This window comes from Fimbriimonadaceae bacterium (assembly GCA_023957775.1).
In the GTDB taxonomy this organism is placed as follows: domain Bacteria; phylum Armatimonadota; class Fimbriimonadia; order Fimbriimonadales; family Fimbriimonadaceae; genus JAMLGR01.
In genome coordinates this window covers 227,666-285,336 of record JAMLGR010000002.1, presented here as the reverse complement: position 1 = coordinate 285,336, position 57,671 = coordinate 227,666, and the positions used below count along the sequence as shown (strand labels likewise).

General features: G+C 64.9%; 46 protein-coding genes (2 of these 46 running past the window's edge). 23 read left to right on the top strand and 23 right to left on the bottom strand.

Annotated elements, in window-relative coordinates:
* A protein-coding gene (locus M9921_02895) for an Rrf2 family transcriptional regulator (GenBank protein MCO5295781.1) crosses the window boundary here: on the bottom strand, positions 1–218 show its 5' portion. It extends 256 nt beyond the left edge of the window; only the first 218 of its 474 coding nucleotides appear in the window; the start codon lies at positions 216–218; its stop codon lies beyond the left edge, outside the window.
* 82 nt (positions 219–300) lie between these two features.
* Between M9921_02895 and M9921_02890 the strand changes: the two genes are divergently transcribed.
* Positions 301–1,896 (top strand): S8 family serine peptidase, encoded by a 1,596-nt coding sequence (locus tag M9921_02890; protein ID MCO5295780.1) that lies wholly within the window; start codon positions 301–303, stop codon positions 1,894–1,896.
* A gap of 15 nt (positions 1,897–1,911) precedes the next feature.
* A complete protein-coding gene (locus M9921_02885; protein MCO5295779.1) occupies positions 1,912–4,113 on the top strand; it encodes a M1 family metallopeptidase in 2,202 nt (733 codons plus the stop codon).
* Between the two features lie 3 nt (positions 4,114–4,116).
* On the opposite strand, the gene M9921_02880 is transcribed toward M9921_02885, so the two are convergent.
* Both M9921_02880 and M9921_02875 read right to left on the bottom strand, forming a co-directional pair.
* Positions 4,117–5,163, bottom strand: coding sequence for an NAD(P)-dependent alcohol dehydrogenase (locus tag M9921_02880; GenBank protein ID MCO5295778.1), 1,047 nt, complete (start codon positions 5,161–5,163; stop codon positions 4,117–4,119).
* A complete protein-coding gene (locus tag M9921_02875; protein MCO5295777.1) occupies positions 5,160–5,933 on the bottom strand; it encodes a PEP-CTERM sorting domain-containing protein in 774 nt (257 codons plus the stop codon). Before M9921_02875 ends, M9921_02880 begins: the two co-directional genes overlap by 4 nt.
* A 170-nt stretch (positions 5,934–6,103) precedes the next feature.
* Here M9921_02875 and M9921_02870 point away from each other — a divergent pair, with 170 nt between their 5' ends.
* The gene (locus M9921_02870; GenBank protein ID MCO5295776.1) at positions 6,104–8,503 is read left to right on the top strand and encodes a DUF2339 domain-containing protein; all 2,400 of its coding nucleotides are present in this window, start codon (positions 6,104–6,106) and stop codon (positions 8,501–8,503) included.
* Here the strand turns inward: M9921_02870 and M9921_02865 are convergent.
* The 4 genes from M9921_02865 to M9921_02850 form a co-directional block, all read right to left on the bottom strand.
* Positions 8,480–8,863 (bottom strand): isoprenylcysteine carboxylmethyltransferase family protein, encoded by a 384-nt coding sequence (locus M9921_02865; protein MCO5295775.1) that lies wholly within the window; start codon positions 8,861–8,863, stop codon positions 8,480–8,482. The two genes, M9921_02870 and M9921_02865, sit on opposite strands and share 24 nt — an antisense overlap.
* Positions 8,864–8,963: 100 nt before the next feature.
* Positions 8,964–10,430 carry a DUF1501 domain-containing protein gene (locus tag M9921_02860; GenBank protein ID MCO5295774.1) on the bottom strand — a complete coding sequence of 489 codons (1,467 nt, stop codon included), beginning with the start codon at positions 10,428–10,430 and terminating at the stop codon, positions 8,964–8,966.
* Complete coding sequence (locus M9921_02855; GenBank protein MCO5295773.1) at positions 10,427–13,516, bottom strand: DUF1553 domain-containing protein; 3,090 nt, start codon at positions 13,514–13,516, stop codon at positions 10,427–10,429. The genes M9921_02860 and M9921_02855 overlap by 4 nt, the downstream gene beginning before the upstream one ends.
* Positions 13,517–13,564: 48 nt before the next feature.
* A complete protein-coding gene (locus tag M9921_02850; GenBank protein MCO5295772.1) occupies positions 13,565–14,728 on the bottom strand; it encodes a site-2 protease family protein in 1,164 nt (387 codons plus the stop codon).
* A 130-nt stretch (positions 14,729–14,858) separates the two neighbouring features.
* Here M9921_02850 and M9921_02845 point away from each other — a divergent pair, with 130 nt between their 5' ends.
* Positions 14,859–15,494, top strand: coding sequence for a hypothetical protein (locus M9921_02845; protein MCO5295771.1), 636 nt, complete (start codon positions 14,859–14,861; stop codon positions 15,492–15,494).
* Here M9921_02845 and M9921_02840 read toward each other — a convergent pair.
* From M9921_02840 to M9921_02815, 6 genes are all read right to left on the bottom strand, one after another.
* Entirely contained in the window at positions 15,491–16,567 is a 1,077-nt protein-coding gene (locus M9921_02840) for an alkene reductase (GenBank protein ID MCO5295770.1), read from the bottom strand. The genes M9921_02845 and M9921_02840 overlap by 4 nt on opposite strands.
* Before the next feature lie 66 nt (positions 16,568–16,633).
* Positions 16,634–18,289 carry a formate--tetrahydrofolate ligase gene (locus M9921_02835; GenBank protein MCO5295769.1) on the bottom strand — a complete coding sequence of 552 codons (1,656 nt, stop codon included), beginning with the start codon at positions 18,287–18,289 and terminating at the stop codon, positions 16,634–16,636.
* Between the two features lie 93 nt (positions 18,290–18,382).
* A complete protein-coding gene (gene fdhF / locus M9921_02830; GenBank protein ID MCO5295768.1) occupies positions 18,383–21,043 on the bottom strand; it encodes a formate dehydrogenase subunit alpha in 2,661 nt (886 codons plus the stop codon).
* Positions 21,028–22,497, bottom strand: coding sequence for an NADH-quinone oxidoreductase subunit L (locus M9921_02825; protein MCO5295767.1), 1,470 nt, complete (start codon positions 22,495–22,497; stop codon positions 21,028–21,030). Before M9921_02825 ends, fdhF begins: the two co-directional genes overlap by 16 nt.
* Positions 22,494–23,474 (bottom strand): cysteine synthase family protein, encoded by a 981-nt coding sequence (locus M9921_02820; protein ID MCO5295766.1) that lies wholly within the window; start codon positions 23,472–23,474, stop codon positions 22,494–22,496. The genes M9921_02825 and M9921_02820 overlap by 4 nt, the downstream gene beginning before the upstream one ends.
* 67 nt (positions 23,475–23,541) lie before the next feature.
* On the bottom strand, positions 23,542–24,192 hold the full coding sequence (locus M9921_02815; GenBank protein ID MCO5295765.1) for a PAS domain S-box protein: 651 nt from the start codon (positions 24,190–24,192) through the stop codon (positions 23,542–23,544).
* 152 nt (positions 24,193–24,344) lie between these two features.
* On the opposite strand from M9921_02815, the gene M9921_02810 reads away from it, so the two are divergent.
* The 13 genes from M9921_02810 (at position 24,345) to M9921_02750 (ending at position 39,248) form a co-directional block, all read left to right on the top strand.
* The gene (locus M9921_02810) at positions 24,345–24,677 is read left to right on the top strand and encodes a hypothetical protein (GenBank protein ID MCO5295764.1); all 333 of its coding nucleotides are present in this window, start codon (positions 24,345–24,347) and stop codon (positions 24,675–24,677) included.
* Positions 24,678–24,945: 268 nt separating this feature from the next.
* A complete protein-coding gene (locus M9921_02805) occupies positions 24,946–25,278 on the top strand; it encodes a hypothetical protein (protein ID MCO5295763.1) in 333 nt (110 codons plus the stop codon).
* Positions 25,279–25,339: 61 nt separating this feature from the next.
* Positions 25,340–26,299, top strand: coding sequence for a hypothetical protein (locus M9921_02800; protein MCO5295762.1), 960 nt, complete (start codon positions 25,340–25,342; stop codon positions 26,297–26,299).
* Between the two features lie 13 nt (positions 26,300–26,312).
* Positions 26,313–27,947 carry a hypothetical protein gene (locus tag M9921_02795; GenBank protein ID MCO5295761.1) on the top strand — a complete coding sequence of 545 codons (1,635 nt, stop codon included), beginning with the start codon at positions 26,313–26,315 and terminating at the stop codon, positions 27,945–27,947.
* A gap of 210 nt (positions 27,948–28,157) precedes the next feature.
* Positions 28,158–29,459 (top strand): hypothetical protein, encoded by a 1,302-nt coding sequence (locus M9921_02790; GenBank protein ID MCO5295760.1) that lies wholly within the window; start codon positions 28,158–28,160, stop codon positions 29,457–29,459.
* 53 nt (positions 29,460–29,512) lie between these two features.
* Complete coding sequence (gene ccsA, locus M9921_02785) at positions 29,513–31,903, top strand: cytochrome c biogenesis protein CcsA (protein ID MCO5295759.1); 2,391 nt, start codon at positions 29,513–29,515, stop codon at positions 31,901–31,903.
* A gap of 251 nt (positions 31,904–32,154) precedes the next feature.
* Complete coding sequence (locus M9921_02780; protein ID MCO5295758.1) at positions 32,155–32,595, top strand: cytochrome c3 family protein; 441 nt, start codon at positions 32,155–32,157, stop codon at positions 32,593–32,595.
* On the top strand, positions 32,592–33,377 hold the full coding sequence (locus tag M9921_02775; protein MCO5295757.1) for a 4Fe-4S dicluster domain-containing protein: 786 nt from the start codon (positions 32,592–32,594) through the stop codon (positions 33,375–33,377). The genes M9921_02780 and M9921_02775 overlap by 4 nt, the downstream gene beginning before the upstream one ends.
* 2 nt (positions 33,378–33,379) lie before the next feature.
* On the top strand, positions 33,380–34,585 hold the full coding sequence (gene nrfD, locus M9921_02770) for a polysulfide reductase NrfD (protein ID MCO5295756.1): 1,206 nt from the start codon (positions 33,380–33,382) through the stop codon (positions 34,583–34,585).
* A 183-nt stretch (positions 34,586–34,768) separates the two neighbouring features.
* Positions 34,769–35,095: a hypothetical protein gene (locus M9921_02765; protein ID MCO5295755.1), complete on the top strand. Its 327-nt coding sequence runs from the start codon at positions 34,769–34,771 to the stop codon at positions 35,093–35,095.
* A gap of 186 nt (positions 35,096–35,281) precedes the next feature.
* A complete protein-coding gene (locus tag M9921_02760; protein MCO5295754.1) occupies positions 35,282–35,608 on the top strand; it encodes a hypothetical protein in 327 nt (108 codons plus the stop codon).
* Positions 35,609–35,776: 168 nt separating this feature from the next.
* Positions 35,777–37,531, top strand: coding sequence for a cytochrome b/b6 domain-containing protein (locus M9921_02755; GenBank protein ID MCO5295753.1), 1,755 nt, complete (start codon positions 35,777–35,779; stop codon positions 37,529–37,531).
* Between the two features lie 121 nt (positions 37,532–37,652).
* Positions 37,653–39,248, top strand: a complete 1,596-nt coding sequence (locus tag M9921_02750) for a cytochrome b/b6 domain-containing protein (protein ID MCO5295752.1) — start codon at positions 37,653–37,655, stop codon at positions 39,246–39,248.
* 228 nt (positions 39,249–39,476) lie between these two features.
* Here M9921_02750 and M9921_02745 read toward each other — a convergent pair whose 3' ends face one another.
* A complete protein-coding gene (locus tag M9921_02745) occupies positions 39,477–41,105 on the bottom strand; it encodes a DUF2339 domain-containing protein (GenBank protein MCO5295751.1) in 1,629 nt (542 codons plus the stop codon).
* Between the two features lie 133 nt (positions 41,106–41,238).
* Here M9921_02745 and M9921_02740 point away from each other — a divergent pair, with 133 nt between their 5' ends.
* Positions 41,239–42,795, top strand: a complete 1,557-nt coding sequence (locus M9921_02740) for a cytochrome c3 family protein (protein MCO5295750.1) — start codon at positions 41,239–41,241, stop codon at positions 42,793–42,795.
* Positions 42,796–42,880: 85 nt separating this feature from the next.
* Positions 42,881–45,163, top strand: a complete 2,283-nt coding sequence (locus M9921_02735; GenBank protein ID MCO5295749.1) for a glycoside hydrolase family 127 protein — start codon at positions 42,881–42,883, stop codon at positions 45,161–45,163.
* A 6-nt stretch (positions 45,164–45,169) separates the two neighbouring features.
* Here the strand turns inward: M9921_02735 and M9921_02730 are convergent, their stop codons facing one another.
* Positions 45,170–46,003: an oxidoreductase gene (locus M9921_02730; GenBank protein MCO5295748.1), complete on the bottom strand. Its 834-nt coding sequence runs from the start codon at positions 46,001–46,003 to the stop codon at positions 45,170–45,172.
* A 47-nt stretch (positions 46,004–46,050) separates the two neighbouring features.
* Between M9921_02730 and M9921_02725 the strand changes: the two genes are divergently transcribed.
* Both M9921_02725 and M9921_02720 read left to right on the top strand, forming a co-directional pair.
* The gene (locus M9921_02725) at positions 46,051–46,740 is read left to right on the top strand and encodes a hypothetical protein (GenBank protein MCO5295747.1); all 690 of its coding nucleotides are present in this window, start codon (positions 46,051–46,053) and stop codon (positions 46,738–46,740) included.
* A gap of 4 nt (positions 46,741–46,744) precedes the next feature.
* Entirely contained in the window at positions 46,745–47,551 is an 807-nt protein-coding gene (locus tag M9921_02720; GenBank protein MCO5295746.1) for a menaquinone biosynthesis protein, read from the top strand.
* Here the strand turns inward: M9921_02720 and M9921_02715 are convergent, their stop codons facing one another.
* From M9921_02715 to M9921_02685, 7 genes are all read right to left on the bottom strand, one after another.
* Entirely contained in the window at positions 47,552–48,283 is a 732-nt protein-coding gene (locus tag M9921_02715) for a class I SAM-dependent methyltransferase (protein ID MCO5295745.1), read from the bottom strand.
* On the bottom strand, positions 48,273–49,007 hold the full coding sequence (locus M9921_02710) for a glycosyltransferase family 2 protein (protein MCO5295744.1): 735 nt from the start codon (positions 49,005–49,007) through the stop codon (positions 48,273–48,275). The genes M9921_02715 and M9921_02710 overlap by 11 nt, the downstream gene beginning before the upstream one ends.
* A gap of 32 nt (positions 49,008–49,039) precedes the next feature.
* Entirely contained in the window at positions 49,040–49,771 is a 732-nt protein-coding gene (locus M9921_02705; protein ID MCO5295743.1) for a phosphodiester glycosidase family protein, read from the bottom strand.
* 298 nt (positions 49,772–50,069) lie between these two features.
* Positions 50,070–50,918: a PEP-CTERM sorting domain-containing protein gene (locus M9921_02700; protein ID MCO5295742.1), complete on the bottom strand. Its 849-nt coding sequence runs from the start codon at positions 50,916–50,918 to the stop codon at positions 50,070–50,072.
* A 168-nt stretch (positions 50,919–51,086) separates the two neighbouring features.
* Entirely contained in the window at positions 51,087–51,899 is an 813-nt protein-coding gene (locus M9921_02695; GenBank protein MCO5295741.1) for a PEP-CTERM sorting domain-containing protein, read from the bottom strand.
* 186 nt (positions 51,900–52,085) lie between these two features.
* Positions 52,086–53,882 carry a translation elongation factor 4 gene (lepA, locus tag M9921_02690; GenBank protein ID MCO5295740.1) on the bottom strand — a complete coding sequence of 599 codons (1,797 nt, stop codon included), beginning with the start codon at positions 53,880–53,882 and terminating at the stop codon, positions 52,086–52,088.
* A gap of 18 nt (positions 53,883–53,900) precedes the next feature.
* Positions 53,901–55,103, bottom strand: a complete 1,203-nt coding sequence (locus M9921_02685) for a saccharopine dehydrogenase NADP-binding domain-containing protein (GenBank protein MCO5295739.1) — start codon at positions 55,101–55,103, stop codon at positions 53,901–53,903.
* A gap of 243 nt (positions 55,104–55,346) precedes the next feature.
* On the opposite strand from M9921_02685, the gene M9921_02680 reads away from it, so the two are divergent.
* Positions 55,347–56,588 (top strand): MFS transporter, encoded by a 1,242-nt coding sequence (locus M9921_02680; GenBank protein ID MCO5295738.1) that lies wholly within the window; start codon positions 55,347–55,349, stop codon positions 56,586–56,588.
* Positions 56,589–56,635: 47 nt separating this feature from the next.
* Here M9921_02680 and M9921_02675 read toward each other — a convergent pair whose 3' ends face one another.
* The gene (locus M9921_02675) at positions 56,636–56,878 is read right to left on the bottom strand and encodes a zf-HC2 domain-containing protein (GenBank protein ID MCO5295737.1); all 243 of its coding nucleotides are present in this window, start codon (positions 56,876–56,878) and stop codon (positions 56,636–56,638) included.
* Positions 56,879–56,965: 87 nt separating this feature from the next.
* Here M9921_02675 and fabD point away from each other — a divergent pair, with 87 nt between their 5' ends.
* A protein-coding gene (gene fabD, locus M9921_02670) for an ACP S-malonyltransferase (protein ID MCO5295736.1) crosses the window boundary here: on the top strand, positions 56,966–57,671 show its 5' portion. It continues 230 nt past the right edge of the window; 706 of the gene's 936 nt are visible here — the first part of the coding sequence; its start codon is at positions 56,966–56,968; its stop codon lies off the right edge, out of view.

The following is a 57,671-nucleotide window of genomic DNA, read 5'->3' as shown; positions in this document are numbered from 1 at the left end:
ATGCGGGTGGCGTCCTTCCCCAAGACCAGTCCGCCCGACCGCCCGCGGGTCGTTTCGACCAGCCCGGTGGACGCCAGCTTGGCCGCGATGCGCATCAGGTGTGATTGGGAGAGCTTCAGCCGGGTCGAGACCTCTTGGATCGTGGCGATTTCGCCCTGCTTCGTGGCCAGATACATGAGAATTCGCAGCGAGTAATCGGTTTGAGCGTTGAGTCTCATAAGATGAGTGAATTATACATGATTTTCAATATCATGTTATTGAACGCGATTCGGCTGCCGGCGATGAGGTAATCCCTCCTCCATGCAACTGCTCCTCCTGTGGCTCGGATTGTGTTCTCTTGGCGCGGGGCCCTCGGGCAAGTTGGACACGGGGTTGGCAGGCGCCACCGGCATGCAGCCCGTCTTCGTTCGGATGGAGGCGCAGCTCTTCAAGAAGGGCGGCGATTACGAGCGGTTCTGCGCCGACCATGAGAAGGACCCCCGTTCGGAGGTGCGCGGGCTCGTGTTGCGCACCCTGCACAAGAACGCCGACGCCTCTTGGGTCGGCATCAAGTCGTTCGTCAGCGAGTGGGAGACGAGAAAGGGGCTTCAGAACGTCCGGCGCTTCTGGATCGTCAACGGCTTTGCGTGCGATGCCAGCGCCGAGGCGTGTCAAGCGCTGGCGAAGCGAGACGACGTTTCGTTTGTCTACCTGCAGTCGGGGCCTGCGGGCATACGCCAGCACCGGCGGCGGGCCAAGAGCGCCGGCGTGGACGCTACCCGCAAGCGCGCGATGGAGGCGATGCTGGCCGCGTGGAAGGACGACTCCAATACACCCTTCAGCGGCAAGGGGCTCGAGGTCCCCTGGGACCTCAAGCAGATCCAGGCGGACCAGGTCTGGGCCCAGGGCATCACTGGAAAAGGCACCGTGGTCGCCGTCAACGACGCGGGCATTTTCGACATTCCCGCCCTCGAACCCGCGTTGTGGCGCAATCCGAAGGAGACCTTGAACGGCAAGGACGACGACGGCAACGGCTATGTGGACGACGTGTTCGGCTGGGATGCGGGCGAGCAGTCTGGGCTCGTGTTGGGCAACGCGGGTGTTGGGCACGGAACCATGTGCAGCGCGATCGTTGCGGGGCGGCCGACCGCCGAGAAGCCCTTGGTGACCGGCGTCGCGCCTCGGGCTCGGCTGATGCTCGTGAACGGGATGGGCTACCTGGGCGGGTTCGAGTACGCGCTGGCCAACGGCGCCGACGTGTTCTCGATGAGCTACATGTTCGTGAACATCGAGATTGGAAACTACCGCGGGGTGTACCGATTGGCCGCCGAGCACATGTCCGCGGCCGGCGTGCTGCTTTGCGGCGGCGCGGGCAACTTCGCCAACAGCGCGCCGGAGGGAAAGCAGATCACGATCCCCAAGGACATCCCCTGCGTGGTCGCCGCTGCGGGCACCGTCGAAGACGGATCGCGTCCCGCGTTCAGCAGCAAGGGGCCAGTCACGTGGTCGGGTGTGAAGTTCTACGACGACTACCCAGCGGAGAAGCCTCTCGTGAAGCCCGATCTCTCCGCCCCAGCCGGTGGCTTCGCTTGCTGGAACCTTGCGAGCGAGGCTCGGCCGCAGTGGAAGGTCCTGTTCAAAGGCGCGAAGGGCGATGCGCTGCTCTTGGGGCCCCAAGGGAACTCGTTTGCGGGACCGCATACCGCCGGCGTGGCGGCCCTTCTGTTTTCAATGAACAAGGAGCTGAACACCTGGCAGGTGAAGCGCATCCTCGAGGAGACGTGCAAGGACATGGGTGCGTCTGGGCGAGACGTTCTGCACGGCGCGGGCCTGGTTCAGGCGCTGGCCGCCGTGCGAAAGGCGAGGGAGGCGGGACGAGAGTCTCAAAATCGCTTGGTGAACCCGCATCTGGGGTAGCGTCGCAATTACATCATGAAAGCGTCGCTTCTCCTCGCCCTTCTCCTCGTCGCCTCGGCGCCCCTTCACGCGCAGCAACGGGGGCAGCAAAACCCCTTCGCTCCGCCCGCCGCATCGCTTCACTACGCACCGGACCGGACCTGCGACCTCCAAAACGTCGTCGTGGACATCGATGTGGACTACCCGAACAAGAAGATCGCGGGAAAGGTCGCGCTCACGATGAGCCCCCTCCGCAACGGCATCACCGAAGTGGTCCTGATGGCGGGCGGGGGAATCGAGATCTCGAAGCTCACGGTCGACGGTGCCGCAGCCAAGTACACGCGGGACGGCAAGGACCTTCACATCGCGACGCGACCCCTCACGAAGGGCAAGCCGATCCAGATCGCGATCGAGTACACCGAAGAGAACGCGCGCGGCCGCACGTTTGGGGCGGGCGGAGGCGGGTGGCACTGGATCCAGGCGCAGGAGGCCAATCCGAACCACGTCGGCTTCTGGACCCAGGGCGAGACCGGGTTCAACAGCGAGTGGGTTCCTCTGTGGGACTACCCGAACGACTTCGCCACCACGGAAACGCGGACGACGGTGCCCTCGGATTGGACCGTCGTGGGCAACGGGGTCCTCGTCGGCACCACGCTGAGCGCCGACAAGACGCGAAAGACATTCGACTGGAAGATGACCCAGCCGCACGCCACCTACCTGCTGAGCCTGGTCGGCGGACCGTTCGACATCAAGCGCGACGCGTGGGAGGGTGTGGACCTGTGGTACGTGGTGCCCAAGGGGCAGGGGGCGTACATCGACGACTCGTTTGGGCACACGAAGGACATGCTCTCGTTCTTCTCCAAGACCGTCGGGTTCAAATACGCCTGGCCGAAGTACGCGCAGAACGCGATGTTCGATTTTGGCGGGGGCATGGAGAACGTGTCCGCCACTACCTTGGGGGAGGGAGCCCTCACCGAGGCGCGCGCCGGGTACTTCGACATGGACAGCGTGAACTCGCACGAGTTGGGCCACCAGTGGTTCGGCGATCTCGTCACCTGCCGTTTCTGGGGCGACATTTGGCTCAACGAGAGCTTCGCGACGTTCATGCAGCTCATCTATTTCGAACACAGCCGCGGCGAGACGGGCTACCAGTGGGAGGTGGACGGCGCGATCAACAGTTACCTGCGCGAAGCGCGCCGCTACCAGCGTCCCCTCAGCACGCATATGTATCCGAACGACGACGCGATGTTCGACTCCCACACCTACCCGAAGGGTGGCGCGATCCTCCACACCCTGCGCCGGTGGCTCGGGGACGAGAACTTCTTCGCGGGCATCAAGCTCTATCTCGAAAAGTGGCAGCACACGCCGGTCGAGAATTCGCAGCTCCGACTGGCGATGACCGAAGCGACAGGGATCAACCTCGAGCCGTTCTGGGAGCAGTGGATTCTCAAGCCCGGGCACCCCGTGCTCGACTACACGTGGACGTGGAAGCCCGACGGCGCCGAGTCGGGACCTGGGAAGATCCTTCTAACGGTGAAGCAGACGCAAGACACGTCGAACGGCACTCCGATCTATGCGATCGATGCAAAGGTCGGTTACGTACGCGCTGGTCTTGCCTCCACGGGCTTCCAGATCGCTCCGATCCACTTGTCCAAGGCGGAGGAGACGTTTGAAATCCCCTCGCCCTCGCGTGCGCTCGCGGTCGTTCTCGACCCGAACCACGACTTCCTGTGCGACATCCCAACCCTACACTGGACCCCGCAGGAGCTGCCCTTGATCCTCACCAGTTCCACGAACGCGCCCGACCGGCAGGTCGCCATGGGCATGATGCTTCAGGGCGGATCCCCCTCGGCGGAGACGCTGAGCGTGATCACGAAGGAGGTTGCGGCCGATAGAGACCCGCGGGCGCTGGTCTTCCGAAACCTCAACGCGCTCGTGAATCTGGCGGACCCCTCCCTGAGGAGCTTCTGGATGGGCCAGCTCGACAATCCGAACATGGACCGGCAGGCGACCGCGGTGCAGGCGCTCGCCAAGCTTCCCCAGGATCCGGCGACCACGCAGAAGCTGCGCTCGCTGATCAACGACCAGGCCCCGATCGGAGTGGTGATCAGCGCGATCAACGCACTGGCGAATTGGGACAAGGCGGGCAATGCCGACGTGTTCAAGAAGGCCCAAAGCATCCCGGACCGAAGGGGAAGAATCAAGCGCGCCGCCGACAGCGCGCTTGGGATCCCCTAGAAGCTACTTGAGGCTGGCCATGTCGATGACGAAGCGGTAGCGCACGTCGCTCTTCAGCATGCGCTCGTACGCCTCGTTGATGCCCGACATCGGAATGACCTCGATGTCGCACGCGATGCCCTTCTCGGCGCAGAAGTCGAGCATCTCCTGCGTCTCGCGGATTCCTCCGATCAGGGAACCGCTGAGCGATCGGCGCCGAAAGACCAGCGGGAACGCCGCGACCGGTGTGGGGTCCGGGAGCCCGACCAGCACCATGCGCCCGTCCAGGGTCAGCAGGCCCAGGTAGGGATTCAGATCGTGTGCGGCCGAGACCGTATTGAGCAAGAAGTCGAACTTCCCGGCGTGGGTCTCGAAGACCGTCTCGTCCTTCGTGGCAAGGAAAGCGTCGGCGCCGAGGCGCAGGGCGTCCTGCTCCTTGCCGGGCGAGTGGCTGAGCACGGTCACATGCGCCCCCATCGCCTTGGCGAGTTTGACGCCCATGTGGCCAAGGCCGCCCAAACCGACGATGCCGACCCTCGTGCCCGCCTTCACCCCGAAGTGGCGGAGGGGGGAGTAGGTCGTGATGCCGGCGCAAAGTAGGGGGGCGGCCGCGTCGAGCGGGAGCGAGTCCGGCACACGGACCACGTAGTTCTCGTCGACGACGATCTGCGTGGAGTACCCGCCGTAAGTCGTCCCCGAGCCGTCTTTCTCGGGTGCGTTGTAAGTGAACGTCGCTCCCGTCTCGCAGTACTGCTCTTCTCCGGCCTTGCACGGAGCGCACGAGCGGCAGGAATCGACAAAACAGCCGACGCCGACGGTGTCGCCGACGGTCCACTTGGTCGCGTTGGGCCCGACGCGGGCGACCTTGCCGACGATCTCGTGGCCGGGCACCATGGGATAGACCGAGTTGCCCCACTCGCCGCGGGCGAAGTGGATGTCGGTGTGGCAAACGCCGCAATAGTGGATGTCGATCAGGACGTCGTCCGGGCCTGGCTCACGGCGCTCAAGGCTCCAGGGGGTCAAAGGCGTGGTCTCGGAGTGGACTGCGTAGGCTGCGGTTTTCAGACTCATAGAAGCATGAGTCTACTAGGGGCCTGACGCCGGCGCCTTCGGCGCGACATGGCGGCACAGGCGAGGACGACGGCCGTCGTCGAAGGTTCGGGCACGGGGGTGAGCGCCCAGTCAAAATCCGCATCCATCGCCCCGAAGTCGTTTCGCGGGATCGGACTGGTGAAGATGTTGCCCATGTTGAAGACACCTACGGTGTACTGTGTCCCCGAGGTCACTGCGCGCACGAAGTCGCCGTTCGCGTTGGGGTCGTAGGAGTTGGTCAGGTCGAGGCCGCCCCCCGGTCCCGACCATTGGATCTCGGCTCCCAGCAACCCGAAGAGATTGCCCGACCCACGGACGTTGTAATGCATGGTGAAGAAGCCATCGCTCGTTGCCTGGAACGTGTAGCTCCAGACGGGGCCGGGTAGGACGAACCCGTTCAGTTTGGCGCCGCTGCTGGTGACCGTGTTGTGGACCCAACCCATGCCCCGCCATGCGACGGAACCCTGGCCCGCGTTCACCCAGTTCGCACTTGCCGAGGAGGTCACGGTCAGGCTTCGTCCTGCGTTCACCGCATCGAAGTCCGTCACCGAAAGACTGTGGGCGTACGCGTTGAGCGTCCCTGTCTGTTGGTCGAGGAAGACGTCGGTGTGGACCGAACCATCGTTCTGGTTCGCATCGGCGTAAACCCCGAGGCGGAAGGTCGAGCCGATGGCTATTTGAGCTTGTGTTAGGGGTGCGCCCAGGCAAAGGGCCGCGAAGCCGACGAGAATGCGCTTTGAACCGAACATGATTCCTCCCTTCAGGGGCGGCAGAGTCCACCCACCTTGGGAGTGTAAGAGCCAACCCGCCTATGTGGGACGACTTGTTTTGTCGTCCACCTTTTCCCCGACGTACCTACTACCGGGGACCCGAGCTCACGCAACCCCAGGTCGGGGCCCCGCGTCCTTGCAGTGAGGCCATGACCGAAAACGAAGAAGAGCTGGTTCGCCGGCTGGAGGCCTTTGAAAGCCGGTTGCTTCGGATCGAGATGCGGCTCGGGATCGTGCGACACCTTCCTCCGCCTCCGCCGGTGGTCACTCAGGCGTCGCCGGACGTCCAAGCCTCGCAGAGTCCGCCGGTCCAGGTGGGCGCCTGGGGCACCGCGACCGGCCAACCCCGTCTCCAGCCGTCCACGACTGCCGAGCCACAGAGTGCGGCCGACGCCGAGTATCAGGTCGGAGGCAGACTCTTGCCTTGGGCGGGGGCGCTCGTCACCATCCTCGCGATCGGCTACGGGGTGAACCTCGCCTTCCAACACGGGTTCATCACGCCGTGGATGATCTTTTGGGGTGGGGTGACCCTGTGCGCGGCGTTCATCGTCGTGGGTCAGATCAAGCGCGACGAGCGCGAGGAGTTCGGGCAGCTCCTGACGGGCATCGGTTCGTGCGGTTTGTACATCACCTTCGCCGCGGGCCACCTCGCGCAACACCTGTACGAGGGCGAGGCGCTGGTCTCCTTGTTCATGGGACTCAGTCTCGTCAACCTCGCCTACAGCGGCTGGCGCGCATCCCACGCGTTCTTCATCATCGGCATCTTGGGCGGGTTCGCCGGCGCGTTGTTGCCGATGCAAGAGGGCAAGATCGTGCTCCACCTGGGGCTGCACGCGCTCATTCTCATTCCTTCGGCGATCATCGTGATCCGGCAGAACTGGTTCCGGGAAGCGTCGGCGCTGTTCGTTCTGGCGTTCGCCGTCTTGCTTCCTGCCCAGACATACTCGCACCACGAGTGGTTACGGGCGCTTTCGCTGGAAGGCACGGCTTTGTTGGCGGCGTTCGCCTACGCGCGCACGCACCGACCCGCTGAGGACCCTCAGGGCGCGCTCGGGTGCATCCTTCTGGCCGGCGCAGCGATGATGGCCCTGCTGGCGCGAAACGGACTCGAGGGAACCGCCCACGTGACCGCGTTCGGCATCGCCGTCGTGCTGCTTTCGCGCTCCTTCGGAGAGCGCCCCATCGCCCTGCCTTTGCTCGTCACGGGGGCAGCCATTCCGTTCGTGATCGCGCCTTGGGGGTTCGAGGCGGCACAGCGGCCCTACGTGTTTGCGGCTCTCGCCGCGGTGTTGGCGGCCGTTTCCCGGTTCCGCTGGGATCGCACGGCGTCCGCCTTGTCGGGCGTCGTCTTCGTGCTCGGCGTGGCGTCCCTCGTCCTCTTGGGAATCCTGGGCCCCATCTTGTGGACCAGCGAGACCGGAATGCTGGGTGCGTTGCTGGTGGGAGGGACGTTGGCGACCGCTGCGACGATCCGGGCTTGGAAGGACCCGGAGGTCCAGGTGATGGTCGGGGCGCTGGTGCTCGCGCCGATGCTCATCCGCATCGTGACCCTCGGCATGAGCCGCCAGCTTGGGGCGGTCAACGAGCTCTCGGGCGCCCTTTGGGGCATGGCTCTTGCGACCTCGGTGCTCGGCGCCCTTTCGGTGCAGACCCGGTGGCGCAGCCCGGCCATCCTCGGGGCGCTGCTTTGGTGCATCGCCCTTGCGGTGTACGCCTCCGACCTTGTGGATCGAACCGTCTTCCTGGGTTGGGAGTTGGGGCTGGTCGTCGGTCTCGCGGGCTCGGCGATCGCCTGCACCGTCGCACTGTGGGGCACGACGGAGAAGGGGCGGCCGATGCTGGCGGGGGTCGCTGGCGCGGCCCTTGGCGTCTTGCTTTGGCGGTTCGTGCTCGTCGCTTTGTCCAAGTCGTCTCTGGCGTTCGAGCCCCATTTCGCGAGCGTGCTGGGCGCGACGTTGGCTTCGGTGTGCTGCACCGCCGTGGGGCGGTGGAGGGCTTGGCCGGGCCTCGCGGCGCCGACGGGGCTGTTCTGGGTGCTCGCCGGCCTCGTGGCGATGGATGGATCGCCGTTCCCCTCGGCCCTCAACGAAGGCATCGCCATGACCGTGCTCCTCGCCGCGGGAACGTGGGGGGCCGTGGCGTTCGACCGCGCGTTCGAGCCCGGGTTGCGAAGCGCAAGCCGGTTCTTTGCCGCGGCGATCTTGGGCGTTCCCTTCAGCCGCCTCGTGGTGCTGCTCCTGACGGACCCGTCGATCGGCGTGCCCCCGCTCTCCGCGGTCACGATCGCGTGGACGGCCTACGGGGCTGTCCTGCTGGGCATCGGGTTTGCCAAGCGCGTGCGCGAGATCCGCTACGTGGGCCTGGGGGCGCTGGCCGCCGCTTCGCTGAAACTCGTCTTGGTCGACCTCGCCAGTTCGCGAGATCTCGTGCGGTTCCTGGTTACCTTGGGCCTCGGCGTGGCGATGATCGGGGGCGGATACCTCTACATTCGCTTGCAGGACCGGCTGGAAGAGGGCCAGGGTCCGCTAAAGCCAGCGCCGCACCCGTAGTCGGTACGCCTCGTACTGGGCGCCGAACTTCTGGGCAAGGTAGCGCTCCTCTCGGTTGATGACCGCCGCGACGAGCACCCACAGCACCAGGGGCAGGAACAGCAGGGGCCACACGACGCCGGTCAACGCCACCAAACCGAGGTAGACCGACGTGAGCCCGACGTACATCGGATTCCGGGAGAGGCGATAGGGCCCCACGCCCACCACTTGCGTTGCGGGCCTGTTGGGAATGATCGCCGTTCCGACGCGCGCAAACGTGACGATGGCCGTGCCGGCAAAGGCGACGCCCATCGCGATGAGGAGCCACCCCAGCAGGGGGGCATGGGTGCCAAGGGTCCACGGCCACTCGCGATTGAGCAAGAGCCCTGCCCCGAAGCCCAGCGCGTAAAGGAAGGGAGGGGGGAAGTGTATTCCGGCGGAGTCCTGGGAGGTTGCGATGGGAAGAATCCTACCTCCCAAGTCAGGCCATCAGGGCTTTGACGACGTGCCCGTGCACGTCGGTCAACCGGAAGTCGCGGCCCTGGTAGGGGAACGAGAGGCGGGTGTGGTCCACTCCCAGCAGCCACAGCAGCGTCGCCTGCAGATCGTGAACGTGCACCGCGCCGTCGGTGAACTCGTGCTTGGTGGGCTGCATCGCGTTGCCGTCGGCGTCGGCGATGTTGTAGCCATACGCGTCGGTGTTGCCATACACCGTGCCGGCCTTCACTCCTCCGCCTGCCATGAAGATCGTGAAGCACCGGGGATGGTGGTCGCGGCCGAAGCTCTGGGGATCGAGCGGACCTTGCGAGTAGCTGGTGCGACCGAACTCGCCCCCCCACACGATCAACGTGTCCTCCAGCATGCCGAGACGTTTCAGGTCCTTGATCAAAGCGGCCGTCGGCTGGTCGGTGTCCCGGCACTGGGTGGTGATCCCGCTCACGAGCGACCCGTGTTGGTCCCACCCTTGGTGGTAGAGCTGGATGAACCGCACGCCCTTCTGCGCCAAACGTCTGGCGAGCAGGCAGTTTGCGGCGTAGGTGCCGGGGCGTCGGGCGTCTGCGCCGTACAGCTCGAAGACCTCGTCGGGCTCTTTGCTGAGATCGGTGACCTCGGGCACGCTCGTCTGCATGCGGTACGCCATCTCGTACTGCGCGATGCGGCTCTCGATCTCGGGATCGAGCTCCTTCTCGAACTCGTGGCGGTTCAGCTCGCCTAGGCGGTCCAGCATCGCCCGCCGTCCGGACCCGCAGATCCCGTCGGGGTTGGAGAGGTAGAGCACGGGCTCTTTGCCCGAGCGGAATCGGACGCCCTCGTAGCGCGAGTCGAGGAAGCCGCTCCCCCACAGCCGCGCGTACAGCGGCTGGTCGCCCTTGCCGACGCTCGCGAGCACCACGAACGCGGGCAGGTCCTCGTTCATCGAGCCGAGCCCGTACGAGAGCCAGGAGCCGAACGAGGGACGGCCCGCGAGTTCGTTGCCCGTCTGGAAGAAGGTGATCGCGGGGTCGTGGTTGATCGCTTCGGTGAACATGGAGCGGACGAAGCACAGCTCGTCCGAAACGCCCGAGAGGTGGGGCAGCAGCTCGCTGAACCACGCGCCGCTTTCGCCATGCTGCTCGAATTTGAACGGGGAACCGGCGAGCGGGATCACGCTCTGGTTGGCGCTCATGGCTGTGAGGCGTTGCCCTTGGCGAATCTCGGGGGGAAGGGGCTGGCCGTGCATCTTGTTGAGCAAGGGCTTGTAGTCGAACAGGTCCTGCTGTGCCGGCCCGCCCGCCTGGAAAAGGTAGATGATGCGCTTGGCCTTGGCGGGATGGTGGAGCCCGAGCTGGCGGTCTTGGCCGAACGCCCACGCCGGCAACATCGAGGCGAGCGCCACGCCGCCGATGCCGCGCGCTGCGCGGCCGAAGAACTCGCGCCGCGTGAGTCCCAGAGCGGTCGATTCGTTCATCGTTTCCACACCACCGCGTCGCTGCTGAGCACCATTTGCACCACCGTCGTCATCGCCGCGACCTCGGTGGGCCGCAGCTTGGAGTCCGCGGGCTTGTCGCCGACCTCGAGGAGCTTCGCCGCCCCCGAGACGTCGGCCCGATACTGAAGCCGCTGTTCCTGCAGCGTCTGCATGAGGATCGCCTGCTCCTTGGCGTCCGGCTCGCGGCCCGCCAGCCGGACGAACGCCGTTCGCAGGCGCTGCGCATCGGGAACGGGGAGGGCGAGCACGTGTTCGGCGAGGACTCGCGCGGCCTCCACGAACTGCACGTCGTTGAGCAGCACGAGGGCCTGCATCGGCGTGTTCGTGGGCGGTCGGCGCATGGAGCACGCCTCCCGAGAGGTCGCGTCGAACGCCATCATGCTGGGCACCGGCGTCGTGCGCTTCCACGTGGAGTAGAGGCTCCGGCGATACAGGTCGGCCCCCTTGCTCTGCACGAAGCCGGGGGTCATCGCGTTGTTTTCCCGCCAGATGCCTGCGGGCTGGTAAGGGTTCACCGGCGGGCCACCGACGGCCGGATTGAGCAGCCCCGCGGCGGCCAGGGCCGTGTCGCGCATCATCTCGCCGGTCAGGCGGTGGCTGGGACCGCGGGCCAGCAGCTTGTTGTCGGGGTCGCGCTCCTGACGTGCGGCCGTGCGCGTCGAGTCTTGCCGATACGTGGCGGAGAGCACGATCTTGCGCACGAGCGCCTTGGTGTCCCAACCGGAGTCCACGAACCAGCGCGCCAGGTAGTCGAGGAGCTCGGGGTGAGTCGGTCGGGAGCCCTGCACGCCGAAGTTCTCGCTCGTTTCGACCAGCCCGGTGCCGAACAGCATCTGCCAGATGCGGTTGACCGCCACGCGGGAGGTCAGGGGGTGGTTCGGCCGCGTCGCCCAGCGCGCGAGGGCGAGCCGGTTGTTCGGACCCTCGGGATCCAGCGGCGGCAGGACCGCCGGGACGCCGCGCTCGACGCGCGTCGCTTCGGTGCGGGGCGCGTCGTACCGCCCGCGGGCGAGCACGTAGGCGGGGATCTCGGGCTGGGCCTCCTCCATCACCGAGATCTCGCGGATGCCCTCTTCGAACTCGGCGAGGGCGCGTTGGGACTCCTGAACTTCGGCTTGGGCAGCCTCGACCTTGGGGTCGATCGCCGCTCCCGTGGTGTCTCCTTGGAAGAGCGAGAGGATCGAGTCGGCCGGCAGCGCTCGGTCCGCGAAGGCGATCTCGTCCACCTTCCCGCCCTTGAACCCCGCATCGCGGAACCGGGTGCCGAAGGTCCAATCACCGCCGCCCGGCCCGAGGTCGCCGTATGCGTTGATCTTCTTCCAGAGCCGATCGGCGAGCACCTCGGTGGGAGCCGGCCGGCCGTCCACGTACAGCTTCAAGCCGTCCGCGCGTCCGCTGCCATCCCACGTCCATGCGACATGCGTCCATTGCCCCTTGGGAAGCTGCGCCAGGGTGCGGATGGCCACGGCGTTCCCCGGCCAGTGGCGCATGACGCGTGCGGTCAGCCGGCCGTCCTCGAGCAGCAGGTCGAACCCGCAGAACCCGACGTCCGTGCCGCCGGTTCGGTGCAGGACCACCACCGGTTCGGGCTGGCGGGGATCGGCGAGCCAGAACGACCAGGTGAACGCGTCCCACCGTTCCTTGCCCGGCAGCCCGCGGATCGCCAACCCGTCGTCCCCGTCGAACAAGACGCCCTTGCCCCGCCTTCCCTCGGCGGTTTCCAGCTTGCCGAACTTCGCGCCGACGGTCTTCCCGTCGTCGCTGAGGAACTTGTCGGCGGTCGAATCCAGGTCGAAGCGCGCCCGCAGGTCCAAGGGGCCCTTCGCACCCGGCGCGCGCTCCTTCTCGGCCTGGCGCAACGCCGCCACGGCGGCGTCGCTGTTGGCGTGCAGCTCGGCCAGGCGAGCCTCCTGAGCGGCGGTTGGAAGCAGAAGGGACGGGGTGGGCACGATTTCCGAGCTCAGCAAGAGCCCGAACTCCTTGATCGAGTTGAAGTAGGCGAAGAGGCCGTAAAACTCGCGCTGGGTGATCGGATCGAACTTGTGGTCGTGACAGCGCGCGCAGCCGACGGTGAGCCCCAGAACCGCGGTGCCGAACGTGCTCACCCGGTCCACCGCGTACTCGGTCTTGAATTCCAGCGCGATCGATCCACCTTCGTTGGACTGGCGGTGGAGCCGGTTGAACGCGGTCGCCAGGCGCTGGTCCCGGGTCGCGTCGGGGAGGAGGTCGCCCGCCAGTTGCTCCACGAGAAACTGGTCGTACGGCTTGTTCTCGTTGAAGGCCTGCACCACCCAGTCGCGGTAAGGCCACATCGGCATGAGCAGGTCGGATTGGTAGCCGTAGCTGTCGGCGTAGCGTGCGGCGTCCAGCCAGTCGACCGCGAGCCGCTCGCCGAAGTGGGGGCTTGCCAGGAGCCGGTCCACCACGCGCTCGTAGGCGTCCGGCCGGGCATCCCCTCGAAAGGCGGCGAGCTCGGCTTCGGTGGGTGGCAGGCCGGTGAGGTCGAGCGTCACGCGCCGCAGCCAGCGCGGCCGGGACGCCTCCCCGCTTGGTTGGAGCTGTTCCCGCTGCAGCCGCGCGAGCACGAAGCGGTCCAGGTCGTCGCGGGGCCACGCGCTTTGCACCTTGGGGACGGGCACCTCCGCCGGCAGGGGCTCGAACGACCAGAGCTTCCCGTACCGCGCGCCCTCGGCGATCCAGCGGGTGAGGATGTCGATCTCCTCTTTCGAGAGGGTCTTGCCGCTGACCACTGGCGGCATGGGCGCGTCGTGGCTGGTAATGCGCTGAACCACGAGGCTGTCTTCGGGCTTGCCCGGGACGATCGGCCACCGGCCCCCTCGGTCGGCGAAGGCCCCTTCAGGGGTATCGAGTCGCATGTTCGCCATGCGGCTTCCCGCGTCCGGGCCGTGGCACTTGAAGCACTTGTCCGAGAGGATGGGCAGCACGTCGCGTCCGAAGTTCACCTTGGGAGGGTTTGTGGCTTGGGGGGCGGTGAGCCCGGCCGCCACCAGCCATACCGCGCTCGCGGCGAGCAAGCTCGTCGATGCCCCGCCCAGGACCCTCATGGTGTCAATCTACCGGGAATCGCTTCGATGCGCCAACAGATCGGGCCGTCAAAGCTGCCACTGGGGATCGTCGCTCTGCGGCAGGGGTTTCGCACCCGCGGAGTGGACCATCAGGAACTCGGCGATGTTGTCCGGTGTGAGCAACCCCACGAGGGTCCCCCCGAAATCCACCACGGGCATGACGCGGCACGCATCCTGGTCGAGGCGCTTCAAGGCATCGATCAGCGGTTCGCTGGCGTGCGCGAGGCAGATCTCGCGTGTGGCGAATTGGGCGACGGTGCCGCGGCCCTCGGATTCGGAGAGCCCGCGCACCAGGTCGTTCTTCGTCAGGCAGCCCACGACGCGTCCCTCTTCCATGACGGGGAACTCCGCTTGAAATCCGGTCATCAAGAGGGTGGTTGCCTCGGCGAGGGGGGCATCGGCGTTCAGAGTCTGGAACGAGCGCACCATCACGTCGCTGACTCGCACCCCTTGAAACGCCGCGCGGAACCGAACGCCCATCGCCTCCTGGGCTGCGCCGATCCACACGAACACGGCGATGAGAATGAGGAACGGATTGAGGACGAGCCCGGCGAAGCCCATGAGGATCGCGAATCCCTGTCCGATCGCCGCCGCCACGTTGGTAGCCTGCACGTACGGCATGCGCATGGCCATCAGGGCGCGCAGCACCCGCCCACCGTCCATGGGGAACGCGGGGACCATGTTGAACACCGCGAGCACGATGTTCGTGGCGAGCAGCCGCTCCCAGATCGACCATTGGCCGACGAGCTCGGGGTTGGCCCCCAGCGAGGCCCCGCCCAGGATCACGATCGCCGCGAGCGGAACGGCGAGCAGCACGTTCACCGCGGGACCCGCAAGTGCGATCACCAACTCCTGCTTGGGATCTTCGGGCATGCGTTCGAGGCGTGCCAAGCCCCCGATCGGGAGCATCGTGATGTCGCGCGTCTCGATGCCGTAGCGCCGCGCCGCCATCGCGTGTCCGAGCTCGTGGAGGATGACTACGGCGAACAGCAGCAGGACGAACACCACGGCTTCGCGGGCGTCGGCCCAACTCGAGCGGAGGGCGTAGCCCGTCCAGCCGGCCCATACGAGAAGAAGCGGAAACGCCGCGTGAATGCGCAGGTCGATGCCCAGCACTTTCCCGATCGAGGCGCTCCAACGCATCGATGCGGCGCGAGGGGTTGGAGCGTTGCCCGATTGGAGTTCGTCCACGATCGTTCCTACGGACGATCGTCGTTGGTCGTTTATCGTTTGTCGTTTGTCGGTGGGGGCGATTGGCGGAGAATGGGGTGTGGGTTCGGGCGATCGGTCTTGGACAACGTGGAATCACTGGACGCTGGCGTTGGTTTCGGCTGTTCCGCTGTGTCTGGGCCTCCTGCTGACGTGGGGCGACGTCGTCTACCCGTGGTACGCGCCCTTCCTCGTTTCGATGGTCTTGGTGGCTTTGGGATTGGGTTGGCTCTCCGTACGCGCCGCGCCCGCGAGTCTCGCCCCGTTCATGCCGTTCTTGCTTCTCGCCTTCTGGTGGCTGACGCTCTGGGCTACCGCACGCGCATTGCCAAGCCAGAAGGAGTCCTTCAAGCGGGTCTCCTGCCTGAGCAACATCAAGCAACTGGGGATTGGCATGGCCTTGTACGCCGAGGACCACGACCGTCGATTGCCACCCGCGGACACTTGGGGCACGGCAACGCTCCCGTACACCGAACGGGAGTTCCGTTGCCCGTCCGCAACGTCGCCTTGGTCCTACGCGATGAACTCGGGGGCTTCGGGGCTGCCGGTCGAGTTGGAGGGCGCGCGGCTTCGGGGACCCTCCGACCTGGTGCTCCTGTTCGAAGCCGATGCCCAGCTTCGCAACGCCTCGGGAGGGCCCGAGTGGTTGGTCTTCCGCCACGAGGGGAAGACCAACGTCGGTTTCGCGGATACGCACGTGAAGGCTTTCACCGAAGAGGGTGCCGCCACCCTTCGCTGGAAGCCCTAGCGGCGCGCGGGTTCCAGGATGGGATAGTCGAGGTATCCCTCGGCTCCTCCTCCGTAGAACGTGGACGAGTTGGCTGGGTTCAGCGCCTCTCCGTGCAGCACGCGAAACACAAGGTCCGGGTTGGCGAGATACGGAACGCCGAAGCTCACGAGGTCTGCGCGGCCCTCCCGGATCGCCTCGATGGCCCGCTGGGGCGTGTAACCGGAGTTGGCCATCAACGGGCCCGAGAAGGCGGTCCGAATCATGTCGGTCGCTTCGGTGCGTTCCTCGTTCCACTCGCCTTTCTCGATCAGGTGGAGGTAGGCGATGCCCATGAGGTCCAGCTTGCGCGCGACCTGCTGGAAGAGGGCATCGGGGTCGGAGTCGGCCATCGAGTTGAAGCCGCTCCACGGAGAGATGCGGACGCCGATCCGGTCCGAACCGATCTCGGTGCGGACGGCCTCGACCACCTCGACGAGGAACCGCATGCGCTTCACGATCGAGCCGCCGTAGCCGTCGTCCCTCCGGTTCGCGCCGTCGCGCAAAAACTGATCGATGAGGTAGCCGTTGGCCGCGTGAAGCTCCACACCGTCCATGCCTAAGGCGACGGCGCGACCCGCCGCGATCCGAAACGCATCGACCGCGTTGCGAATGGCCGCCGCGTCCATCGCAGCCGGGGTTTCGTAGGGGCGCATGGCGAACGAGGCGTCCATGACCTTGCCCTCGGGAGCAACGGCGCTGGGCCCTTGGGGCAGGCCTGGCAGCAGGGAGCTGTGTCCGATGCGCCCGGTGTGGAAGAGCTGCATGAAGACCCGTCCACCCGATGCGTGCACGGCCCGCGCGACCTCGCGCCAGACCGTCTCGTGCTCGGGCATCCAGAGCCCGGGAATGTTGGGGTAACCCCTCCCTTCGTGGGAAACGGCAACGGCCTCCGTGATGAGGAGGCCGGCGTCCGCGCGCTGGCGGTAGTACTCCACAGCCATGGGCGTTTGCGTGCCGTCGGCGTTCGCGCGGCTGCGCGTCATCGGCGCCATGGCGAGTCGATTGGGCAGCTCGAGGCCACCGACGAGCAGAGGCTGGAAGAGGGTGTTCATGGTTATATCAGTATACACTGATATATTGTCTTTATCAAGGTGATCATCGGGGCCAGATGACAACGATCAGAACAGGCCGGTGATCTGTCCGTCGGCATCGACATCGATGCGGAAGGCCGCGGGGCTCTTTCCCAGGCCGGGCATCAGCATGATTTCGCCGCACATCGCCACCAGGAACCGAGAGCCGGCCGAGATGTGGATGTCGCGCACGTGGACGGTGAACCCTTCGGGCGCGTTCAGCCGTTCGGGATCGTCGGAGAGGCTGTACTGCGTCTTCGCGACGCAGATCGAGAAGCCGCCGAATCCGTGCTTTTCGGCCCAGGCCAGGTGTCGCTTGGCGATGTCCGAAAGCTCCACCTCCGCTCCCCCGTACGCCTTGCTGACGATCGCCTGGAGCTTGTCCACGGCGTTGTCCCCGCTTTGGTACAGCGGCTTGAAGGTCGAGGGCTCGTCCGCGAGCTCGACGACCGCCCTGCCGAGGGCCTCGCATCCGGCGCCGCCCCCGTTCCACGGGTCGGCGGCCACCGCGCGAACGCCTTCGGCCTCGCACAGATCGATCAGGCGCTGGATCTCGTCGTCCGTGTCTTCGGCCCGTCGGTTCACCGCCACCACGATGGGCGGTCCGTAGTGGCGTAGGTGGCGGATGTGTCGCAGCAGATTCGCGGCGCCGGCCTCCAGGCTGCCGTCGCCATGGTGCATCGCCGAGCGCACGGTCGCGACCAGGACGATCGCATCGGGGCCGCGGCCCAGTCGCGGGCAGACGATGTTGAGGAACTTCTCGGCGCCCAGGTCCGAACCGAATCCCGCCTCGGTGATCGTGTAGTCGGCCAATCCCAGCGCCGAGCGCGTCGCGACCAGCGAGGAGCAGCCGTGGGCAATGTTGCCGAACGGTCCGCCGTGGACGAGCGCCGCCCCGCCCTCCATCGTCTGCACGAGATTGGGCCGGATCGCGGTCCGCAACAGGGCCGTCATCGCCCCGTGTGCCTGGAGGTCGCGGGCAAAAATGGGCAACTTCTTGTGGGTGACGCCCACGACGATGGACCCGAGCCGCTCCTTCAGGTCCTCGAGCGACTCCGACAGGCAGAGGATCGCCATGATCTCGCTCGCCGGTGTGATGACGAAACCGTCTTCGCGCGCATAGCCGTTGTTGCGTCCGCCCAGCCCGACCACGACGTGGCGCAAAGCCCGGTCGTTCATGTCGATCGTGCGCGGCCACATTTCGACGCGCGGGTCGATGCCCAGTTCGTTGCCGTTGTGCAGATGGGCGTCCAGAAGCGCGCTCAGGAGGTTGTGCGCCGCGGTGATCGCGGGAAAGTCGCCTGTAAAGAACAGGTTGATGTCCTCCATCGGGAGCACCTGGCTGTACCCGCCGCCGCACGCCCCGCCCTTGATGCCGAAGATCGGACCGAGCGCGGGCTCGCGGAGGGAGCAGATCGCCGAGTGCTCCAAACGCCGCAGCCCCTGGGTGAGGCCGACGACCACCGTGGTCTTGCCTTCGCCGGCGGGTGTGGGACTGACGGCCGTGACCAGGATCAGCTTGCCGGTCTTGGCCGAGGTCGCGAGGGACCGCACCTTCTCCGTCGTCAACTTGGCCTTGTGGTAGCCAAGAGGTTCGTAGTCCTCCTTGCCAAGTCCCGCCTCCCCCGCGATGTCGCGGATGTCGCGAAGCGTGGCTTGTTGGGCGATGTCGAGGTTGGTCGGTGCTTGTGACGTTGCGCTCATTGCGAAATGCTCATCTCCTGCCCAGATCGGACCGTGGGTCTCGGCGGTGGGCGCCCACCGAGCGGTTGCGGAGTCCGTGGAGCGGACTCCGTTTCAAGCTTTCTCCACACGAACCGCGGTGACCTTGTACTCGAATGCGCCGGTCTGCCGGTCGCGGTTCGGGCTGGTGAGTCGGTTCGTAAAGACTTTCGGATCGTGGAACGTGGCGAACAGGGTGCCCGGCTGGATGGATTCGTCCACCCGCAGCGGCAGCAGGGCCTCGCCATACCGGCTGACCACGCGCACCGTCTCTCCGGTCCGAATGCCGAGGGTCTCGGCGTCGCCGGGCGCCATATCGAGGGTGTCGGTCCTCCGCAGCACCGCGTTGCTCGTTCTGCCGGTCATGGTGCCCGCATTGAATTGGAACAGGGTGCGGCCCGTGTTGAGGAGGAACGGGAACGCCTCCGTGGTCGTTTCGGTCGTCGGCAGGTAGTCGCTTCGGATGAAGGTGGCGCGCTCGCCGATCGAGAACGTCTTCTCGTGCAAGAGGGTCGTGCCGGGATGGTCTTCGCTCGTGCATGGCCACTGAAGGCCTTGGGATTCGATCCGCTCGTACGAGATGCCCGCCCCGGCTTTCCACCCCTTGCGCACCTCGTTCCAGATGGCGCGCACATCGTGGTAGTCGAACTCCTTGGCGAAACCCATCTTGGCCGCTAGCGTGCAGATGATTTCCCAATCGGAAAGGGAGTCGCCCAGCGGTTCGATGCACTTGCGCACGCGCTGGACTCTCCGTTCGGAGTTCATGAACGTCCCGTCTTTCTCGAAGGAGGAGGAAGCGGGGAAGAAGACGTGGGCGAAGTCGCGCGCGGTCTCGTTCAGGAAGAGATCTTGCACGACGAGGAGGTCGAGCTTGCGCAGGCTTTCGGCCGTACGATTCGCATCCGGATTGGAGAGGTAGACGTCGTACCCGATCGCCCAGAGGGCTTTGAGGGAGCCGTCGTGGCTCGCCTCCAACATTTCGGTCCAGGTCATGCCGCGCTCGCGAGGCACGGGGCGCCCCCAAATCTCCTCGTACAGCGCCGCGGCGCTTTCGAGGGGCGTGTATCCCGCCAGGTGCGAAGGTTCGCATCCCATGTGCGCCGAGCCCTGCACGTTGTTCTGGCCCCGAAGGGGATTTTCGCCGCCGCCGGGCTTGCCGACGTTCCCGGTCAGGAGCGCGAGGTTCACGAGGCACTCGACCCCCTCGGTCCCTTGCCGGTGTTCGGTCATCCCGAGGCCGTGGAAGATCATCGCGGGATCGGCCTCGGCGTAGACGCGGGCGGCCTGCCGGATGCCTTCGGCGGACACGCCGGCCAGGTCGGCCGCGCGCTCGGGCGTCCACGGCTCGAGGAAGGCCACGTACTCTTCGAAGCCGGCCGTTCGTGTGCGGATGTACGCTTCGTCGGCGAGACCCTGTTCCAGGATCGAATTGGCGACGGCGTTCAGAACGGCGACATTGGTGCCGGGGCGGATCGGAAGGTGGACGTCCGCGTACCGTGCGAGCTCGATTTCGCGGGGATCGATCACGACGAGCCGCGCGCCGGCCAGCACGGCCTGTTTGATGCGCGCGCCGACGATGGGGTGGTTCTCGGTGGGGTTGGCGCCGCAGACGAGGAACCCGCAGGCACGCTCGATGTCGTCGAACGAGTTGGTCGCGGCACCGGTTCCGAGGGTGGCCTTGAGCGCGGCGGCAGTCGGGCCGTGGCACACGCGCGCGCAGCAATCCACGTTGTTGGACCCGAGCACGACGCGTGCGAACTTCTGGGCGAGGTAGTTCTCCTCGTTCGTGGCGCGGGCCGAACCGAGCACCCCGACCGAGCCGGGCCCGGACTCCGACAGGACGCCCTGCAGTCCTCGGGCGACGGTGTCCAGCGCTTCGTCCCAGGTCACGTTCTTCCACCCCGCTTCCGTTCGGATCATGGGATGCAGCGCGCGTTCGGACGAGTGGACGAACGCGTGGGCATAGCGCCCCTTGACGCACAGGTGGCCTTTGTTGACCGGCGCGTCCATCCTGGGGCGCACCTGGACGATCTGTCCGTTCTGGACCGCGACGTCCATTTCGCAGCCGGTGCCGCAGTACGGGCACGTCGTGCGCGTCCACGTGGCGGGGGTATCGCGGTCGAGGACATGCTGGTCGAGGATCGCGCCGGTGGGACACGTGTCGGCGCAGGCGCCGCAGCTCACGCACGAGCTGCCCTGCAGGTTCGCTCCCTGGTCCAACCGGATCTCGGTGCGGTCCCCACGGTTCCACACGCGCCAAACGAACTGTCCCTGGACCTCGTCGCAGATCCGCACGCAGCGGAAGCAGTCGACGCAGCGATCCATATCGATGCGGAGGTAGGGATGCGTGGCGTCCTTCAGGCTGGCGGGGCGCCGCGGCTTGCCTCCCGGAGTCACTCCGTAACGATCGAGCAGTTTGCCAAACGGCGTTTTGGGCCCGGGGGGCTCCTCCACAGGGTGCGTCTCGGCCAGGAGCTGCAGCATCAGCTTGCGTTGCGACTCGAGGCCTGGAGTGGCCGTCCGCACGCGCATGCCTTCGGCCGCGGGCGTCGTGCAGGAGGAGACTTCGCGTCCGCCTTCGAGTTCGACCATGCACAGGCGGCACGCGCCGCTGGGCTTGAGGCGGTCGTCGTGGCACAGGGTGGGGACGTCGAGCCCGGCCCGGCGCAGGGCTTGAAGGAGGGTTGTGCCCTCAGGCACCTGGACGGAACGATCGTCGATTACGAGGGAAACCACGGTTCAAGCTCCTCGCCGAATTTGGCGAACACGCTCTGCGCGAACACGCCCAATCCCGAGCCATGTCCGCAGAGGCTGGTCTGGCGCAGGGCGTCCATCAGGGCGAACAGCTCGGCGGTCTCCGCCTTCTCCAACGGCTGGGTCTGCGCCTTTCGCAACAGATCGAGGGCGCGGCGGCTTCCGAGGCGGCACGGCGTGCACTTTCCGCACGACTCGTTGGTGCCGAACGCGAAGACGTGGGCGAGCAGGTCCACCATCCGCGTCGACTGGTCGAACGCGACGACCCCGCCGTGGCCGACGCTTGCTCCGACGGCGCGCATCGCCTCGAAGTCGAGCGGCGTGTCGAACTCCTCGGGTTTGAGGACCCCGGCGAGGGGACCTCCCATGATCGCGGCCTTCATTTCGCCTTCCCGAAATCCGCCCCCGAGCGTCTCGAAGACCCAGCGCAACGGCATGCCGAACTCGACCTCGTACAGCCCGGGTCGCGCAAAGAGCGAGTTGAGGGACACGGCCTTCGTGCCCCGGCTTGTGCGCGTGCCCATCGCCGCGTACGCGTCGCCCCCGTGCTTGGCAATCCATGGGACACTCGCGAGCGTCTCGACGTTGTTCACCAGCGTGGGGTATCCGAACAGCCCCTTCTGGGTCGGGAACGGGGGTCGGGCCATGACTTCGGGGCGGCGGTGTTCGATGGAGCGAATCAAGGACGTCTCCTCGCCGCACACGTAGCTGCCCTCGCCGATGACGAGGTCGATGTCGAACTTGAACGAGTAGCCCGGAATCGGGCGCCCGATCCATCCCGCCTCGCGCGCCTCGTCCATCGCTTGGACGAGGGCCGTATGGGCCTTGGGATACTCCTTGCGGAGGTAAATGGTGGCGTGTTGGGAGCCGACGGCGTGGGCCGCGATGCCCAACGCCTCGAGGACGCGGTGCGGGGTGCGCTCCATGACGAAGCGGTCGATGTAGGACCCGTGGTCCCCTTCGTCGGCGTTGGCCACGACGTGTTTGATCTCGGAGCGCTCTTTCGCGACCGCCCGCCACTTGATGCCTGCGGGAAAACCCGCTCCACCACGTCCGCGCAACTGGGCGGTCTCGATTTGGGCCAGGGTCCATTCGGGGGGGTGGGCGAGCGCTTGCTCGAGGCCCCCGTATCCGCCAGCGGCGCGGTATGCATCGAGGGGCCGCTGATCGTTGCCGGCGACGCCGTCGAGCACGATGGGGACTCGGGAGCGCACTTCGACCCGCGGCTCGGCCTCGTCGTCGGCCGAAGCGGGAGCCATGTAGCACTTGCCGAGGCAGAAGACGGGCGGCTCTTGGGCGATGGCGGCGGACCATCGCTCGGCGTTGCGCGCTTGGGCCGCAAAACAGGAGAGCCCCCTGCACAGGCGGTGCTCCATCGGGATGTTGTGGAGATGGTAGAAGGAGTCGACCTCCGGACCGGCGAGCACCTGTTTCATGGGTTGCCCTCCAAGGGAGGCTCCGATGCGGCGCACAGAGAGGCGAAGGGGCATTCCGGATCCGTGGCGGCACACAGCCCGTGCGAGGCGTACTTCTCGTAGCCGTCGGCGAAGAGCGTCACGACGGTGTCGTGCCGCTCGCGCAATCGAAGCGAGGCTACGTAGTTGGCACCCGAAGAGATACCGACGCAGAGGCCGTGTTCCGCGCGCAGCTCGGCGGCCGCCGCGAGCGCCGTCGCCGAACTCACGCGCTCGACCGAGGTGATCATCGGATCGAGAAGTTCGTTGTTCTCGTCGCGCACAAGGTCGGGGACGAACCCATCGCCGATGCCGAAGATGCGGTGGCGTCCCGCCTCGCCTCCGGAGAGGACGGCGGACTCTTCGGGTTCGACCGCGACGATCTCCACCTCCGGGAAACGCCTTCGAAGGGCACGGGCGACGCCGATGAGCGAACCGCCGGTTCCGACGCCGGCCACGAAGGCGCCCACCTTCCGGCCTGCGGGGAGCTGCCGGAGAACCTCGGCGCCGGTGGTCTGGTCGTGGCAGTCGATGTTCAGAGGGTTGGAAAACTGGTCGGGACAGAAGACGTTTGGGTCCTCGGCGAGGCGGTCGCGAATGGCGACGGCTTCGGCGAAGCTGCCCTCCTTCGAGCACAGCACGAGTTCGGCGCCGGCCGCTCGGATCCGCTCCTTGCGCTCCTCGGTCATGTCCTCGGGCATGACGATCGTGACCGCATACCCCTTCTCCCGGCCATAGTGGGCGAGGGCGATTCCCGTGTTGCCGCTCGTGGCCTCGACGATCCGCATGCCGGGTCGAAGCGTGCCGTTGCGCTCGCTCTCGTCGAGGATCGTGCGCACGATTCGGTCTTTGATGCTCCCGGTGGGGTTGACGCACTCCAGTTTGGCGAACACGCCGTCGAGTTCGACCAGCGGGGTTTCGCCCGCGACGGATTTGCTGTACGCCTCTGGGTTGCCCATCGTGCTTCGAGTGTCCTGGGCTGGCGACGTGGCGTGCCATGACGGGCGTCATGTCGGCCGCAGACGGTTAGGATGGGACGACGGGACGCACGATGCACACGACGAATCGACGCCCAGACTCCTCGAAGAGGGAGAGCGTGGCGGCGACCAAGAACTCGACGCCGTCGCTTCGCCGGGCGAAGGTGGCGAGATGTTCCCCCATCCTGCGCCGCGCGGGCTCGTCGTGGTAGGTGGCTCGGTGTTCGTCGTGGGCCCTGTGGTAGCGCGTGGGGATGAGATCGTTGACCCAACGGCCCTCGAGATGGCTGCTGGGGTAGCCGAACACGTCCTCGACCGCGGCGTTGGCCAGTTGGATGCGACCCCTGTCGTCCACGAGAAGAATGGCGTCGGCCGCATGCTCGATGATGCCGCGATAGAGGTCGGCGTTGTCGGGACCTTCGCGAATGGCGGAGCGGAGTTGGTCGCGCAAGGACTCGTTGCTTTGCCGCAGCTCGTCGAGAACGCCAATGGCCTCCATTCGAACGAAGCGCGCCACGAGCTCGGCGCGGTTCAGCGGACCGATTTTCGTTCGGACCCGGCCCCAGTAGGTGCTGACCGTCGCCTCGCTGATCCCGAGGTGTTGGGCCATGCCCGCATCCGTGTAGCCTCGCGCAGCCAACTCGAGAATCTGCTTCTCCCGCGTCGACATATGCGCTGGAGAAGCCTGACGCTCGCTCATCCTGCCCAAGATACCTCCGAGGGGGAATCTGTGTCCTCGAATTCGATGACAAGAATTGGGCGCTCTCGGTCGTCCGACGATTGTTGCAACAATAAGCGCATTGGCGTTCGTACGATCGAACGTCCGCAACTTCTCAGGAGGCTGGCAAAAAAATGAAACGATTGACGATGGTGGGGCTTGTGATGGCCCTCGCGGTGTTCGCGTTGGCGTTCTCCACGTTTGTAAAGACCTTTGACGCGACCTACAAGATCGAGAAGACCTCGAAGTTGGGCAAGGTTGGTTGCGCCCTGTGCCATACGAGCGCCAAGGGCGGAAAGCTGAACCCTTACGGGGAGGACCTCAAGAAGGTGCTTACGGCGGCGAACACGAAGAAGTTGACGCCCGAACTCCTCAAGAAGGCGGAGGGCCTCGACTCCGACAAGGACGGCGTCAAGAACCTTGAAGAGATCAAGGGCGATCGGTTCCCAGGCGTGAAGGGCTCCTGATTCCACTGACCGCGACTTTCCGCGGCCACTGAATCAAGCCAGCCCAAGGGCCGGTTCGCGCGACCTTCTAGAGGGTGGCTGCGGACCGGCCCTTCGCTGTGCCCGCGTGCCCTGCGATTCGGTGTGGCTTTTTCAAACTCTCGCTGTCCTTGGATTCTAGGACAAAGAACACACGCTACCACTCGTCCCTTTGAAATGACGAGAATGCACTCGGAGGTTCCAGAGCCGCGTCGCGGCCGGAGCCTTCGAGTTAGGAGGCTGGCTTTAGATGAAACGACTGACCATGGTGGGGCTCCTGATGGCATTGGCGGTGTTCGCCTTTGCCCTATCGACTTTCAGCAAAGTCTTTGCGACCACGTACAAGGTCGAAAAGGATTCCGCGCTCGGCAAGGCCGCCTGTATGGTGTGCCACGTGTCGGCCAAGGGCGGCAAGCTCAATTCTTATGGGTTGGAACTTGACAAAGCCATGGCAGAAGCGAAGACTAAGAAGATGACGATCGAAATCCTGAAGAAGGTCGAGCAACTCGACTCGGACGGGGATGGGGTCAAGAACATCGACGAGATCAAAGGGGATCGGATGCCCGGCGTGAAGGGGTCCTGAAGCGAACAACGTGAAACGAATCGGGGGAGGGAGAGGGAAGATGCGTCTACAGACGATCTTGATGATTGGAGGACTGGCAACGTTGGTGTTCGGCGCCGTCGGCGCGGAGCACCAGGGTGGCCAAGACTCCATCGCAAAGAAGCTCTTTGCTCGAGCAAAGCCCGACGACTACATGGGCAGCGAGGGCTGCGCGGACTGCCATGCCGAAAAGGCGAAGGCGTTCAGCGCCTCCGCCCATGCGGCGTTCATGGTGGACCCCAAGTTGCCCCAGGAGCGCCAGGGATGCGAGGGTTGCCACGGACCGGGCTTCATCCACCAAGCGGACGAGAATCCCGAGGTGATCGCATTCCGCGGCATGGATCCCAAAGAGGCCTCCGCAGCGTGTCTTCGATGCCACGAGAAGACATTGAGCGAGAACCACTGGAAGCGGACCGCGCATGCGCGGGCCGACCTCTCCTGCGTCTCGTGCCACCAGATCCACCCCGATTCGGATCCGAACTGGGAGCCGGGTGCCGTCCGGACCACCGGAGCCAAAGATCCCCGAAACGCGGTCTTTGCCGCCCGCGTGGAGCCCAGAAGTCTGCTCAAGGCCGATCAGGCGACCCTTTGCGGCCAGTGCCACGGGGCGCAGGTCGCCGAGTTCCGATTGAATTCGCACCATCCGGTGCCCGAGGGGAAGATGCAGTGCAGCGACTGCCACAGCGCGCATCCGACGACCCTCGACAAGATGCGGCGGCCCGACGATCGCGACAAGTGCGTGCAGTGCCACGTCGAATTTGCGGGACCGTTCGTTTACGAACATGACCCGGTGGCGGGATTCACCGGCGCGGGGTGCGCCGAATGCCACAAGGCCCACGGTTCGCACAACCCCGATCTGCTCGCGGCTTCCTCGCGGGGATTGTGCGCCCAGTGCCACACGGACAAACTCAGCCAGCACTATCCGGGGAGGACTTGCTGGAACGCCGGATGCCATGTCGCCCTACACGGGAGCAACACGGATTCGCATTTCTTGAAGAGGTGATGAGGGAACAACGATGAGGTGGATTGATCGGTTTGCGACAGCCTTGACGCTGACGACCACTCTGGCCGCCTGCGCCTGCGCCCAAGACGCTCCGGACGAAGAGCAGTCTGAGCCCAAGACCCTGCTCAACAGGTTTGAAATCGAAATCCCTGGGTGGAGCCTGAACGGGAACCGGAACAAGTTCCGACAGTACGCGGTGACCCCGCAAGGGTTCGTTTTCCGCAAGATCGAGTTGTTCTCGCCGCTCACGGAAGAGACTCCCTACGGCCGGTTCGGCTACTCCGGCGTGCCGGGAGGAGACCAGGTCGCGGACGGGCGGCTGATCATGGAGCAGGGTCGGCTCGACGTCAAGATCCACCACGCGCGCAGCTCGTTCTACGATCCGACCCCGTTGCTGGTGGACACGAGCCACGACCGCGACACCAGCGTGGAGGTCTCTTACGCGCTGACCCCGGAAGTGGGCGCGTTCTACCGGTTCGACGAGCGCAACAAGAAGCTGAACTACGATCCTCCCAAGGAGCGAACCCGCACGTACGCGAAACGGGCGACGGGCGGTCTCAGCGGAGAGGTGCTGGGCGGACAAGCCGAAGTGACGCTCTCCGACTACCGCTACTACGATCAGGATGGCGGGAGTCCCGACAGCATCCACCACCGCTTCGACGCGGCCTATTCGCGAGATCTCGGTCCCAGCCTGAGCGTCCAGGGCGCCTATAACCGGACACAGATCGAGCAGCGCGGTCTTTCGGACAGCGAGGTCAAGCGCTGGTCGATCGGGGCGGACTGGTACGTCGGCCCCTACACGTCGCTGATGTTGGATTTCCGCAACGACAAGGTCGACATGCCCAACGTGGCCAACAGCTACGTGCGGGAGCGGTTCATGACCACGGCGCGGTTGGTGCACCGGTTCCAGGGCGCCGCCCTGCAACTGGCGTACAAGCACCGGGAAGCCGAGCGCCTGCGCGGAGACCAGACGTTCGTGGACGTGCCGAAGTGGGACACGTACGAGGGACGGCTTTCGGGCCACCTCGGCGGGCCGCTCCGCTACACCGTGCGCGGCAACTGGGAGCACATGACCCGGGGCGCGACGATGGTGGTCGAAGATCCCAGGGCGCTCTACTGGGACGATCGGGTGATGGGACAGATCAAGATCGACGGCGGCGTCGACCGGTTCCAGGGATACGCGACGTACACGTTCCGGTTCGACCAGAACGACCCGCGCGACGTCGAAGTGCGATCGCACAACCTCACGGTCGGCGGGCACTACGCGTTCACCGACCGCACGAGCGCTTACATCGAGTTCGCCACCGACACCTACAAGGTGTCGAGCCCGCCCGACGAGCTGGGGCTGACGTTGGATGCGTTCTTCCCCTCGAGCACGTCGTACGCGGTGGGATTCGACCACGCGATCTCCGACCGGGGATCGCTGTCGGTGGCCGCGACGCACTACACCACCCGAAGCGCCAACCCGCTTCTCGTGCGCGATGCCAACTATCGGGGCACCGAGATCACGGCGACGTACTCGCGGGTGCTGAGCCCGGACTCGAGCTTCAGCATCACCTATTCGCCTTGGCGGTACACCGACAAGCTTTACGAACAGATGAACTACCGCACGACGGTAGTGGGGCTGCAGTACTCGACGAAGTTCTGAGCCACGAACGAAGAGGAGAGATGAGTTGAAATCGATGGATATGCCAGTTTATGGCAGCGGAGGAAAACGATGAAATCGAGATGGTTCGCTACACTATTTGCGGCCGTCCCTCTCGCCACGGCAATGCTCGTGCTGCAAAGCTGCGGAGGTGAAGGTGGGCCCACCGGGAGTTCCGGAGGCGTTTCGCCGTCCGCGGCCTTCCTTGCACTCTTGCCGGCGGCACAGCAGGGCGCCGACTACGTGGGCACAGACACGTGCGCCAGCGCGGCGTGCCACGGCGGCAGGGAGGCAGACGACGACCCGATCTACACGCACTGGAAGGACACGAAACACGCCGCGAACAACGTAGGCTGCGAGTCGTGCCACGGGCCGGGAAGCGTCCATGCGGCGAACCCGTCGAAGGACAACATCCTGACCACGCCCAGTTCCACCGACGTGGTTGTCTGCGGGCAATGCCACGGGCCGATCAACGACGAGTGGAAACTTTCGGCACACTCCAAGTTGGAAACCCACGCCATCGACGGAGCCATTGGTAATCCCAACCAGTATGGTCGCAGCTCCCGATGCCTCGCCTGCCATGGCGGTCTCGTGCGCATCGAGACTTACGAACGGGGAATCGACTTGGGCACCCTTTCGGACGAAGAGATCGTCAATCTTGCGAACGACGTTCTGACCAAGGTGCCTCAGACGGCGACGTGCGCGACGTGCCACAACCCGCACTCGAAGACCGGGAACCTAACGGACACCGGCGACGAGGTGCAATTGCGGCACATGACGTTCAACAGCGACACGTCCCAGGTCGGGCCGGGAACCAGCGCGGCCCAGTTCACGCAGTTCGACCACATCTGCGCCCAGTGCCACAACGGTCGGGGAGCCAATCCCGCGGACTCGGCGCTGACCTCGGGCACTTCGCGTCCGAACATGCACGACAGCAACCAGTTCAACATGCTCCTCGGCTTCGGCGGAGTGGAGGGGGATGGACCTGTGGAGCGCAACACGGCGCACGCCAACGCCCCGGGCCAGTGCAGCAAATGCCACATGCCCGATTCGAGGCACTCGTTTACCGTGAGTTTCGATAAGGGATGCGCTCCGTGCCACACCGCCGCCGACGCGGCGGCTCGCGCCAGCTCGATCAAAGACGAGGTTCTCAACGGCCTCTACAGCCTGCGCGTGCGAATGGCGAACTGGGCCACGGCCACGTTCGGCAACGACGAGTTCTGGGAGTACACGACGAACATCACGACCGGAACCCCGCCGAGCCAGGCTCTCGTTCCGATCGAGATCAAGCGAGCACGACACAACTACTACTTCGTCGTCCGATCGGGGGACTATGGCGTCCACAACGCGCCGTACGCCAAGCACCTGATCCGGGTGGCGAACGACAACATCGACCTTCTCCCCGGAGGGCCATACCGCCCGCAGCAGTTGCCGAGCCGGCAGCAGATGCTGGACATCATCCGAGGAGACCGGGCGCGCGCCGCGAAAGCGGACATGACCGCGCTCGACCAGTAGCGGAACGAAGGCCGGGGGAGCGATCCCCCGGCCCCTCCGCGTAAGATAGATTTATGGGCGATCCCACTCTCATTTCGACGACTCCCCCGCCTGCTTGGTCCCTCTGGGTCGGCGACTTGGGAAGGGTCAGCATCCTCGCCGCCACGGCGCTCTTTGCTATTTCGGTGCTCGGATGGCTTTTCGCGGCCGACAATCCCCGGTGGCGGCGCGTGGCGGACTGGTCGTTTGGCCTGGGCGCCTTGGGCGTCTTCACCGCGTTCATCTCGCTCGGGGCCCTCTTTGTGGGCAATCGATTCGAGTTCGAATACGTGTGGGGCCACAGCGACATCGCCAACGCGATCCCCTATCGGATCGCCGGCATCTGGTCGGGACAAGAGGGAAGCTTCCTGCTTTGGGTCACCGGCGCCTCGATCTTTGGCCTTCTCGCGCGAAGGGGCGTTGGAGACTACAAGCGCTGGTTCACGATCTTCTATGCGACGTTTTTGGGCTCGATCTGCGGCATCCTCGCCTATGAGACGCCATTCGCCCACAGCGTCTTCGAGGGCCATATCGTCGTTCCGCAGAACGGAGTCGGGCTCTCCCCCTCGCTGCAGAACTACTGGGTCACGATCCATCCCCCGACGATCTTCATGGGCTTCGCGTCCCTGACCGTCTTGTTCGCCCTCGCGATGGCCGCGATGGCCAAGCGCGATTACGAAACGTGGATCCCGATCGTTCGCCCCTGGGCGATCCTCTCCGCCACGCTCGTCGGCGTCGGGTTGTGCATGGGCGGGTTCTGGGCGTATGAGACGCTTGGTTGGGGCGGATTCTGGATGTGGGATCCCGTCGAGAACGTCAGCTTCGTTCCGTGGTGCCTGGTCCTGGCGTTCGTGCACGGAATCATCGTCCAAACGACGCGAAAGCGGTGGCACATCAGCAATCTCCTGCTTGGTGCCCTGCCCTTCCTCGCGTTCGTCTACGGCACGTTCCTCACGCGTTCCGGTTTTCTCGCCAACGCAAGCGTGCACAGCTTTGCCGAGATGAACGGCTCCGCCCTCTGGGTCTTGGTGGGCGTGCTGTTCCTTGCCACCTTCGGTTTCCTCGGGCTCTGGCTCGTGCGTCTCAAACAGGCGCGTGGCGACACCCAGGCGCCTCAGGCGACGGGTTTCCATCGCGAGGGCTTCTACCGCTATGGCGCGATTCTCCTTTCGGCGATGGGCCTCGCGGCCCTCATCGGCATGAGCGTGCCGCTGTTCATGGCGCTTGCCGGCAAGGACCCCAAAGTCGTCGAGGAGCCGCTCTACCACATGGTGGTGCCCTGGATCTTCGTGCCCCTGATGCTGGTGATGGCCGCCGCGCCGTTCGCCACGTGGCGCGGGTTGGGGGGCAAAGAGTTTTTCCGACGCATCTACAACGTCCTGTGCATCACGGTCGGGCTTGCCGGCTTGCTGCTGGTCGGCCTGCGCCTCTCCCCCTTGGCCAAGATCGCCGATCTGGCGCCCATCATCAACTTCCCGATGGGAATCAAGGCCAACGGCCTCGCCTGGCTTGTGCTCCTCGGCTGCATCTGCCTGTTCGTGGTCGTCGCGAACGCGTGGCGAATGGTGGAAATGGCGCGGGGCGCGAAACTCGGCCTTGGCTCCTTCGTGTCCCACATCGGAATCGCCGTGCTCATGACGGGCCTCATCCTTTCCCGGGGATTCGAGCGCCACGGAGAGACGGTCGTGATGAAGGACCACCCCGGCCGTACGCTCAACTATGCGATCTCCTACAAGGGGATGACGTCGGACCTTTACGACCGGAACAACAAACTCGAATTCGAAGTGCACGATCCGCACGACGGCAAACTGCTGTTCGTGGCTTCGCCCGGCCTGTACTACGTCCGAACGCCCGGGGGCGAAGAGAACCCGATGGTTTGGCCCTTCATCAAGCGGGCGGCCGGCCATGACGTCTACTTCACCCTGCGTCCTCCCCAGACCGAGGGAAGCGCGCCGATCGAGTTCCAGCCCGGCGAGACCAAACAGATCGGCGGGTTGATGATCACCTACGAGAAGATGACCCGCGAGGGCGAGCCCGGCGTCCCGGGGACCAAATTCGGCGCCCAACTCAAAGTCGTCAGCGACCAAGAGACGTTTGCCGCCAATCCGACGATGGAGATCGTCGAATCGGGTGGAGTGCAGCCGCACCCCGCAAGCATCGATCCGCTCTTCTCACTCGCGATGATCGGCATGAACGCGGGCAAGCAATCGGTGACGCTGCAGATGCAGCTCACGTCGCCGATGTACCCCATCGAGATCTACCACAAGCCGTTCACCAGCTTCGTCTGGGGCGGCACCGCGATCATGATGGTCGGCGGGTTCATGTCGGCCCTCTACCGTCGCCCGCGGCGCAAGACGCCGGAGGCCGCCGAGGAGAGGGAGGAGACCGAGACGGTCGAAGAGCGAGAACCTGTCGGCGTGGCCTGATCGGCCACGCCGACAGTTCGCACCTGCACAAGTGGGCTGGCTCACTGGGTGCGGGTGCCACGCCCGCCAGACGGGCGTGAGTCCTCGCCGGTCCGCTGGGCCTGCCTTTGCACAATCGGGTGTGCACAGGCTCATCGGGTGCCACGCCCGCCAGACGGGCGTGAGTTCTCGCAGGTTCCTTGCACCCATGACGGGTGTCATAGCCTCGTATCTCGCCCACGTGCAAACCTTCCGCCCGTGGAGGTGAACAGGTGAGGCCACAGGTTGTTCGACTCGGATTGTGCTTCGTCGTCTTCATCGGTGCCTTTGTGGCCCTTCGAAACCAAGTGGTTCCCAAGGGGTTTGGGACCGAGGGCTTCCACCGGGTTCAGGCGCCCGCCCTGGTCGAGTCCTTCAAACTCGTCCACGCAGGCCATCAGGCCTGTGCCGATTGTCACCCGGACATCGTCGAGGGAACCTTCCACGTCAAGGCTGGCGTGTCGTGCGAGAGCTGCCACGGACCGGCTGAGAAGCACGTCGACGACCCATCGTCATTCCTGCCGCCCAAGCCGCAGGGGAGGGACCTTTGCGCCCGATGCCACGGGATGGTGGTGGGAAGGCGCGCCGACTTCCCTCAGGTCGATGTGAAGGAACACAACACGGGAGAGCCGTGCATGTCCTGCCACGAGATCCATCCCACGGGGGGCGAATGATGGAAGAGACCAAGACCATTTCGCGATCGGAGTTCCTGATCGCCCTTGGCAAGGGCGCCGTGTTCGTCACGATGGCCGCCGGCGGCTACGCGACCTGGACCCGGGCCACCGGCAACATCGCCCGACCGAAGGTGACGACCCCTACGGGCACCCCGCATTCGCCCTGGTACTCGATGTCGATCGACATCGAGAAGTGCATCGGTTGCGGTCTTTGCGTGCAGGCGTGTTCGAAGGAGAACAACGTTCCCGCGGGCAACTTCCGCACCTGGATCGAGCGGTACGTGGTCAAGGAGGATGGGACCGTCCAGATCACCTCTCCCGACGGCGGCATCAACGGTTTTGAGAACGACGTGCCCGACGAGGGTATCGAAAAGGCCTTCTTCGTACCCAAGCTGTGCAACCACTGCACGGACTCGCCATGCACCCAGGTGTGCCCCGTTGGAGCGACGTTCATCACCGAGGACGGCGTGGTGCTCGTGGATTACGACTACTGCATCGGGTGCGGCTACTGCATCCAGGCGTGTCCCTACGGCTCGCGCTTCTTCAATCGCGAGCGAAAGACCGCGGACAAGTGCACACTCTGCTACCACCGGATCAAGAAGGGCAAGCTGCCCGCCTGCGTCGAGGTGTGCCCCGTGGAGGCCCGCATCTTTGGCGACCTCTCCGACGAGGAGAGCCCGATCTCGAAGTTCAACCGCGAGCACGCGGTCATGGCGCTGAAGCCCGAGATGAAGACCGGAGCGAAGGTCTTCTACAACGGGATGACGAAGGAGGTCGTTTAACCGTGAACGCAGGTTTGCTGGCATCCGGTTCGCTGCTGGCCAACGCCGGCTTCGTGTTTCCCAACGAGAAGGAGCTCACGTGGAGCATCCTCATCGTCCTGTACCCCTACATCACGGGCTTGGTCGCTGGCGCGTTCATCCTCGCCTCGCTCGTGCGCGTGTTCAACGCCAAGGCGCTGGCTCCGGCCTACCGACTCGCCTTGCTCACCTCGCTCGCCTTTCTCATCGTCGCGCCCCTACCTCTGGTCGCCCACTTGGGACACCCCGAGCGCGCGTTGCAGATCATGATGACGCCGCACCTCACGTCGGCGATGGCGGTCTTCGGGTTCGTCTACCTCTGGTACCTTGCCGCCGTTCTTTTGATCGAAGTGTGGTTCGACTTTCGCAAGGACATCGTGGTCTACGCCAATCGATCGAAGGGCCTCAAGAGGCTGTTCTACAACATTCTCACGTTGGGGTTCAAGGACTTGTCGGAGGACGCGTTGGCGTTCGACGACCGGGCTGGGCGGTTTGTGACGGTGATCGGCATCCCTTCGGCCGTGCTCCTTCACGGCTACGTCGGGTTCATCTTCGGGTCGTTGAAGGGCAACCCGTGGTGGTCGAGCGTGCTCATGCCGCTCATCTTCCTGCTCTCCGCCATCGTCTCCGGGATCTCGCTGGTGATGGTGCTCTACATGGTCACCAACTGGTGGCGTCGCGAAAAGCCGGACATGGCGTGCGTCGCGGCCATCGGCCGCTATTTGATGTTCGCGCTCATTTTCGACCTGACGCTCGAGGGACTCGACCTCATCCACCGCATGTACGAAGCCGGAGAGTGGTTCGAAGTGTTCAGCCTCCTCCGGTCTGGTTACGTGTACGAGACGATGTTCGGCATGCAGCTGTTCTTGGGTGGCCTGGTCCCGCTCGGGATGCTGGCCTTCCTCCAGTTCGTCAAGGAGGAGAGCGAGCGCATCAAGATGTCCGTCTACTTCCTCTCGGGAATCTTGGTGCTGACGGGCGTGTTCTTTATGCGTTGGAACGTGGTCATCGTTGGCCAACTCTTCTCGAAGAGTCTGCATGGCCTCACCACCTACAAGCTCCACTTCACCGGTCACGAGGGTGGCGGCGTGGCCCTGCTGCTCCTCATCCTTCCCGTCGTGATCCTCTGGGTGCTCACCAAGCTCTTGCCGCCTTGGTCGCACGAACCGCAGCCGGCTTCAGACGTCTAGTGTAGTGTCTCACTAGTTTCCCAGCGGGCCGTGGCGAAAGGCGCAAGAGGCACCCCTCGCCCCCCCAGAGGGGCGAGGGGCCCGGAGGGCCCAACCGGGGCCTCGCTGCCCTGAGATTATTGAGACGCTACACTAGCGGCTCTACCGGGTACACTGGCAATGTCTTAGACAAGGAGGACAAAAATGAGAAGGCTTGTTTGTGCGACAGGTCTTATGATGGTCGCGGGAATCGTCCTCGCATTTGGGACTTTCTCCAAGCCATTCGCCACACAATACAAGATCGACAAGAGTTCGGCCTTGGGCAAAGCGGGTTGCGGCGTGTGCCATGCAACCGCCAAGGGTGGAAAGCTCAACCCCTATGGCCTCGACCTTCAAAAGGCCATGAAGGTCGCCAAGACCAAGAAGCTCACTCCGGAAGTGCTGAAGAAGATCGAATCGCTCGACTCGGACAAGGATGGCGTCAAGAACCTCGATGAGATCAAGAAGGATCGGAATCCTGGAGTGAAATAGCCCAGAGGCGCCCTGGTTCGCAGGGTCAAATATTGGATCACGGGGGGTCGCGCCGAGAGCGCGACCCCCCGTGTCGCTGTTGCCCTGTCCTCCTTTTCGAGTGCGTAGTATTCCCGTCACTTTCTTCGTGTCGCAGCGTCCGATATCTGGGTAGGATGAACATGCCTTAGTCAAGGAGACATGAAGATGAAACGGTTCGTTGGAGTAGGAGTGTTACTCGCTCTGGCGTGTATCGCTCTCGCACTGGGAACTTACACGAAGGTGTTTGTGACCCAATACAAGGTGGATGCAAGCTCCGCACTCGGCAAGGCCGGCTGCGCGGCCTGCCATATGTCGAAGACCGACCTCAAGCTGAATCCCTACGGCAAAGACCTTGCCGAGCAGCTCAAGAAGGAAGGCACGAAGAAGCTGACCCCCGCAATCCTCGCCAAAGTCGAAGCCCTCGACTCCGACAAGGATGGGGTCAAGAACATCGACGAGATCAAGAAGGGCGAGCTTCCGGGCGTGAAGTAGCCCCGGTCGGCGGGTCCAGGGAGGCGCGCCGGCTCAGGAGAGGACAATGTCCAGGAATGGATCCGGGGCGGCGGCCGAAACCGCCGCCAACAGGGGAGAGTGGGGGCGCTGGCGCGCCCACAGCGAGGGACGGTCGGCGTTCCTCGACGAGGGAAGCGAGGTGTCCGCGTGAAACGGTTGGACCTTCGCTTCCTTCCGTTTCTTCTCGGGTTGACGCTTCTCGTGGTGGGAACCCGAATCAACGCGCAAGAACCTTCGCAGGTCGACCAGGAGACGGCGGACCGCATCGAGGCGTGCATGGGCTGCCACTCGAAGGAAGCCGGGGCCGGCCCTGCGGTGGATCTCGAGAAGCTGCGACAATCGCCGCACGCCTCGTTCGACTGCCAGACGTGCCATGACGCCATCACCGAGCTTCCCCATACGCCGCAGATGACGGCCAAAAAGCCGCAGTGCGCGACGTGCCACGCGGACGAGGTCGAGGCGTTCCGCAAGAGCACGCACTCCCGCGAGGACTACGTCAAGGGGGATCACCCTTCGTGCGTGTTCTGCCACGGGGGCGGCGCGCCCCACGCGATCACGGCGGGTTCGAAGTGGACCCGCGAACAGAAGGTGCAGGTTTGCACGCAGTGCCACTCGCAAACGGAGCGGATGGAGCGGTACCACGTCGACCCCGAGGCGGTGACCTCCTATCTTGAGAGCTTCCACGGCAAGGCGCTGCTGCGCTTTGGCAACTACGACACGGCCATCTGCACCGACTGCCACAGCCACCACGACGTCCTCGCTCCCATGAATCCCGCAGCGCCGACCTATCCCACGAACGTCGCGAAGACGTGCGGGCAAGAGGGGTGTCATCCGGGTTCGCAGGCGAACTTCGCTCTGTCGGGGGCGAACCACCTTCGACTCAAGATCAAGCACGACTCGTTGCTTGCGGGCGTGCTCTGGTTCTTCAGGCTGCTGATCTTCGGCACCATCGCCTTCATGGCCGTGAGCATCATTCTGGACTTGGTCCAGGTCGTGTTCCGAAGCCAGGAACCGCCCCGTTGCGGGCGTCCGGCGGGGATCTTCATCAGCCTGAGCTACTTCTCGCTCATCGCCACGATCATCATCGTGACCGTCCGGGCAAACGGGGCTGGCATCGCGGCGTGGGCGACGCTGGCTTTCCTGGTTCTCGCCTGGATCGCCTACTTCTTCCGGCGCAATCGTCACGTCCCAGTGGCGACGCAGCGGCTCTATCCCCGCATGAACCTGAACCTGCGCCTTCAGCACTTCCTCCTGCTGTCAAGCGTGACGGCCCTGGTTGCGACCGGACTCCCGCTCCGATTCGCTGCCGCTCAGATCTCGGTCCAGGAGCTCAACATGATCGGCGGACTGGACAACTCGCGACTCATCCACCGCATTGCAGCGGTCGGATTGATCGTCGTCGCGATCTGGCACGTTCTGTATCTGCTGGCTCGTTGGCGCAAGTTCGGCGGGTCCATCCGATCGTGGAGGATGCTTCCCAACAAGAAGGACCTCGAGGACTTCAACCTCGTCACGAAGGGCTACCTCGGCATGACGAAGGAGAAGCCGAAGTTCGACCACTTCACCTTCCGCTCCAAGATCGACTACCTGGCCGAGTATTGGGGCGTTCCGGTGATGGTGCTGTCCGGCCTGGTTCTTTGGTTCCCCATGTACTTCAGCACCTGGATGCCCGAGGCCGCTTGGCCGATTTCGTTCATCGCACACGGTTACGAGGCGACCCTCGCGTTCCTCGCCGTGGTGTGCTGGCACCTTTACAACGTGCTGTTCAACCCCAACAACTTCCCGTTCAACACCCTCTGGATCACCGGAAAGCTCACCCGCGAAGAGATGTCGCGCGAACATCCGCTGGAACTCGAGCGCCTCGACGCCGCGGACATGGGCGATGGGGGGAACGGGGAGTGAGCCTCGATTCCTGGAGAAATCAATGCGAAATCTATTGCGATCGATGAGAACCGCTTTCCATCGCGGTTCGGGACCACGCGGACCGAAGCACGGCCGTGTGGTGGGGAGGTCCCGGACAGCCGTGCTTACGGGAGTCCTGATTGCCGGGATCGCGATGTTGCTCGGATCCCCGGCCCTCTCACAAGAGGGCACCGACCCCCGAGCGGGCGCCTACAAGGTCGAGAGCGAGGACGTTGCGGTCTGCCTTCAATGCCACGGCGGCCTTGGATTCGTGGTTCGCAGGTCGTCCGGCCGGGTCCAGTCGCTCTACGTCGATGGCCAAGCTCTGGCGCACAGCGTCCACAAGGACCTTACGTGCCAGGACTGCCACTGGGGCATCGATCAAGTGCCTCACGATCTCACGCAGGTCGAGCCGCCCTCGTGCGCCTCGTGCCACGCCGAGGAGGCGGAACTCTACGCGACGAGCGCGCACCAGCCGGAATCCGCGGTCGATCTCGACCGCCCGAGCTGTCTCTACTGCCACGGCGGCAACTCGCACACGATCGCCCCGATCTCGACGTACACGCGCAAGTCGGAGTTGGCGATCTGCACGGGGTGCCATAGCAACGCGGCGCTCATGAAGAAGCATGGCGTCGATCCCGACGCGGTGAAGTCTTACGAAGACAGTTTCCACGGCAAGGCCGTCCGCTTCGGATCGACCGACGCCGCCATTTGCACGGACTGCCACAGCGCGCACCACGTGCTTCCCAAATCGGACGTGGGATCGTCGGTCCACCCCGCCAAGTCGCCGGCAACGTGCGGCAAGTGCCACAAGGGCGCCCTCGCGAAATTCTCGCAGTCGGGCGTGACGCACCTTGCGCTGAAGGTGAAGGAGAGTCCCGCGCTTCGGGCCGAGATCTCGTTCTTCAACATCCTGACCTGGGGCATTCTGGGACTGCTCTGCGTTTCGATCGTGCTCGACGTCCGCGCGGGCGTGCGGCACCAGTTCCGACGCTTCAAGGCCAACCTCAAGGAGGAGTTCTTGCGCGGAGACACTCAGCAGGAGGCCAAAGAGGAGAAGGTCTATCTCTGGTTCACGCCATTCCAGCGAATCCAACACTGGATCTTCGCGAGTTCGTTTATCCTGCTCGCGCTGACTGGCCTACCTCTTCGCTTCTACGACGATCCGCGGATGGAGTCCCTGTACAACGCCCTCGGCGGATTGCACGTGGCCAGGAATCTGCATCGCGTGGGCGCGATCGTCATGATCGCCGCCGGCCTGATGCACCTCGGCTACCTGCTCTGGAGCTGGAAGAAGATTGGCTTCTCGGTCCGACGCATCAGCATGCTGCCCAACAAGCAGGACTGGCACGACATGATCGAGACCTTCCGGTTCTACTTCGGCAAGCGCGAGACAGTCCCGACCTACGGCCGGTTCTCCTTCCGGGCGAAGTTCGGCTACTTCGCGGTCTTCTGGGGCGTTCCGATCATGATGCTCTCGGGATTGTGCCTGTGGTTCCCGGTGCAGGCGTCGAACATCCTTCCCGCGCAGGGCGTGTCGATGGCCTACCTCGCCCATGCCGACGAGGCGATTCTCGCGATCGGCGCCATCTTCATCTGGCACCTCTACACGACGATCTTCAGCCCGCTGTACCTGCCGCTGGGCCGGAAGATGTTCTTCGGGACGGTGACCCATGAGGAGGCCGAGTTCGAACACGGCCGCCACGACATAAGCTAGCCGGATGCTGAAGAACGACCTCGAAGAGGTCGCAGACGGTTGCCCGGGGTCGAGCGTGAGCGAGACCCCGGGTTCATTGGTGAGGGGGCGTTGGTCACGCCCGTCCAGCGGGCGTGGCACCCGGTGGGGTTCATGGGTACATGAGGGTGGGGCCTCGCCGATCACGCCCGTCCGGCGGGCGTGGCACCCGGTGGGGTTCATGGGTACATGAGGGTGGGGCCTCGCCGATCACGCCCGTCCGGCGGGCGTGGCATCCGGTGTGGTCTGGGGGGGCGCCTCCTCCTCGGAGGCCGCACGCTGGTCATGCACGTATCGGTAGCCGCTGACCAGCATCATCACGCCAGCGACGACGAGCGTCGCGATGCGGAAGCCGACGGCCGTCCCCTTGTCGAACACGAGGATTTGGAACACTCCGCCCAGCATCGCGGCAAAGCTCCACATACGGAGGGTGGTCGATTCCAAGCGGAAGCCCAGGGCAAAGAGGAGCAGTGCGTATCCAAGGGTGACAAGCGTGGGCGTGGAGTAGGAGGCCAGCCCGTGCCCGACCGCGGGTGAAATCAAGACCGCGGCGCGCGTCAGGAGGAGCCAGGAGCCCGCGACCGCGAGGCCGAGGTTTCCCCACCCGGCGTTCCGCAGCGCGAAGACGGAAGCCGCCAAGCCGCCGGACAGGCCCACCAGCAACATCCCATCCGAGAGTTGGGGGCCCATGGCCAACGCCCCCAGGTAGGCGCACCCCGCCGCGACGATGGCGGCGACCGCGAAGATCGCGGAAACCCGGCGAAGGGTGGAACGGCCGATCGCATAGGCGACCAAGGCAAAGGCCGAGTACGCCACGGTGGCCACGGACGGCGAGAAGCAGAGCGGCCCGAGGACGCCCACCGTGGCGATCGAGCCGACGAGGAGTGCGTTGCGGCACGCCGTCGAACCCGAAAGGGTGAGCGCGATGGCGCACCCGACGGCGGAAAGCAAGAGGAGATGCGCCACTCCTGCCGGACTCGAGACCACCCAGAACCCGACAAGGCCGGTGAAGAACAAGGCGATCGGGGCACCCACGGCCCAGGGGTCCCTGCTCGTGCATGCCCTCGCATAGGCTGCGACACACGCGAGCGCGCCCGCGTACATCGAGAGCACGACGGTTGCCCGGGACTGCTCCGAGTCGATGATGGGCACGATGATCAGGAGACTGAGGAACCAGCCGACGAGGGCAAGCTGGGCCCACCGCCGCTTGGCGCAGACGACGGCACCGGCGACCGTGACCGCCACGTAGACCGCCAAGGCGGTCGAGTAATCCTTGTCGGACAGGGGGAAGAGCATGGCCGCCAGTCCGCCCGTCGCCCCGATGAAGAAGAACAGCCGCGTGTTCCTCCAAACCGCAAAGGCGTGGTTGAGGAGGGTGAGGAGGGCGAATCCGATCGCCATGCCGGCGCCGCTGAGCTCTCCGTAGGCGAAGTGACCCCCTGCGGCGGTGAGGTAAAGGCCGCACGCGCCGATCGCGGATAGAGTGGGGCCGAAGCCCTCCATCTCGTTACGCCGCCACTCCCCGAACGCGATGAACGCCAGACAGAACACAGCCTCGCCGACGAGGAGGATCGTGCGATCCACCATCGGATTCTTGGAGGACTCCGAGATGGCCACGAAGGCGATCGCGAGAACGATGAGGATCGCACCGAAACGCGGCACGAACTTCGCGCCGATCCAGTACTCCGCCCCCTTGGACGGCGTGGACGTGTGGGAGGACTCCGCGACGTCCTCCGGTTCGAAGGACGCAGAACCCTCTATCGCTCGCTCAATCTTACGCTCAAGACGCGCCACCCGCGCCTCGAGCTCGGCCAAACGCTCATCCCTGTCGAGATCCATGTGCCTCCACTGGAAACCCAGTCGCACCTCATGCTCGACCCCCCGCGAACGTGACGAATAGTCGATGCTACCCGGCTTGTATGTACAAACTTCCAATGACGGCACCGATTCGGCAGGGGGCGCATAATAGGGGATGCGTCGGGGGGCGCCGCTCCCCAACGAACGCCAGGAGGAACGCGCCATCGTGGACGAAGAGCAGAAACAGCCGAAGAGAAGACTCCCCAGCGTCTTCTACAACTTGACTTCGATGATCGGCCTCTCCATGGCCCTTGTGGCGTTTGGCCTGATCGTCTTCCTGTTCGTCGTCGAGTACTACTCCGCCATCAAGCACCCGTACATGGGCATGATCACGTTCCTGATCCTGCCCGTCTTCATCGTCGGCGGTCTGGCTCTGGCGACGGTCGGCGTCTTGCGCGCCAACCGGCGGCGCAGACGCGGAGAGCCGATCGCCAAGTGGCCCAAGATCGACCTGGCGATTCCCCGCCATCGCTTCGGGGTCACGATGGTCGCCGTGCTGGGCTTCGGGTTCTTGGCTGCGTCGACCTTCGGCACCTACCAGGCCTACGAGTACACGGAGTCCGTCGAGTTCTGCGGTCTCGTGTGCCACACGGCGATGAAGCCCGAGTACACGGCGTATAAAGACTCGCCGCACGCGCGGGTGAAGTGCGCAGAGTGCCACATCGGTTCGGGCGCGGGTTGGTTCGTGAAGTCGAAGATCTCGGGCAGCTACCAGGTGTACGCCTACCTGTTCGACAAGTACCCCCGACCGATTCCCACCCCGGTCGCGAACCTCAGGCCGGCGAAAGACACGTGCGAACAGTGCCACTGGCCCAGCAAGTTCTTCAGCCAGAAACTCATCGACAAGTCCTTCTTCCTCAGCGACGAGGAGAACACGCGATCGGACATGACGCTGATTATGAAGACGGGCGCGGTCCGGGAGGGCCAACCCACGGGCATCCACGCGCACATGTACCTCGATGCCGAGATGTCGTACATTGCGACGGATCCCAAGCGAGAAATCATCCCCTACGTGGAGATGCGCGACAAGAACGGCAACGTGACGGTCTATCGAAGCACCGAGGTCCCGATCACCGACGAGCAGATCAAGAAAGGGGTCAAACGCACGGTGGATTGCATCGAGTGCCACAACCGTCCGTCGCACGTCTTCCACAACCCCTCCACCAGCGTCAACCAGGCGATGGCGCGCGGAGAGATCGACCCCTCGCTTCCCGAAATCAAGCGGGTGGCGGTTGAAGAGCTGGAGAAGCCCTACAAGACGGAGTCCGAGGCGCTCACGAAGCTCAAAGCGTCGCTTTTGGCGTTCTTCAAGGAGTCCTATCCCACGGTGCTCGCTTCCAAGGCGAAGGAGTTGGACAACGCGATCAGCCAGATCCAAACGATCTACAGCCACAACTACTTCCCGGAGATGAACGCGAGCTGGAAGATGTACCCCGACCACCGGGACCATCTGAACGGTCTGGGTTGTTTCCGGTGCCACGACGACAAGCACGTCAGCCCGCAAGGGAAAGTCATCACGAAGGACTGCAACAGTTGCCACATCATCGTGGCCCAGCGGACTCCCGGAGAGAAGCGCGAAGTGTCCCTGGAAGGGTTGGAGTTCAAGCATCCCGTCGACATCGGCGATGCCTGGAAGGAGACGTTGTGTAAGGACTGCCACGCGGGCGAATAGAGATCGGCGGGATCGGATATTCTCACATCGGAGTGTTCCCATGCCCCTCTTTCTTGTCGCCCTCGCCACGCTTGGAGCTCAAGGGATGAAACCCCTCGAGCCCGTTCCCTTCACTTCGGTCGCCATCCACGATCGCTTCTGGACTCCGCGCCAGGAGACGAACCGCACCGCGACCGTGGATCACAGCCTCGCCATGCTCGAGAAGGCGGGGAACCTCGTGGATATGGATCTCGCGGCCAAGGGCGCCCGCGAGGGCTTTCAGGGCTTGCTCTTCACGGACTCCGACCTCTACAAGGTGCTCGAGGGGATCTCCTACACCTTGGCGACGCATCCCAATCCGGCGTTGAGCGCCCGCCTCGACGCGATCATCGCCAAGATCGCGGCAGCCCAGCAGGCCGACGGCTATCTGGACACCTGGTTCCAGGTCACCCGACCCGACCAGAAGTGGACGAACCTTCGCGACCATCACGAACTCTACTGCGCCGGGCACCTGATCGAGGCGGCCGTTGCGCACAACCAAGCCACGGGAAAGCGCAACCTCCTCGACGTCGCGGTGAAACTCGCGACGCTCATCGATTCGCGCTATGGCCCCGGAAAGAGCGCGGGATACCCGGGACACCCCGAATTGGAACTCGCCCTCGTGAAGCTCTGGAGGCTCACGGGCGAACAACGCTGGTTCGCCCTTTCGCAGAAGTTCGTGGAGACGCGGGGAACGGGGTTCTTCGCCGAGGAGCACAACACGCCCAAGGACCGCTACGACGGGACGTACTGGCTGGACGACACCCCCATTTGCGACCATGAGGAGATCAAAGGGCACGCCGTGCGAGCCGCGTACTTGATGTCCGGCGCGGCCGACGTCGCGCGCGAAACGCAGAACCCGCAGATGATCGCCATGCTCGACCGCCTGTGGCGGAACACCACCGAGCGGCGGACGTTTGTGACGGGCGGGATCGGACCCTCGGGCTCGAACGAAGGCTTCACGGTGGACTACGACCTGCCCAACCGCACCGCCTACCAGGAGACGTGCGCGTCGGTAGCGCTCGCGCTTTGGGGGCACCGGATGGCCCTCCTTCACGCCGACGCACGCTACATGGACTGGGTCGAGCGGGCCCTTTACAACGGCGTGCCCGCCGGGGTCGCCCTGGACGGGAAAAGCTTCTTCTACGTCAACCCGCTCGCGAGCATGGGCACGCACCACAGGAGCGAGTGGTTTGCCTGCGCGTGTTGCCCGCCCAACGTGTTGCGGACCGTCGCCTCCATCGGTGGCTACGCCTACGCGACTTCGGCCGACGAGGTGTTCGTGAACCTCTATGCGCCCGGCACGGTCGATCTCAAACTTCCTGTGGGGCCCGTCCACATGGCGGTCGAGGGCGATTACCCCTGGGACGGCCACCTCAAATTCAAAGTGGAACCCGCCAAGACGGCCACCTTTGCCTTGAACCTCCGGATTCCGGGCTGGGCCCGTTCGTTCGAACTGGGCGTGAACGGCAAGCCGGTGGCGGCGACGCCCGAGCGGGGATACGTCCGGCTGCAACGCGAGTGGAGGGCGGGCGATCTCGTCACGTTGAACCTCCCGATGCCGGTCGAACAGATCGAAGCGAACCCCGCCGTGAAGCAGGACCAGTATCGAACGGCGATCCAGCGCGGTCCCATCGTGTACTGCCTGGAGCAGGTGGACAACTCGGTCCCGCTCCGCGAGCTCGTGATCCCGAGGGGGACGAAGCTCGAGGCGTCTTGGAAGCCCGATCTGCTCGGGGGCGTCGTCGCCATCACGGGAGAGGCGGAGCGAACCTCCGAGCCCGACTGGACGGCGACCCTGTACCAACCTGTCCGCGTGACCCCGACGACCGTGACGGCGGTGCCCTACGCCGTTTGGGACAACCGCAAGGCGGGCCCGATGGAGGTGTGGATGCCCTCGGTCGCGCCTCCCGCGCGAGTCGGCGGCCCCGAGGTTCATGCCGAAGTGAGCCTTTCGTTCACGAGCGGGAACGCCCAACCTTGGGGGGTGAACGACGGTCTCGAGCCCAAGGCGAGCGGCGAGCAGCCGGAGTCACTCTGCCACTTCTGGCCGCACAAAGGAGGCGAGGAGTGGGTGCAGTACACGTGGAAGAAGCCGGTCACGGCCAAGGGTGTTCGGGTGTACTGGTTCGACGACACGGGTCGCGGAGAGTGCCGCCTGCCGCAATCGTGGAAGCTCCAACGCCTTCAGGACGGGAAGTGGGTGGATGTCCCCGCCACGTACCCGGTGCAAATCGACCAGTGGACCGAGGTGAAGTTCCCCGCACTGACGACCACCGCCCTGAGGCTGGTGGTCCAGATGCAAAAGGGGTGGGCCGCCGGCATCCACGAGTGGCGGATCCTCGAGTAGCGGACCTTACTCGGGATAGTCCGTCGGCTTGCCGAGCGACTCCCAGCGGTCCAACTCGGCCGACACCCGGGCCAGCTTTTCGCGGATCATCGTGTACGCCGGTCCCCCGAGGGCAAGCCTCAGCGGCGGATCGGCCTCGTCGGCGATCGCGATCATCGCTTGGACCCCGAGCACCGGGTCGCCCTGTTGGTGGCCGTCGAACTCCTTGATGCCCGTGCGGCGCTTGCCGGCGGTCTCCGCGTAGTCGGCGATCTCCTCCTTCGCGATGACGATGGAGCGCCCGGCGAAGTCCGTGCGGAAGGGACCTGGCTCGATCAGGGTCACGCGGATGCCAAGAGGGGCCAACTCTTGGGCAAGGCCGTCGCTCAAGCCCTCGAGGGCGTGCTTGGTGCAGGAGTAGGTGGCGGATCCGGGGAAGGCGATGTGTCCCGCGGTGCTGGAGACGTTCAAGATGCGGCCGCTGCGCTGTTTGCGCATCGATGGCAGAACGGCCTTGAGGACGTTCACGACGCCGAACACGTTGACTTCGAACATCGCCCGCAGCTCGGCGTCCGATACCTCTTCAACCGCCCCGATGACCCCGTAGCCGGCGTTGTTCACCAGGACGTCGATGTGCCCAAAGCGCGCCAGGCCCGCCTGAACGGACGACTGGATCTGATCGGGCTTCGTGACATCGACCGCGCAGGCGAGCGCCTGGTTTGGGTGCGACCGCTCGAACTCCACGACTGTGTGTCGATCGCGGGCCGTTGCGACGACCTGATCGCCCCGATCGAGCAGTTGTGCGCACAGCTCGCGCCCGAAGCCGGTCGAACAGCCCGTGATGTACCAGACCTTTGCCATGGGGCCAGCTTACTCACGCTGGAGCCCGTCCGGCGTAAACTCAAGGCGTGATCTACGCGCTGGACCAGGGAGGTCTCAGGATCGCAGCAGAGCCTGGATTGTCCGCAACCTGTCCGTGTTGCCGCGAAACCGTCGCACCGCGCTGCGGCGAGCTCAGGGTTTGGCACTGGGCGCACGCGGCAGGCGCCGAGTGCGACCCTTGGTGGGAGCCCGAGACCGAATGGCACCGTTCCTGGAAGCGCCTGGTGCCGTCGGAACGCTCCGAGGTGGTTCTGGGAGAGCACCGCGCCGACCTGATCGCTTCGGATGGGGCGGTCGTCGAACTCCAGAACTCCCCGCTGTCCGTCCAAGAGCTTCGCGAGCGGGAGGCGTTCTATGGTCCGCGCATGGTTTGGCTCCTGAACGGCAACGCGTTCCGGGGGAACTTCCGAGTCCAACGGACGGGAGTGGGCACGAGGTTCCAGTGGGCATGGCCGCGACTGGGATGGAGTTACGCGCGCCGCCCCGTGTTCATCCATGGGTTTTCGATGGGCGATCTGCTCAAGGGGCCCAACCGCGTGACCGGAAAGGTGGAGCCTCGCTTCCGACCTTCGCACGAGTCGAACGACGTGTTCCAAATCAAGTCGGTGAGGAGGCGACCTTACGTGCAGGGGACCGGCCGGATCGTGCCCCTCTCCCGGTTCCTCGAGTGGATGGTGGGGAAGGAGGAGCCGGACCCGCCCTCGGAGGTACGCTGAACCCATGCGATGCCGCATCGGATGCGTGCCGTTCGTCAACGCCAAACCGCTGATCGCTCGTTTCCTCGACGAAGACCGGGGAATCGACGTCGCCCTGGCTCCTCCTTCGCAATTGCCGGCCATGCTGGACCGCGGCGAAGCGGCGGCGGTGCTGGCGTCGAGCTTCGACGCCTTGCGGACTCCCGGGCGGCGCGTGGCCGCCGGGGTGTCGATCAGCAGCTACGGCCCTGCGGAGAGCGTGCGCGTCTTTTCCAAGGTGCCTTTCGACCGAGCCCAATCGTTGGCTCTCGACGCGAGTTCGCTCACCAGCAACGCGCTCGCCCAGATCCTCTTGCACGAGCTGCACGGGGTGTGTCCGCGGACCGAGGTGCGTCCACCGGACCTGACCGCCATGCTCGGCGAATTCGATGCGGCCGTTCTCATCGGGGATCGCGGGCTTTCAGCCTCCTCCGAAGGCCTCCACGTTTTGGACCTCGGGCAGGGCTGGACGGAGCTGACGGAGCTTCCCTTCGTCTGGGCCCTCTGGATCGGCCAGGAATCGTTGACGCCCGCGCTCGCGGGCGAACTCGAGGCGGCGCGCCATTGGGGAGAGGAGCGGGTCGTATCGATCGCCGCACGCGCCGCACAGGAGGCGGGTTGGAAGCGTGAGGTCGCAGAGATCTACCTCACGCAGAACATGCGGTACGGGTTCGAGGAGGAGCACGTTCGGGCCCTCGTGCTGTTCGGCCACATGCTCGAGGCGCACGGGCTGATCGACCGCGCCCAGACTCCCGAAATCGTCGCTGCCATCCAGGCGACGCGTGCCGAGTGACTACGGAGCGGGCTTGCGCGCCACGGCGACGAGGCTCGATCCCCACGGGAGCCGCACGGCACGGATGAGCCTCGCCTCAAGCCCCTGCAACCCGATCAGCGCGCGGTTCAACCAGGCGGGCACTTCGGGTAGCGAGGCCTCGGCGTCACCGCGTTTCCTTTTTTCGAACTGCCGGATCAGCCAGACGATCGGAAACAGGAAGAACACCGAGTAGCTCACCCGGAGGGAGCCGAACCCAGCCGCTGCGAGCGCCTGGCGAAGTAGCGGCGACCGGTAGCGGCGGAAGTGGCGCAACGCCACGTCGTGCGGCCCCCAGAGGCTCATGAAGGCCGGCACGCTCAGAACGAGGACCCCGCCGGGCTTCAAGACCCGGAAGGTCTCCCGGAAGGCCGAACCGTGATCCTCGATGTGCTCGAACACGTCCAACGCGACGACCGCATCAAACGATGCCGACTCGAAGGGAAGGGCTTCTCCCCTGCCGCGGACAAGATGACGGAGACCCCGCTCGGCGCTGTACTCGAGGGCTTGGTCGGACATGTCCACCCCGACGGTGTCCGCCTTCTTGGCGAGTTCGCCAAGAACGGCGCCGGTTCCGCAACCGAGATCGAGCACGCGCGGGTGCCCCTGCAGGCGGGCCGAGTCCAACAGACCCAGCGCGAGCGTCCGCCGGCCCACGAACCACCAGTAGCGGTCCTCGAGCCGGCGCATGCGGTCGTACTCGCTAGGGTTCACGGACGGCCAACCGGGCCCTCTTCCCGGTGAGGCGGAGCTTGACCAAGTCGCGAAGCATCCGCGGTCCATCGCGCAGCAGCACGACCTTGGAGCCTTCCTGGTGCATCCACCGAATCGGAACTTCCTCGATGCGGTACCCGAGGTCGCGCGCGATCATCAGCGCCTCGAAGTCGAAACTGAACCCGTCCAGCTTGCACCGCGAGAAGATCGTGCGCGCCGACTCGCGGGTGAACATCTTGAATCCGCACTGAGTGTCTTGAATCCCCCGCACGGCCAGGAGTTGCACGGCCGTGTTGAACGCACGCCCCAGGAGTTCGCGGTACCACGGCTGCCTCACCTCGAGGCTGCTCTCCTTGAGTGGCCGGCTCCCGATCGCCACGTCGGCTCCATCGCGCATGAACGGCAGCAGCTTTTCCGTCTCCTCGATCGGGGTGGCAAGGTCGGCGTCCATGAACAGGAGGATCTCGCCCTCGATCTCCAGCATTCCCTTGCGCACCGCGTAGCCCTTGCCGCGGTTGGGCTGGTAGGCAAGGAGGTGGAATTCGGGATGGGCTTCGGCAAACGAGGCGACGATGGGGTCGGTCCGGTCCGTGCTTCCGTCGCTCACGACCGTGACCGAGTAGGTGTAGGGCTGCTGCGTGTAGTAGTCGCGCACACGTTCGAGCGTCGGCAGGATCCGCTGCTCCTCGTTGTAGGCGGGGATCAGCACAGCAAGGGTCGGCACGTCCAACCGAGCCAGTGTACTCGGGGCGCCCCTTAGGGCGGGGTGGTCGCCTGGGTGATGACGAAGAGGTTCGAGAGTTTGCGTCCAGGCGGCACGATCATCGAGCCCTTGTAGTAAAGGCACGTGGAACTGCCGCCATCCAAGCTCACGCCGTCGATCGCGCCACGCGCCTTCATGGCCTTGCCCAACTCGCTCAGCGTGACCTTCGCCTTGGTGGCGAAAAGGAGGACCTTGCCATTCTTGGTGGTCGCCAGCCCCGCCCGGGCCGCTCGTCCCCATAAACGGCTGTCGTGGAAGCGTTGCGCCTTGGGATTGGGCTGGACCGCTCCCGCGGTCAGCACGCGCACCGCTCCGCGCAACCCGTACTGGTACAGGGCCCAGTCGACCGGCTCGAGATAAGGCTTGTCGAAGATCTTGACCCCGCCAAACCAGTCTACTCCGACCGCCGTGCCGCGAGACCCCTGCGCGACGAGGTTGCCGTCGATGAGCACGTCGGCGACCGGCTTCTGGGAAGAGGGCGCAAAGAACGTCCCCGTGATGGCCGCGATGGGTTTGGCCTCGGGAACATGCAGCAGGTTGAGCAGGTTCCACGGCGAGGTGAGGGAAGGCGAGTGGACCGTCGCAGCGCTGAGAGTGGTTGCGCGCAGGTCTGCGGTCACGACATGAAAGGTGTTGGGCCCGTACTTGAACGCCTCGTAGCCAATCGGTGCGAACTGGGTGACAGTTCCCACGGAGAGGACGATGGCGGCGGCGGCGAGGCTCATGATTGGTTTCCGGACCCCTTGGAAGTCACGTCTCCGAGCAATCGCGTGCGCCAACGGCGCGCGCGAACGCCCGCATCCTGCGCTGGCGGCAAGAGGCGTGCCGTTTGGCCCCTCGACGCTGTTCCAATGATCGGAACAAAAGCCGCCGGGCCGCATCGGCAAGGATGCCTGGGTGGAGTGACCGGACCAGGAGGGTCACTCCTATCCTACGAGAGATTTCCCAAAACCGCGTCGTGCCAACGCCAAAAGACCCCTTCAAGCGAACTTGAAGGGGCCTGAGAGAACCCTGCGAGGGGTCTTAGCGCTTGCGTCGTCGGGCGAGGATGCCGGAAGCACCAAGCGCCAGGGCGATCATCGACGCGGGCTCTGGAACCGGCGTGTTGATGACCTTGACCACGGTGCCGACAAACTGGTCGGCGCCGTTGGGCGTTCCGTTCGCAGCGAGCGTGAAGTCCCACTGGAAGCCGCCGGTCCAGTCGCCGGGGCCGAAGCTGCCGGGACCGTTGATCAAGGTGTCCTGGTCCGAGTCGGTGAGGCGGCCGAGAATACTCGCGTAGGCACCCTGCTCCGCGCCGACGAGACCCGTGCTGCTGGCGATGTAGGAGGCGCTGTAGCCGCTGTCGTCGATCGTGAACTGGTTCGGGGCCGTAAACGTGCCCGTATCGCCGCTCGCCGATCCCGCAACGTCGAAGTCCGCGTAGGAGAAGAAGCTCATCTCCTGAGCGACGTTGGCCAGATTGTGCACTTTCCAGACGATTTGGACGGCAGCGCTCTGGCTGGTGAGTTGGGTGAGCGTGTACTCCAGGTCGAACTGAAGGGTGTCCGGAAGGTTCGGGCCGCCGTTCTGCACGTAGACGAGTCGCGCCGAGTTGCCGTTGGACACGCCGAACGTCTGCTCGCCCAGGCCCGCTTCGCGCGCCGTGGTGGCCGTGTGATACCACCACCAGTTCTGGAACATGTTGTCCGGGGCGCCACCGATCGAGAAGTCGGCGAGGCCGAGATCGGTGCCGTTGTTCGGGCCCTGCAGGTTCCTTTCGGAATAGCTCGCGGTCCCGCTCGTGAGGGTGAAGTCGCTGATCGTCTGCGCCGACGCGATGCCGACGAGGGCCATCAGGCCAATGCCAATGCCAATCGATGAATGTCGCATGTTCTCTTCCTTCCTAGTCTCCCAAATAACGCCGCGTCCCAGCAGGACGATGCACTCACAGTGTACGCAATTTCCGCGCGCTTGCTCGAATCGAGCGGTGGCAAAGGTACGGGGTTCCGAACAATCCCCGTAACTTTGCCTGTTTGCCCGGTTCGCCTCGACAAAAGATCAGCGCCGTCGACGTCGTGCGGCGAGACCACCCAGACCGGCGGCCAACGCCAGCAGCGTCATGGGCTCCGGAACGGGATTGTCCACGATCTTGAGAAGCGATCCGACCATCTGGTCGCCCCCGTTCTCCGTACCGTTGGCTCCCAACGTGAACTGCCACTCGAATCCGCCGGACCAGTCTCCGGGGCCGAAGTTGCCCGCGGTGTTGGACAGGTTGTCCTGCACGCCGTCGGTGAGCTTCGCAAGCGTCCCGGGATAGGCTCCCTGCTCCCATGCCAAGAGCGAGGTGGTGCTGGCGAGAAGCGTCGCGCTCGCAAGCGGGTTGCCGTCGACGACGCCGAACTGGTTGGGTGCAATGAACGTGCCCGAATCGTCGCCAGAAGTGCCGTTCAAATCGAAATCGGAGTAGCTGAAGAAGCTGACCCGAAGGCTCTCTTGGGAGAGGTTGTGGATCTTCCACCCGATCTGCACCATGGCCTTGCTGCTGGTGAGTTGAGTAAGCGTGTAGTTGATGTCGAAGAGCAACGCGCCCGGCTGGTTGGGCCCGCCGTTCTCCACATACACCACGCGCGCCTGGTTGCCCGAAGACGAACCAGCGACTTGGTTGCCAAGGGCGAACTCGCGACCGGTGTACTGGGTGTTGAACCACCACCAGTTCTGGAACATGTTGTTCGGTCCGCCGCTCTTCGTTCGATAATCGACCGAGCCGCCATCGGCCCGCGTGCCTGCGCCGATCAGGTTCGCCTCGCTGTACGTCGAAGTTCCATGGGTCAGCGTGAACGAGTTGATTTGGGCGCCGGCGAACGATGCCATGGTTGCCGCTATTGCCAGAGTTGTAAGTCGCTTCATTGGTGTTCTGTCCTCTTCCTTTTCAAACATCAAGCCCCACGAGGTACCTGAATCCCTAGTGTACGCTACGGAGCCCTCTCTCGCCCCGGCATTGTTGCCGGATCGTGTGATTTACCGGGATTCCGATCCCATTATACAGGGGCGAGCGGGCTACTCGGCGACCTTGAGCACGCTTAGGAACGCTTCTTGGGGCAACTCGATGCTTCCGATGTTCTTCATCCGCTTCTTGCCTTCCTTTTGCTTTTCGAGGAGCTTCCGCTTGCGCGTGATGTCCCCGCCGTAGCACTTGGCGATCACGTTCTTGCGGTAGGGCTTCACCGTATCCGCGGCGATGACCTTGGCCCCGAGCGCGGCTTGGATGCGCACCTCGTACTGTTGGCGCGGAACGACCTTGCGGAGCTGCTCGACGATCGCCTTTCCGCGCGTGTACGCGAATTGCTTGTTCACGACGAAGGACAGGGCGTCTACGATGTCCCCGTTGAGCAGGATGTCGACCTTCACGAGATCGGCGCGCATGTACTCGGCGAGTTCGTAGTCGAACGACGCGTAGCCCTTGGTGCTGGACTTGAGCTTGTCGAAGAAGTCCAGCAGGATCTCGGCGAGAGGGAGCTTGTAGTAGAGGATCACGCGGCTCGGGCTGGGGTACTCGCTCTTCACGTACACGCCGCGCCGCTCCTGGCAGAGCGTCATCACCGCGCCCACAAACTCCTGGGGGACCATGACCGTGGCGTCCACTGCGGGTTCTTCGATGAACTGAGTCTCGTGGGGCTGCGGCATGGCGCTGGGGTTCGAGATGTGCTCGACCGCGCCGTTCGAGCGGTGCACGATGTAGTCCACGCTGGGCGCGGTGAGGATGAGGTCGAGGTCGAATTCCCGCTCCAGTCGCTCGCGCGCGATCTCCATGTGCAGCAGGCCGAGGAATCCGCATCGGAACCCGAAACCCAGGGCTGCCGACGTCTCAGGCTCGAAGTCGAGCGACGCGTCGTTCAGCTTCAGCTTCTCGATCGCGTCGCGCAGGTCGGCGTACTGGTCGGAGTCGGAGGGGTAGAGGCCGCAGAACACCATCGGCTTGGCCTTCCGGTATCCGGGCAGCGGCGCGTCGGCGGGGTGCGCTGCGCTGGTGATCGTGTCGCCCACGGCCGCGTCGCCGATGGTCTTCATCGCGGCCGTGACGAAGCCGACCTCGCCGGCTTCGAGCGACTGGGTCCGATCGAGCGCGGGCCGAAACACCCCGACGTAGTCGACCTCGAACCGGTTGCCGGTCGCCATCATCTTGATCTTGTCGTTGGGCTTAATCGAACCGTCCACCACCCGCACGTACGCAACGGCCCCCTGGTAGGAGTCGAAATGCGAATCGAAGATCAGCGCCCGCAGGGGTTTCGAGGCGTCGCCACGGGGATGGGGAATGCGGTGCACCACCGCTTCGAGAATCTCGTCGATGCCGACCCCGGTCTTGGCGGAGGCGAGCACCGCGTCGCTCGCATCGATCGCAACGGCGTGCTCGATCTCCTCGCGCGCTCGCTCGACGTCCGCGTGCGGCAGGTCGATTTTGTTGATCACCGGCACGATCTCGAGGTTCTGGTTCATGGCCATCGAGGCGTTGGCGATGGTCTGGGCTTCGACGCCCTGGCTCGCATCCACCACGAGCAGCGCGCCTTCGCACGCGAAGAGGCTGCGCGACACCTCGTAGGTGAAATCCACGTGGCCCGGCGTGTCGATCAGGTTGAGCTGATACTCCTGCCCGTCTCGCGCCTTGTAGTTGAGGCGCACCGCGGTCATCTTGATCGTGATGCCGCGCTCGCGCTCGATGTCCATCGTGTCGAGCATCTGCTCGCGGGCGGTCCCGCGCACGGCTCCGCAGCGCTCGATCAACCGGTCGGCAAGTGTGGACTTACCGTGGTCGATGTGCGCGATGATGCAGAAATTGCGGATGTGCGCCTGGTCCATGGGAGACACTGCGCCGCGCTAGAACCCCTTGAACTTCAATTCCACCCCGCGGCGCTGGATCTCCTTCACGAAGCGGGCGCCGGTCATCGCGTTCTCGTACCGAAGGCAGCCTGAGGGCATCTTGCCGTGCGCGATGTCGATCGCATAGATCGACATCGAGAAACCCGTGAGCCGCTCCATGCTGGTGAAGCCGGTCGCGTGGTCCTGCTTGTCGAAGATGTCGATCTGGAGGCGACGTTCCTGGCCGTCCTTCTTCCCGACACCGACGGCGCGCACCGCGCACTGGTCGTCGTCCACGAACTTGTCGAGTTCGGGGCCGAACACGGCGCAGAACACGTCCTTCGGCGCGACCTTGCAGCCTTTGACCTCGATCTTCTCCTCGCGCCAGAGGCCGAAATCCTTGTAGAGGCGCATCTTCTCGCAGTGGCCGGGGAAGCGGATGGTCTTGTACTCGTAGTTCTTGACCTTGTCCTTCAAGGTGTAGGGCGCGGTGCTCGTCCCTCCGGACGTCGTGAACGCCTCCATGGTGCCGAGCTGCTCGATCTCCAGGGTCTCCAGTTCCGAGAGAGTGTCGACTTTGGCGATCTGGTGGTCTCTCACCACCACGGCCTCGTAGTCGTACTCCGTGACGAGCCCCTCGACGTTGAAGGTGAGTTTGTAGTTGAACGGCGGCTTGGGGTGCTGCGGAAGCACGCCGCAGTACATCTTCACGCTTTCGACCTCGTCCAGGTGCTCGATGCAGTAGAGCCCGAGGCTGTTCACGAGCCCGGGCGCGAGCCCCGTGTCGGGCACCACGGTGACGCCTGCCGACTGGGCCGCGCCGTCCATCTCCAGGGTCTCCAAGGTGATGTCGGTGTTGCCGCCCAGGTCCACCATCGAGACCTCGTGATGGATGGCGACCTTGGCGATGCGCGGGTGCATCCAGTACGGCACGCAGCTCAGCACCACGTCGACGCCGCGCAGAAACTCGCCGAGCGCCTCCGGATCGAGCGCGTCCACCTGCGCCGGGACGCACAGGTCGGGGCCCGACAGCCCATTCACGCGGTGGGCGCTGCGTTGGGCGATCTCCAGGCAGGCGTCTCCGAGCAGGATGCGTTCGGCATCGGCGAACTTGGCGAGGTCGTAGGCGGCGGCGGTGCCCTGCATTCCGGCACCCAAAACGGCATAGGTCTTTTTCATGGCGCAACACACAAACGGCCCTTCCAAAAGGGAGGGGCGCATGTCCACAGGATACCTTTTGGAGGAGGTCCGGAAAGGCTTGGGTGCGCCGTTGGAAGTGAGGACACCCCCCCTCGATTCCCGATTCCCGATTCCCGATTCCCGATTCCCGTCCCCTTGGTATAATTCGCGAATCATGCGCCGAGACTGATTCTTCCCGCGGGTTTCGCATCCCCCGGGATCCGAACTCACCGCGACTCGAAGTCCGCTCCGACCTGTCGGAGCCGCGACCCTTGGAAGATCCCCATGCCACGTCTCGACATCCTCCGTATCCGTGCGTTCCGCGACCTTTGGCTCGGCCAGGCGATCTCGCAGGTCGGTGACTCGCTTTACTTCGTGATCTTCATGTTCATGGTGAAGCGCCTCACCGGCTCGACGCCGATGGTGGGCTACGTGGATGCCGCCGCCGCGCTGCCGTTTCTCCTGCTCGGCCCGATCGCCGGCGTGCTCGCCGATCGCATCGACCGCAAGCGCCTCATGGTCCTTTCCGACGTCTCGAGCGGCGCGGTGCTGCTGCTGTTCGCCGGCGTCGTATGTTTGTGGCCGAGTCCGCCTACGTGGACGCTGCTGGCCGTGCCGTTTCTGCTCTCGTGCCTGCGGGCGATCTTCCTTCCCTCCAAGAACGCCGCGATTCCGTCGCTGGTCCCGAAGGACCGGCTGATGGAGGCCAACGCGCTCAGCGCCACCACACAGAACATGATGCCGCTGATCGGGCTTGCGATCTCGGGATCGCTTTTGGGGGTGTTCTTTGCGCTCTTCGAGCGCTACTTCTTCGCGACCGCCGTGCTACTCAACGCGTGCTCGTTTCTGATCTCGGCCGCCTACGTGCGGCGGTTGCCCGCCCTGAGGCCCGATGCGACGGAAGGGGCCGCCACGCACCCTTGGGCCGACTTCTTGGAGGGCCTGAGGTTCCTTCGCTCGCGGAGCGTCCTGCTTGCGTTGCTGGGTCTCAGCGTCGCGATGAGCCTCATGGTGTCGCCGTTCTTCGTGGTGTACGTGCACTCCAACCAGGAGTGGTTCGGCGGGTTGCCCCAGACGCTCGCGTGGTTCGAGTTCTCGTTCTTCCTCGGCATGATCCTCGGGAGCATGGCCGTAGGGCGGTTGGACGTTCGCAGGCCGGGCTTGGGATACGTGTTCGGAACGCTGTTCGTCGGTCTCGCCGTGGCCGGGATGGCGTTCGTCCGGACGGTGCCCGGGTTTGTGGCGATGAACCTCGCCGCCGGACTGGCCATACCGTTCGCCCAGATTCCCGTGGCGGTCTATCTGCAGGCGACGGTGCCAAGCGGGTTTCTCGGTCGTGTGAACAGCGTCCTCTCGACGCTGAGCGTGGGGGTGATGCCGATCGGGATGGCCGCGGGCGGGTTGCTCGTCGAGTCGGCGGGCATTGTGAACGCCTTCCTGGCGATGGGCTTCGGCATGGGGGTCGTGGCGCTCGTCGGCCTGCTCCACCAGCCGTTCCGCTCCTCGTTGATTCCACGGACGGCATAGTGGTTTGTGGTTGGTGGTTTGTGGTTTGTGGGGGGGGGGGGAGGGCTCTAGTTGGTTTGGCGGAGGGCGTTCCGCACCCGATCGCGTAGTCCGGGGGGTGCGTTCAGTCCGCGAATGCGGGTTTTGATCGTCGCGAGCAGCGCGGCCTCGAACGCGAACACCTTCGCGCACACTTCGCAGAGCTCAAGGTGCTTGCGCACTTGGGCCAGCTCGTCCGGCGACAGTTCCCGGTCGAGGTAGCCCTCCAGCCGGGCAAAGGCCTCCTTGCACGTCCAAGCGTTCGCGTCCATCGTTCCCTATCTCGTGCAAGGGGCGATCCCGTCAACCGGTTCCCGAAGAATCGCCTTGGGCGTGCCGGACCCAGTAAAGTGTTGCCCATGGTTGCAGTGGTGTTTCCTGGCCAAGGGTCGCAGAAACCGGGGATGGGCCGGGAGCTGGAGGCGTCCCAACCGGCGGCGCGCGCGGTGTTCGACGCCGTTGGCGAGGCGATCGGGATGGACGTGCGCGGTCTCTGCTTCGAGAGCGACGAGGAGACTCTTCGCCGCACGCAGAACGCTCAGATCGCGCTCTTCACGTGCGGCGTCGCGGCGTGGCGGGCGTTCCACGAGAAGCTTCCCGTCGATGCGGTCTTCGCGGGCCACAGCGTGGGCGAATACGCAGCCTTGGTGGCTTCGGGGACCCTTGCGTTGGAGGACGGGGCGCGGCTCGTCCAGCGTCGCGGAGAGCTGATGGCGCAAAGCGGAACGCAGCGGCCGGGGACGATGGCGGCGGTGCTGGGGCTCGACCGGGACGCCCTCGAGCGCGTTTGCGCCGAGACCTCGTTGGGGGAGGGCGTCGTCGTCGTCGCCAACGACAACTGTCCGGGCCAGCTTGTGATCAGCGGCGACGTCGGCGCGGTCCAACGGGCGTCGATCGCCGCTTCCGAGGCCGGCGCCAAGCGCGTGCTTCCGCTCAATGTCAGCGGAGCCTTCCACAGCCCCTTGATGGAGGAGTCGGCGGCAGAGATGGGCGTGGCCCTGCGGAACGTCGCCTTCCATGCGGGAAGGACGGTGGTGGCCAACGTCTCGGCGGCGCCGGAGACGG

Bases quoted from the DNA above. Each gene is read 5' to 3' on its own strand.
- M9921_02800 (MCO5295762.1), top strand. From the start codon at position 25,340: ATGATTGGAGGACTGGCAACGTTGGTGTTCGGCGCCGTCGGCGCGGAG.
- M9921_02820 (MCO5295766.1), bottom strand. From the start codon at position 23,474: ATGGGCAACCCAGAGGCGTACAGCAAATCCGTCGCGGGCGAAACCCCG.
- M9921_02890 (MCO5295780.1), top strand. From the start codon at position 301: ATGCAACTGCTCCTCCTGTGGCTCGGATTGTGTTCTCTTGGCGCGGGG.
- M9921_02855 (MCO5295773.1), bottom strand. From the start codon at position 13,516: ATGAGGGTCCTGGGCGGGGCATCGACGAGCTTGCTCGCCGCGAGCGCG.
- M9921_02815 (MCO5295765.1), bottom strand. From the start codon at position 24,192: ATGAGCGAGCGTCAGGCTTCTCCAGCGCATATGTCGACGCGGGAGAAG.
- M9921_02700 (MCO5295742.1), bottom strand. From the start codon at position 50,918: ATGCGACATTCATCGATTGGCATTGGCATTGGCCTGATGGCCCTCGTC.
- M9921_02685 (MCO5295739.1), bottom strand. From the start codon at position 55,103: ATGCGCCCCTCCCTTTTGGAAGGGCCGTTTGTGTGTTGCGCCATGAAA.
- M9921_02730 (MCO5295748.1), bottom strand. From the start codon at position 46,003: ATGGCAAAGGTCTGGTACATCACGGGCTGTTCGACCGGCTTCGGGCGC.
- M9921_02810 (MCO5295764.1), top strand. From the start codon at position 24,345: ATGAAACGATTGACGATGGTGGGGCTTGTGATGGCCCTCGCGGTGTTC.
- M9921_02745 (MCO5295751.1), bottom strand. From the start codon at position 41,105: ATGGATCTCGACAGGGATGAGCGTTTGGCCGAGCTCGAGGCGCGGGTG.
- M9921_02825 (MCO5295767.1), bottom strand. From the start codon at position 22,497: ATGAAACAGGTGCTCGCCGGTCCGGAGGTCGACTCCTTCTACCATCTC.
- M9921_02775 (MCO5295757.1), top strand. From the start codon at position 32,592: ATGATGGAAGAGACCAAGACCATTTCGCGATCGGAGTTCCTGATCGCC.
- M9921_02760 (MCO5295754.1), top strand. From the start codon at position 35,282: ATGAAACGGTTCGTTGGAGTAGGAGTGTTACTCGCTCTGGCGTGTATC.
- M9921_02735 (MCO5295749.1), top strand. From the start codon at position 42,881: ATGAAACCCCTCGAGCCCGTTCCCTTCACTTCGGTCGCCATCCACGAT.
- M9921_02835 (MCO5295769.1), bottom strand. From the start codon at position 18,289: ATGAGCGCAACGTCACAAGCACCGACCAACCTCGACATCGCCCAACAA.
- M9921_02705 (MCO5295743.1), bottom strand. From the start codon at position 49,771: ATGAGCCTCGCCGCCGCCGCCATCGTCCTCTCCGTGGGAACTGTCACC.
- M9921_02740 (MCO5295750.1), top strand. From the start codon at position 41,239: ATGCGTCGGGGGGCGCCGCTCCCCAACGAACGCCAGGAGGAACGCGCC.
- lepA (MCO5295740.1), bottom strand. From the start codon at position 53,882: ATGGACCAGGCGCACATCCGCAATTTCTGCATCATCGCGCACATCGAC.
- M9921_02870 (MCO5295776.1), top strand. From the start codon at position 6,104: ATGACCGAAAACGAAGAAGAGCTGGTTCGCCGGCTGGAGGCCTTTGAA.
- M9921_02680 (MCO5295738.1), top strand. From the start codon at position 55,347: ATGCCACGTCTCGACATCCTCCGTATCCGTGCGTTCCGCGACCTTTGG.
- M9921_02795 (MCO5295761.1), top strand. From the start codon at position 26,313: ATGAGGTGGATTGATCGGTTTGCGACAGCCTTGACGCTGACGACCACT.
- M9921_02720 (MCO5295746.1), top strand. From the start codon at position 46,745: ATGCGATGCCGCATCGGATGCGTGCCGTTCGTCAACGCCAAACCGCTG.
- M9921_02695 (MCO5295741.1), bottom strand. From the start codon at position 51,899: ATGGCATCGTTCGCCGGCGCCCAAATCAACTCGTTCACGCTGACCCAT.
- M9921_02675 (MCO5295737.1), bottom strand. From the start codon at position 56,878: ATGGACGCGAACGCTTGGACGTGCAAGGAGGCCTTTGCCCGGCTGGAG.
- ccsA (MCO5295759.1), top strand. From the start codon at position 29,513: ATGGGCGATCCCACTCTCATTTCGACGACTCCCCCGCCTGCTTGGTCC.
- M9921_02805 (MCO5295763.1), top strand. From the start codon at position 24,946: ATGAAACGACTGACCATGGTGGGGCTCCTGATGGCATTGGCGGTGTTC.
- M9921_02765 (MCO5295755.1), top strand. From the start codon at position 34,769: ATGAGAAGGCTTGTTTGTGCGACAGGTCTTATGATGGTCGCGGGAATC.
- M9921_02880 (MCO5295778.1), bottom strand. From the start codon at position 5,163: ATGAGTCTGAAAACCGCAGCCTACGCAGTCCACTCCGAGACCACGCCT.
- M9921_02885 (MCO5295779.1), top strand. From the start codon at position 1,912: ATGAAAGCGTCGCTTCTCCTCGCCCTTCTCCTCGTCGCCTCGGCGCCC.
- M9921_02860 (MCO5295774.1), bottom strand. From the start codon at position 10,430: ATGAACGAATCGACCGCTCTGGGACTCACGCGGCGCGAGTTCTTCGGC.
- M9921_02875 (MCO5295777.1), bottom strand. From the start codon at position 5,933: ATGTTCGGTTCAAAGCGCATTCTCGTCGGCTTCGCGGCCCTTTGCCTG.
- M9921_02840 (MCO5295770.1), bottom strand. From the start codon at position 16,567: ATGAACACCCTCTTCCAGCCTCTGCTCGTCGGTGGCCTCGAGCTGCCC.